Source organism: Variovorax rhizosphaerae (assembly GCF_037889975.1).
Classification (GTDB): Bacteria; Pseudomonadota; Gammaproteobacteria; order Burkholderiales; family Burkholderiaceae_C; genus Variovorax; species Variovorax rhizosphaerae.
On sequence record NZ_JBBKZT010000022.1, the window covers coordinates 1 to 57,671 of the forward strand.

Here is a 57,671-nt window from a genome sequence, read left to right on the forward strand (position 1 = left end):
GGGCTTCCATGCGGAAGACGTGCCGCACGACGACCCGAACTTCCTGGTCGCGCTGGCGGCCTTCATGAACCGCCGCTACCGCGCCCGTGCCTCGGGCATCAGCGGCCAGCTTGATGGCCATGGCGTCAAGGTCGGCGAGAAGTTCGTCGTGGTCACGCTCGACGCCGAAGGCCGGCATGTCCATACGCCGGTTTCAGTCACCGACTTCAAGACCGGCTCCAGCGCCGTGCAGGTCGGAACGTCCACTTTCAGGATCTGCAGCTCCGCGCAACTGGGGAGCGTGCGTGTCGAAGGTGTTGTCAATGACAAGCCGTTCACGGCCCAGGTCGAGCGTGGTGCCGGCAAGAATCCGCTGGCACTGCGCGTGTCGCACAACGGCACGCAGATCGAGGCCATGGTGCTGTCGCCGCTCGGTGCACGGCTGCAGAAGCTCATGCCCTACAAGGCGCCGCCGGACCTGAGCAAGTACCTGATGTCGCCGATGCCCGGGCTCTTGGTCGAAGTGGCCGTGAAGCCCGGCCAGCAGGTGCAGGCGGGCGAGAAGCTCGCGGTGATCGAAGCGATGAAGATGGAGAACGTGCTGTTCGCCTCGCAGGACGGCGTGGTCGGCACGATCTCTGCCGGCAAGGGCGAGTCTCTGGCGGTGGACCAGGTGATCATGGAGTTCGCATGACAACGACAACCCTGCGTCCATTCAAGGTGCTGGGCATCCAGCAGATCGCCATTGGCGGGCCGGACAAGGTCAAGTTGCAGAAGCTCTGGGTCGAGATGCTCGGCCTGGAAGTCACCGGCACCTTTCGCAGCAAACGCGAGAACGTCGACGAGGACATCTGCGCGATCGGCAGCGGCCCGTTCAAGGTCGAAGTCGACCTGATGCAGCCGCTGGACCCTGACAAGAAACCGGCGGTGCACACCACGCCGCTCAATCACATCGGGCTGTGGATCGACGACCTGCCCGTGGCGGTCGAATGGCTGAGCGCCAAGGGCGTGCGCTTTGCCCCCGGTGGCATCCGCAAGGGCGCGGCGGGCTTCGACATCTGCTTCCTGCATCCGAAGGCGAATGACGAATTCCCGATCGCGGGCGAGGGTGTGTTGATCGAACTGGTCCAGGCGCCTCCCGAAGTGGTCGCGGCATTCGACGCGCTGGCCCGGTAATTTCGCAGGGTCATCCGCAGAGTGTGCGGCCAGCTGCAATGCCTGCATCGCGCGAAACGCGCGATTTCATCCGCGGTGCTCTGCGAGACAGCGTTGTCACTTCGAAGTCCGCCCGGCATGCGGTGCGCGCCGGGCGCCTTCACTGTGCCGGCCCCTTCGGGGCTTCCCTGCAGTGCGCGCGTTCGGCGGGGTCCACATGAACTCGCTTCGCTCAAACAGCATGTGGCCCTGTTGGTACCCGCATAACTTCGCTGCGCGAAGTGAGCGGATCCCCGCTACGCGAGCCGCCAAACGCTGCGCGCTTCGGCGGCACAGAGGCGGCGCCCGGCGCGCACCGCATACCGGGCTCAGGGCGTATGCGGTGGTCGATTTCCCCTTCGCCTCACCCCCGAACTCGGGTCCACTTCTGACCAACAGCAATCGCGAATGCTGTTGATCGCGTTGCTCGTTCAAGTGTTCCAGTGGGCCGGGCGTTTTCGCTTTCGCATGCTCGTGACGATGACGATGACGAGGACGAGGACGAGGACCTCCGCTCTGAGTCCGGCGCAAGCCGCTGACTGGTCGCATTTCTACGTCTGAAAGAGAACAAGTCCGCCGAACAAACCCCGAGCCCGGTATGCCAAGCGCGATGGTCGCCGCCTCTGTGCCGCCGAGGAGCGCAGTCATTTGCGGATCAGGGCTCGCAGCTGTTTGAGTGGAGCGCCAGCGGAGCGAGTTCTGCGAGACCCCGCGAATGGCGAGCACCGCAGGGGAGCCCCGAAGGGGCCGGCACAGTGAAGGCGACCAGCGTGCTTGGCATGCCGGGCGGCCTTCGCAGTGGATCCGATCTGCCAGGACGGCAGGCACGCAATCTCATGAGCACGCTCAACTCAACCGCTGCCATGCCGCGCAAATTGCGCCAGCGCTCGTGGCGTTGCAACAGACCGGGGTAGGCGATGGCCTCGACACTCCCGTCGGGCCGAAAAAGATCGCGGTCAGCGACCTTCCAGTTCAGCGCATCGTTGGATCGGGATCAGCTTGCAGCCCGTCTTGCCCTGCAGTTCGTCGAAACTCACGCCGGGCGCAAGCTCCGTGACCTTCAGGCCTTCAGGCGTCACGTCCATCACAGCCAGGTCAGTGATGATGCGATTGACCACGCCCACGCCGGTCAACGGCAAGGTGCAGGCCTCGAGGATCTTCAGGTCGGTGGTGCCGTCCTTCTTCCGCGCGACGTGCTCCATCAGGATGATCACGCGCTTGACGCCGGCCACCAGGTCCATCGCGCCGCCCATGCCCTTGACCATCTTGCCGGGAATCATCCAGTTGGCCAGATCACCCTTCGCGCTGACCTGCATCGCGCCGAGGATCGACAGGTTGATCTTGCCGCCGCGGATCATCGCGAAGCTGTCGTGGCTGCCGAAGATCGCGCTGCCAGGCAGCGTGGTCACGGTCTGCTTGCCGGCGTTGATGAGGTCGGCGTCGACCTGGTCCTCGGTCGGAAAGGGGCCGATGCCCAGCATGCCGTTCTCGCTCTGCAGCCAGACTTCCTTGTCGCCGACGAAGTTCGCCACCAGCGTGGGAATGCCGATGCCGAGGTTGACGTAGAAGCCGTCTTCGAGTTCTTGCGCCGCACGTGCGGCCATTTGGTCTTGGGTCCAGGGCATGTCAGTTTCCTTTGGTGTTGCTCACGGTGCGCTTCTCGATGCGCTTCTCGGGCGTGGCGTTGAGCACGATGCGGTGCACATAGACGCCTGGCAGATGGATATCGTCCGGTGCGATCTCGCCAACCTCGACGATCTTCTCGACCTCGACGATGCAGACCTTGCCGGCCATCGCCGCGGCCGGGTTGAAGTTGCGTGCCGTCAGGCGGAAGCGCAGGTTGCCGGACTTGTCGGCCACGTCGGCCTTGACCAGCGCCACGTCGGGCACCAGCGAGCGTTCCATGACGTAGGTTTCGCCGTCGAACTCGCGCAGTTCCTTGCCTTCGGCGACTTGCGTGCCGACGCCGGTCTTGGTGAAGAAGGCCGGGATGCCCGCGCCGCCCGCACGCAGCTTTTCGGCCAGCGTGCCCTGCGGCGTGAATTCCAGTTCCAACTCGCCGGCCAGGTACTGGCGCTCGAACTCCTTGTTCTCGCCGACGTAACTCGCGACCATCTTCTTGATCTGGCGCGTCTCCAGCAGCTTGCCGAGGCCGAAGCCATCGACGCCCGCGTTGTTGGAGATACAGGTGAGATCCTTGACGCCCGAGTCATGCAGCGCGTCGATCAGCGCCTCGGGAATGCCGCAGACGCCGAAGCCGCCGACGGCGAGAGTCTGGCCATCGGCCACGATGCCCTTGAGCGCCGCGTCGGCGGTAGTAAAAATCTTGTTTGCCATGAATGTCTCTGATAAGTGGTCGTTGGCGATCCGGCGCTCAGCGCCGATTCGCGGCCAGGGCCGTGCGGCACAAATCACGGTGCGCCGCGGAGAACAGTCCCAGCAAGCCCACGACGTAGGCCTCGCTCGTGACCGTGATGTCCCGGTTCGGGAAACCTTCCGGCTCCCATTCGGGGCCGTAGGGGGCGCTGGTGATGGACGTTGGCTGGTTTGCCGGAAAGATCGAGGCGTCGAGGGAGTTCATGTTGTCTCGCAGTGCGTGGAAGTGGTGAAGGGGGCTTCAGAAGCGCAATCGCTGATGCAACTTTAGGCACTGCAAGGATGTGGCGCTTTGCGAGTTGCGACATGCATTTCGCATTTCATGCCACTGCACATGAGGCGCATCGCCGTCCTGCGCGTGCAGGCACTGGTGTCGATACGACTTCGCCTGCGATCCAACGCAAAGCCGTATGAGACGCGACGGTATGCCTTCCACGCAAAGGCGACTCGACCATCGCGAAGTCGATCAGGGGCGGTCGGAGATCGCCGCCCGACGGGACACTCAGCCCGCAGCCGGTGCGACCGATCCGCCCACGATGCCGTGGCGCTTCAGGGATGCCGCCACGAAGCCGCTGGCCTTCATCTCCTCGACGAATGCCGCAAGCGCCGATGCGGCGCCCGGACCGCGGTCGGCGGGCACGCCCATGGCCTGCTGGATGACCATGAAACGACCCGGCAGCAGGCGCAGGCCGCCATGCTGCACCGCCCATCCGTCCAGCATGGTGCGGATGCCGGCCGCGACATCGATCCGCCCTTCCAGCAATGCCGTCAGCACGTCCGGCACATGCGTGCTGCGCTCGATGGTTGCGTGCTGAAGTTCGCGTGTCAGGAACAGGTCGTAGGCGCTGCCCGTGCCGACGCCGACGCGCAGCCCGGCGCGATCGACCTCCGTGTTGTCGCTCAGCGCGGCATCCGCCTTGACCAGGTAGCAGCCCTCGATCAGCACATAGGGCGCGGTGAAGCTCAGTCCCTCGCTGCGCGCCGGGTCGATGGCGAAGAAGCCGATGTCCGCCTTCGCGTTGCGTACGGCATCGACCGACTGCGCGGCCTTCTCGAACACCACCAGTTCGACTGCCAGTCCAAGGCGCTCACCCAACGCGCGGGCCAGGTCGATCGATACGCCGACGGGCTCGCCGCTTGCCTTGTCGCGGTTGGCGAGGATCGGATTGCCGAGGTTGATGGAAGCGCGCAACACGCCGGTGGGTGCGAAGGCGCGTGCGAGGGAAGGGTCGGTGATGAAGGTCATCGGGAAAGTGCAAGGGCAGCGGCGGGCTGCTTCTCGCGGGCTCCAGAGGGGAAGGAGCCGGCGAGTTTAAGGCGGCGCGTGGCAGCCCGCGTCGTGCGTTTTCAGGGGGCGACGATGGGCTCCAGCCCGGTCTTGCGGATGGTCGGCGCAGCGCTGGGGCTGTTGAAGTACTGGATCAGCTGGCGCGCCGCCGCCGGGTCCTTGCTGCTGGTCGAGACGCCGGCCGAGAAGATGGTTACGCGTTGCACCGCCGCTGGCAGCACGCCGATGAAGTCGATGCCCTCGATTGGCAGCAGTTCGCTGACCTGCTGCAGTCCCAGCGCCGCATCGCCGCGCGCCACGACCGTGCCGACGCGCTCGCTCAGGATGCGCTTGCTCTTGGGCTTGACCTGGTCCTCGATGCCGAGGTCCTTGAGCATCTCGGTCTCGTAGTAGGTGCCGCTGGCGCTGGCCGAATAGGCGATCGACGGCGCCGCGATCAGCGTGCGCTTGAGCGCGTCGACGGTGCTGATATCGGGCTTGGGCGTGCCCTTGCGCACTGCGAGTCCAATGGACGAGCGCACCAGGTCGACCTGGCTGCCGGGGATCACCTTGCCTTGCGTGACCAATGCATCGAGGGCGGGGCGCGCGAGGATGACGATGTCGGCGGGTTCGCCGCGCGCGAGTCGGCTGGGGATGGAGTCGCTCGCCGCGCCCATCGACGCGCCGTAGGCCGTCTGCACCTTGTAGCCGGTGGATTTCTCGAAGGCCGGCGTGAGTTCGTTGTAGGCCGCGGTGAAACCGCCCGAGGTCATGACGTTGATCGTCTTGCCGGTGCTTGGCTGGCCGGTGCCCAAGCCGGCGCAGCCGGCGAGGGCGAGCGCCGCGGCGAGAAGTGCCGCGCGGCGAGAGAGTTGGAAGATGCTGGGGCCCATGCGCTTGTCTCCTTGAGTTGGAGACAAATGCTAGAAGCCCAAGCTGTCAATCCACCGACAAAGCGCTCAGGGTAAACGCGGGTTGGTGGAACCCCGCGTGGTGGCTCAGTTCTTGTAGCTGGGGTCGACGCGATCGAGCTTGCGGATCAGCGAGGGCCAGACGAAATTGCCGCCCAGGCCGTCGGTCTGCACCTTCATTGCGTGGCCCACGCCCTCGACGATGCGCGGGTCGACCTGCGTCAGCGCGGCGCCGCCGGATTGCGCCGCGAGCTGGATCTGGCAGGTGGACTCGAAGACGTACATCGCCAGGAAGGCATCGGCCACGGTCTTGCCGCAAGTCAGCAGGCCGTGGTTGCGCAGCATGAGGTAGTTGGCGCTGCCCAAGTCGGCCTGCAGTCGCGCTTTCTCGTCGTCGCGAATGGCCACGCCTTCATAGCCGTGGTAGGCCAGCGAACTCAGCACGAAGGTGGATTGCTGGCTGATCGGCAGGATGCCGTCCTTCTGGGCGCTGACGCCGACGCCGGCGCGCGTGTGGGTGTGCAGCACGCATTGCACGTCTTCGCGCACGGCGTGGATGGCGCTGTGGATCACGAAGCCGGCCGGGTTGACCGGGTGCGGCGTGTCGATGAGCTTGTTGCAGTCCTGGTCGACCTTGACCAGGCTCGACGCGGTGATCTCGTCGAACATCAGGCCATAGGGGTTGATGAGGAAGTGATGCTCGGGGCCGGGAATGCGCGCGCTGATGTGCGTGAAGACCAGGTCGCTCCAGCCGTACATTGCGACGAGGCGATAGCAGGCGGCGAGGTCGACGCGCAGTTGCCATTCCTCGGCGGATACGAGTTTCTGAATTTCGGTCTGGGTGTTGGCGTTCATGGGATGGGTCTCCTGTGGCGTGGGGTGCGGAGACTGTAGGCTTCGGGCGCCGTGCAAACTGTCCGAAAATGGACAATGCAATATCCGCGTAAACCCTTGGTTCATCCACACGCCGCCGCTGATGTCTTCCCGTTCCAAGCTGCACCTGTCGGCTGCGCACCGCGACACGATGGGCGCCAATCCCTGGTTCGCCGGCATTCCGGTGGCGCAGCGGGAGGCCTTGCTTGGCGCGGCCGAACTGACGCACTGGCGGCGCGGGGCGATGCTGTTCCGGCAGGGCGATCCGGTCACCCTCGCGGGCACCGGCCTGTACGGGCTGGTGCGGGGGATGGTGAAGGCGTCGACGCTGCGGCACGACGGGCGCGAAGCCATCCTCTCGGTCATCGAGCCCGGCAACTGGTTTGGCGAGATTTCATTGATCGATGGGTCGCCGCGCACACACGATGCGACGGCGCTGACCGCGCTCGACATGCTGGTGGTGCCGCCCGAGGCTTTCGCTGAACTGATGCGCGACGTGGCGTTCGCCAATGCCATGGCGGCGTTGCTGGCGGCGCGGGTGCGCTTTCTCTACGCGCTGATGGAAGACGCCACGCTGCGCGACCTGCGTGCCCGCGTGGCACGGCGGCTCTGCACACTGGCGCGGGGCGATGCGACGCAATCGCTGGAGGCGCGGGACCGCGTGGCGCTGTCGCAGGAGGCGCTGGCGATGATGCTCGGGGTGACGCGGCAGACGCTTTCGGGCGAGCTCAACGCCCTGGCGCGGGAGGGGCTGATCGCGTTGGGGTACGGAAAGATCGACATCCTGTCCTTCGATGCGCTGGAACATCGCGGGAAGAATGGGTAGCAGGCTGTTGAAATACGTTTCGGGGTCGCGGCGGTGTCTTTGCGGGATGAGATGCAAGGCGCAGTGCGCCGCACGGGCTTCTGCCCGTGCAAGCGCTGCAACGCCGCAGATCGCCCGTAAAGGCACCGCCCCGAAGGGTTTGCGAGATAAAGGGCCTGCTGGGGCCTTGCGAGGCTTGGTCGTACACGCGGTACGACGCTTCGCCTCGCGCCTACCATCAGGCCATTTCTCTCGCAAACGCGACCCCGAAACGTATTTCAACAGCCTGCTATGGCTTCTCATCGATCAACCGGTCGCGATGTCCGCGCCGCGCTCTTGCAGCAAGCCGCGCAGCAGCGAGCGATGGCAGCGGGATTCGTCCTCGCAATAGCAGCCGACGGCCATGGCGCTCTGGTGCGACAGCGCCGCGAGCAGGTCAAGGCTGCGGCTGGCGTCGGCTTCGGCCATCTCGCGCTTGTAGGCGCGCGTGAAGGCGGCCCACTGCGCTGTCGTTTGCGCCTCCTGCCCGAGCTTCATCGTTTCAGCGGAGGGTGCGAGGTTGGGATACCAGACGTCGTACCAGTTCTGGCTGGCGAACTCGGCCTTGGGCACGCCGCGCGGCGGACGGCGGACGGTGCCGATGCGCAGTCCCTCGCCGGGTGCGCGTTCGGTGCCGAGGCGGACGATGCGGATGCTCATGATGGTCTCTTTTTTCAGGTGCCGACGATGCCGCCATCGCGCCGCTGGACCACCACCGTGGCGGAGCGCGGGCGGGCGCTGCCGGGGAGTTTGCCATCGGGCCAGGCGCTGTTCGGCATGCCGTCCACGCGGATTTCCCCGGGGTGCTGGATGTTGACGAACAGGGTGCGTCGGTCGGGGGTCAGGACGCAGCCGGTGATCTCGCAGCCGCTGGGGCCGGTGAGGAAGCGCTTGATGCGACCGCTGGCCGGGTCGGCGCAGAGCATGGTGTTGTTGCCGAGCGCGGCATAGGCGCCCTTGCCCATGCGCGGGCCGGCCATGTCGGTCTGGATCCAGAGCAGGCCGCCGCTGTCAATGTGCAGGCCGTCGGGATTGCCGAACACGTCGTCGTCCGGCTGGGGGTAGCGCGCGCCGGCGTCCGGCTGCCTGGGGTCGCCGGCCAGCACGAAATGGTCCCAGGCAAAGGTGGTGCTGGCCGCATCGCCGCCGTCCTCGCGCCAGCGCAGGATGCCGCCGTAGCGGTTGTTGGCGCGCGGGTTGGCCGGGTCGACCGCGGGCTTGCCCGGCTTGCCGCGGTCGGTGTTGCCGGTGAGGGTCACGTAGACCTCGCCGGTTTGCGGGTGCACGGCGATCCATTCGGGACGGTCCATCCTGGTGGCGCCAACCAGGTCGCCGGCCATGCGCGCATGCACCACCACGTCGGCGGGGTTGGCAAAGCCGTTCGCGGCTTCAAGTGCGTTGCGGCCGTGCACCAGTTCCAGCCAGTCGCCACGGCCGCCGGTGTCGAAGCGGGCGACGTAGAGCGTGCCTTGGTCGAGCACCTCGCGGTTCGCGGCGCGCGCTGCGGCATCGGTGCCGGGCGTCACCTTGTCGCGGCTCACGAACTTGTAGATGTATTCGAAGTCGGAGTCGTCGCCCATGTAGATGGCGACGCGGCCGTCCTTCGTGAGCGTGCAGGTGGCGCTTTCCTGGTGCTTGCGGCCGAGCGCGGTGCGCTTGACGGGTGTCGACTCGGGGTCGAAGGGATCGATCTCGACGACCCAGCCGAAGCGATGCGGCTCATTGGGATGCTTCGTCAGGTCGAAGCGCTCCTCCAAGCGCCAGTACTCGGCCCAGGACGACCCCGGCACGGTGCCGTAGCGCCGTTGCGCCTCGGTGGCACGCACGGCCGCCTCCTTCGGGCCGCCGAAATAGGCCTGGAAGTTTTCCTCGCAGGTGAGGTAGGTGCCCCAGGGCGTGACACCCATCGCGCAGTTGGCGAAGGTACCGAAGACCTGGTCGCCGGCCGGGTTGGCGGCGGTGCGCATGCGGGGTGTGCCTGCGGCCGGGCCGGCGATGCGCATGGGCGTGTTGCCGTGGATGCGGCGTGCATACCGGGACGGCAGCACCTGGCGCCAGCCTTCGGGCTTGCGCTCGACCTCGATGACCGAGACGCCCATCGCGTGCAGGGACTTGCGCACCTTGTCGGCGGTCCATGGGTTGGTGCCGTCGGTGTGCAGCAGTTGATCGTCGGTGTACTCGTGGTTCATCACGAGGAGGCCGCGGTCCGGGCCCATCGCGAAGAAGTGCATGCCGTCATGGTGCATGCCTGCCTGCACGGCCTGGTCGGCGGCGCTGTTCGATGCATCGGGTGCAAACGGCGGCATGGCCCCTGCGATGCCTGTCGGTGAGCCCCACGGGTAGAGCACCTGGTGCTGGTATTCGGACGGCACGGTCACGGCATCGGTCAGCGAGGCGGGTACGCCGGTGAAGCCCAGCGTGGTGCCTTGCGCGGGCAAGGCGCTGGTGCAGCCTTCGCCCAGCAGGGCCACCACTGCGGCTGCGGCGCCGGTCTTGAAAAGGTGTCGACGGTCGAGGGTCATGTTGAGCGGTCAGGCAAGAGTGGCAGCACGCAAACGTCCGGTGCAGCATGAAGGCGTCGCCGTGCAGGATAAGAGCGTCGCTCTTGAAGCATGGGAGCGCCGCCCCTGCAGCATCGGAGCGTCGCCCTTCCAGCATGGGAGCGTCGCCCCTGCAGCATAGGAGCGTCGCCCCTGCGACGCGCCATCATCGCCGCCGAAGGTGCCACGCCGGATACTCGGGAAAAGGAGACTCCGATGATGAACGATCGTATCGAATGGACGCGCCACGCGGATGGCGTGGTCGAACTGCAACTGGTGCGCAGCGACAAGATGAACGCGCTGGACCCGGCTATGTTCGACGCGCTGATCGAGGCGGGCGAGGCGCTGCGGCATGACCCCGCCGTGCGCGCCGTGGTCATCGCCGGCCGCGGCAAGGCTTTCTGTGCCGGGCTCGACATGCAGTCCTTCGAGCGCATGCAGAAGGCCGAGGGGGGCCAGGTGCTGGGCGAGGGTGCGGCCGGCGCCGACCTGGTGACGCGCACCCATGGGATCGCCAATGCGGCGCAGCAGGTGGCCTGGGTGTGGCGCCAGGTGCCGGTGCCGGTGATCGCGGCGGTGCACGGCGTGGCCTTCGGCGGCGGCCTGCAGGTGGCGCTGGGGGCGGACGTGCGCATCGTCGCGCCGGACACGAAGATGTCGGTCATGGAGATCAAGTGGGGCCTGGTGCCCGACATGGCCGGCCTGGTGCTGATGCGCGAACTGGCGCGCGCGGACGTGGTGCGTGAGCTGACCTACACCGGCCGGATCTTCTCCGGCGAAGAAGCCTTGCGCATCGGCTTTGCCACGCGCCTCGCGGCCGACCCGCTGGCCGAGGCGCTGCAGATGGCCCACGAGATCGCGGCGAAGAGTCCGCATGCGATTCGCGCGGGCAAGCGCTTGCTGAATGCGTCGATGCAGCTGGACGATGCAGCCTTGCTGCTGGCGGAATCGGTGGAACAGAAGGCACTGATCGGCAGCGCCAACCAGGCGGAGGCGGTCAGGGCGAACATGGAGAAGCGGGCGCCCCGCTTCGCCGACCCGGCCTGATACGACTTCGCAATCAAACGCAGAACCGCGTTGGATCGCCTTGCCGTGCTACAGCACTGTCTGCGGCGCTCCGCCTTTTTCTGCGCTTGATTGCGATGTCATATGAAAGCTATACGCCGATGTAGCGCACGACCTCGTGGTCGGGCGCCCGGTCGGTGACCAGCTCGTTGACCGGGTGCGCGTTGTCGGCCCAGCCGATCGACATGCCGGTGAACAGCATGCGCTCGGGCGGCAGTTGCAGCGTGCGGCCGATGGTCTCGGGGTAGATCGCCCAGCATTCCTGCGCGCAGCTGTCCAGCCCTTCCTCGCGCAGCAGCAGCATGACCGTCTGCAGGAACATGCCGCAGTCCGACCACTGTGGCGGGCCCATGCGGCGGTCGATGGAGCAGAACAGCGCCATCGGCGCGCCGAAGAATGCGAAGTTGTTGGCAAACCAGCGCAGGCGCGCGGCCTTGTCGTCACGCGGGATGCCCAGGCGCGCGTACATCGCCTCGCCGACCTGGAAGCGACGGTCGCGCCAGGGGGAGCCCAGTGCCGGGGGATAGACGTCGTAGGCCGGTGCTTCCTGCACGCGTTCGCGCAGGTTCCGTTGCATCTCGGCCTTGAGCGCGGCGAGCGGCTCGCCGGCCATCACGTCGATGTGCCAGGGCTGCAGGTTGCCGCCCGAGGGCGCGCGCGCGGCCAGCGAGAGCACCTTGCGGATGGTTTCTGGCGGTACGGGATCGGGGAGGAAGGACCGGATGGAGCGGCGCGAGGTGACGGCTTCGTGGACATGCATGGTGCGGCTGATTCTGGCCGATGTCGGCGGGCAGGGTCCGGCGCTGCAACGCCCTCAAATAATTGCCCAGGGTGTGCACCATGTCACCACGGCAGTACCAGCATGCGTCGTAGGTTGACCGACCCTGCCGCAGACTTGGAGGATGTCTTTCCGATTGCTACAGCGCCTCATGCGGGCCCAGCTCCCGATCCACCTGTCCACGGGCGAGGAGATCGACAAATTGCGCGTGCTGATGCTCGCAGGGCTGGTGAAGGGCGAGATCGATGCACCCGTGCGCGCCGTGTCGGGCCAGACGCAGGTCTCTGCCGCGGTGTACGAGATCACGCCGATCGGGCGGGTCATGGCGAGCAAGTTTCCTGTCCGCTGAAGAAGGGTGCGGACGGCGATTTCGGGCCTCCATTCATTGGCTCTGCCGAGGTCGCCCGGTATTCCAGGCGCGCTGGTCGCCTTCACTGCGCCGGCCCCTTCGGGGCTCCCTCTGGTGCGCGCGTTTCGCGGGGTCCACGTGAACTCGCTTCGCTCAAACAGCACGTGGCCCTATCCGCGAAACGCTGCGCTCCTCGGCGGCACAGAGGCGGCGCCCATCGCGTACCGCATGCCGGGCAGACTTTGACGTGAGCGCGAATTAGACAGCCTTCATTGCAAACACTTGCGTTTGTTTGCGTAGGAATACGCCCACATCAAGAGTTGGCTTCCCGCATTTGAGTCTGACGTTGGCGGACACTAACGTCCTCGCACCTTCAAGTTTCGGAGACATGCGATGAGCGACGCGATCTACTGTTTCGACACGGCGGCGGTGAAGTTCGCGATCTATCCCGAGGGCGGCGATGGGCCGCGCATCATCGCGGAGATCGGCGAAGACCCGCTGCGCCATCACTTCGGCGCGACCGGGGGCGGCGACTCGCTGGTCGATGCCTTCGTGAGCCACGCGCCCACGATCGAGAGCACGGCGCTGAAACGTTACCGCGCCGAGCCGCACAAGCCGGTGTTCCTGTCCAGCGAGGACTTTGAACTCGCTGAACAGATCAGGGTGTAGATCAGGGCGTCAGCGCGCCCGGCACCGAGTTCTGCGGCAGCCGGCCCAGCACCCGCTGGATCTGCCACAGCAGCTTGAGCGGCTGCAGCGGCTTGGCGCAGTGGGCGTCGAAGCCGGCCTCCAGCGCCTGGTGCTGGTCCCGGTCGCGCGCGAAGGCGGTCAGGGCGATGGCCTGCATATGGTGGCCGCTGGCTTCTTCGCGCTTCCGGATCTCACGGATCAGCGTGTAGCCGTCCTTGCCGGGCATGCCGATGTCGCTGACCAGCACGTCGGGCGTCATCATCTCGAGCAATTCCAGCGCCGCGTCGCAACTGTGCGCGGTCGCCACCTGACCGCCGCGGTCCGACAGGATCATCTGCAGCATGGCATTGGACTCGGCATCGTCGTCGACGATCAGCAGGTTGACGCCGTGCAGCGAGGCCATCTCGGCGGGCTGTGCATCGGGCGACGCATCCTCGCTCCCGGCCACGCCGGGCGGGGCGGTGGCTGACACCGGCAGCCACACGCGGAAGGTCGTGCCCTGGTCGACGCCGGCGCTTTCCACGCTGACGCTGCCGCCGTGCGCCTCGACCAGTTGCTTGACGATGGCCAGGCCGAGGCCCAGGCCGCCGCGCTGCCGGTTGCTGGAGGCGTCGCCCTGGGCAAAGCGGTCGAACACCATCGGCAGGAAGCGGGGCTCGATGCCCTGTCCCTGGTCCGAGACGACCAGCGTCACGCCTTCCTCGGACTCGGTCAGGCCGACCGTGATGCCGCCGCCGCGCGGGGAGAACTTGATGGCATTGCTGATCAGGTTCCAGAGGATCTGCTGCAGCCGCGCGCGGTCCGCGAAGATCGGCCGGAAGGGCGGGGCGAGTTCGAGCTTGAGCACATGCGCGCTTTCGTCGATGGCCGGGCGCATCGCCTCGATCACGTTTTCCACCACTTCCGACGGGTCGACCGATTCGAAGATCAGCGGCAGCTTGCCCAGGTTCAACCGCGACATGTCGAGCAGGTCGGTGATCAGCTTGGCCTGGATGCGCCCGTTGCTTTCGATGGCGCGCAGGCCGCGCAGGATCTCCTCGCTGGCGCCGCGCTTCTGCAGCAGGTGGGCCCATCCCATGATGACGTTGAGCGGCGCGCGCAGCTCGTGTGAAAGCACTGCGATGAGGTCGTCCTTCATGCGGCTGATCTGCTCGGCCTCGCCGCGCGCGGCGCGTTCGCGGTCGAGCAACTGCTTGCGCTGCTCCTCCAGCATCACGCGTTCGGAGATGTCGATGGCGACCGCCATGTTGACCTTGCGCTCGATGTGCGGGGACACGCTCCATTCCAGGTGCACCAGGCTGCCGTCGGGCCGCATCGCGGGGAACTCGCGGCGCTGCGGGGTGTCGATGGTGCCGCGCATGTACTCGTCGACCATCGGGGCCAGTTCGGGCGGGACGAACTCCTTCAGCGCATGGCCGTTGACCTCGTCCGCGGTGCGGCCCAGCAGCGTCAGCAAGGCGGCGTTGGCGTCGATCAAGCGGCCTTCCTCGTCGAGCAGGCCGATGCCGGTGAGCGTGTGGGAATAGATGGCGCGGAACTTGGTCTCGCTGCGGCGCATCGCTTCTTCCGCGACGCGTGCGCGCACCAGCGCCTGCACGGTCGCGACCAGCACCGCCGGTTCCACCGGGCGGGTGAGGTAGGCGTCGGCGCCGGAGTCCAGGCCGCGCACCTTGTCCTCGTCGGTGACGTAGGCGGCGGTCAGGTGCAGCACGGGCAGGCGGTGGGTCTGCGGCCGGGAGCGCAGGCGGCGGCACAGCTCGAAGCCGTCGATGTCGGGCAGGTGCACATCCAGCACCATGGCCGAGATGTTGTCGTCGGCCATGCGCAGGCCTTCGGCGCCGGTGGCGGCCTCGCGTGTCCGGAAGCCGGCAGCGCGCAGGGTTCGCGCCGTCGCATAGCGGCTGGCCGGGTCGTCATCGACGATCAGCAGTTCGTGCAGAGACCGGTCGATCGGCCGGAATTCGGGTGTGTCTTCGCTCATGACGGGTTTCCGTTGCCCGGTGAAGGCTTCCTCGCATCGGGCAGTCGCACGGGCAGTGTGATGAAAAACGTGGAGCCCTTTCCAAGCTCGCTGCGCACGCCGACGTGGCCGCCGAGCAGTTCGGCAAGACGCTTGCTCAGCGACAGGCCGAGGCCGGTGCCACGCAGCCGCTTCTGGATGGGCGAGTCGAGTTGCGCGTAGTCGTGGAAGATCGACGAGAGGAACTCCGGCGCAATGCCGATGCCGCTGTCGGCGACCGAGAAGGTCACGGTGTCGTCCGGCTCCACCGCGGCCGATACGCGAACCTCGCCCGCGGCGGTGAACTTGAGCGCGTTGGAGATGAAGTTGCGCAGGATCTGCGACAGCTTCTTGTCATCGGTGAAGAGCCTGATGGACTGCTGCGGCTCCTCGAAGATCAGCATGACGTCCGGGTTGGTGAGCACCGGCTTGAACATGCCGCGCAGTGCGGAGAACAGGTCGAGCATGTCGAACCATTCGGGCGAGATGTCGATGCGGCCGGCCTCGACCTTGGCCAGGTCGAGCAGGTCGTCGACCATGTCGGAGAACTCGGTGGCGGTGGTGCGGATGAACTCCACCTGCCGGCGCTGCTCCGGTGTCAGCGGCCCGTCGATCTCGTCGAGCAACAGGCGCGCGAGGCTGCGGAAGGTGGACAGCGGCGTGCGGAATTCATGGCTCATGTACGCGAGGAAGCGGCTCTTGAGCTCCGTCGCCTGGCGCAGTTGCTGGGCCTGCGTGTCGAGTTCCGCATAGAGCGCGAGCACGCCGCGGTTGGTTTCGTCGAGCTCGGCTTGCAGGGCCTCGATCTGCTGCGCCTGATCGGCCGTGACAGCCGTGAGGGCGGCAAGGTCCCCGGTCGGCACAGCACTCGGGGCCGCGCTCAGGTCGGCACTCATGCGCCTTGCTCCCGTGCCCGCTTGATCACCACCACGGTCGCGTCGTCGCGGCCGCGCAGGCCGCTGCGCAGCAGCCAGCCGGCGATCAGCGTGGGGTCTTGCTGGAGGATGCCGCGTGCGCCGTCGATGTTCCAGCGCGAGGTGATGCCGTCGGAGTGCAGCACGACCATTGCATGGTCGGGCCACGGATAGCTGGCGTCGGCGAGCTTGCGGACCTGCACGCCCAGCGTGCCGTGCTGCGACATCAGCGTGCGGTCGTCCACGCCGGAGAGGAGGCGCCCGGCGATGTTGCCGGCGCCGGCGAACAGCAGCGAGTTGGCCGTTGCATCCAGTTCGGCGATGGCGACCGCGGCGCCGCGGGTCGATCGCATCAGCGCGTGTGCGCGTTCCAGCACGGCATGCGGCGCGCCGTTGGCGGTGGCGAAGACTTGCGTGGCGGCCTGCGAGGCCTCGGCCGCCTGCGGACCGTGGCCGAGCCCGTCGGCCACCATGACCCGCGCCTTGCTGCCATTCATGCGAACGGCCCAGCTGTCGCCGCAGACCGTCTCGCCCGGTGCCGGGATGCAGATGCCGCCCACGCTGAAGGTCTGGCCCTGGCCTTGACCATGGGTGAAGGCGCCTGCGGTCGCGGGCTTCGCATGGATGCGCGCGACGATGGCCGTGCCGTTGCCGGGCAACGAGAAGATGTGGAAGTCGTTCGCCAGCCTGCGCACCGCGCCCAGCCCGGTGCCGGGGCTGCCTCCGGTCGAGTGGCCGTCGGCCAGGGATTGCCGCAGGTCGGTGATGCCCGGGCCGTGGTCCAGCGACAGGATCTCGAGCGTCCCGCCCGCATCGTTGGCGGTGCAGCCGAGCAGCAGCATGCCGTCTTTGGCATGCCTCGCGAGGTTGGTGCCGAGCTCGGTCACCACCAGCGCGGCGCGACCGGCGGACAGTTCGTCGAAGCCCATTTCAAGCGTCAGCCGGGCCGCGGCGCGACGTGCCTCGCCCACCTGGGTCGGCTCGATGACCGGAATGGCCAGGTGCGGCCCCATGGCTTTCATTTCCATCGGGTGATGGTCACGCAGGTGCCTTCGCCGGGCACGGTGCGCAGGTCGAATTCATTGACCAGCCTGCGGCTGCCCGAGAGGCCGACGCCCAGGCCCTTGCCCGAAGTCCAGCCGTCGGTCAGGGCCAGGTCCACGTCGGGAATGCCGGGGCCCTTGTCCTCGAAGGCGAGGCGCAGGCCGGCGCGGCCGCTGTTGGCGACGATGCTCCAGCGCATCTCGCCGCCGCCGCCGTACACCACCGTGTTGCGCGAGAGTTCGCTGGCCGCGGTGATCATCTTGGTCTGGTCGACCAGCGAGAACTTCAACTCCTGCGTCAGCTTGCGCACGGTCTGCCGGCTCATGACGATGTCATGCTCCGTCCGCAAAGGCATCGCGCCCTCAGTCGACGAGGTCATGGTCGCCTTCCCCGTCGCGCAGGCGCAGCATGGCCATGCCGCGTTCCACGTTCAGCGCGGTGCGGACGCCGTCGAGCGACAGGCCGAGTTCGACCAGCGTGATGGCCACGGCGGGCTGCATGCCGACCACCACCGTGGTCGCGTCCAGCACGCTGGCGATGCCCGAGATGCTGGCCAGCATGCGGCCGATGAAGGAGTCGACGATCTCCAGCGCGGAAATGTCGATGAGCACGCCGGTGGCGCCGGTGGATTCGATGGTGGCGGACAAGTCGTCCTGCAATTGCAGGGCCACCTGGTCCTGCAGGTCGACCTGGATGGTGACGAGCAGGCACTTGCCCATCTTCAGAATGGGAATGCGTTCCATGGCGTGTTTCTCTCAGGCCTTGGTACGGGTTGCGACGTAGCCGAGCTTTTTCAGCGCAAGCAGCAGGGCGTCCGCCAGCGATGCCTTGGTGACGATGCCCTGCAGGTCGATGCCCAGGTGGACGATGGTCTGCGCGATCTGCGGCCGGATGCCGCTGATGATGCAGTCGGCGCCCATGAGGCGGATCGCCGTCACGGTCTTCAGCAGGTGTTGCGCGACGAGGGTGTCGACGGTCGGCACGCCGGTGATGTCGATGATGGCGATCTCGGAGCCGGTCTCGACGATGCGTTGCAGCAGGGACTCCATGACGAGCTGCGTGCGGTTGCTGTCCAGCGTGCCGATCATGGGCACGGCCAGCACGCCTTCCCACAGCTTGACGACGGGCGTGGACAGTTCGAGCAGTTCTTCCTGCTGGCGCCGGATGATGTTTTCACGCGTGGCCTGGTAGGTCGTGGCCGTCCACTGCGCCATGTGGTCGATCAGGCTGGAGACGGTCCAGATCGTGTCGAACAACTGCTTCGGGTCCTTGGCCAGGCGCTCCTGCAACGCGCTGAACAAGGGCTTCTTCAGCGCGAGCACGAAGTGGCTGGTGTCGCCCGCGTTGGCGCCCTGCGCGGCGCGGGACCGGGACAGTGCCTCCAGCGCCGCGCGCAGCGAATTCCAGCCGGCGTGGTCCAGGCGGGCCGGATCGGCGTCGGCCCGGAGCCCCGAGCGCAGTCCGTCCATCAGGCTTTGCGCCTCGCCGGCGGCGTCGGCCGCGTTGGCACCCATCGGCGACGAGGCGGCCACGTCGGCCAGCCATTGGCGGGTGATGTCCCCGTGCAAATCGTTGAGGAGCGCATCGATCGCGGCGTTGTCTGGAGTCATCGGGTTCTTCTGTGAAGTTGTTGGAGTGCGCAAACAGTCACCCTCCTCGGGCGATGCTTTTAAAGTGTGACAGATAGTCAACTGAACGCCTATGCCAAGCGCCTGAAGCGACCTGCGAGGGGCAGTTGTCCGCCCTGGCAGCGGCGTGTTGTCCCACAAATGCGTGCCTGCGCCGCGACATTTCGGGGCGTTCGGGACGACGCGCCCTGCCGCCAAGGCGACGCGCGCCTGCACGCCACGCGAAGGGGCGAATTTCTCCTACATGCGCAGGATGTGACCGCGTGCAACATCCCGCCGGGGCGAGGCGTGTGCTGAATTTGTTTGCATTGCTCCATCGACTGGAAGATCGAACATGAATGCACCCGACACGCTCCAATTGGCCGCGCCGCAGGAGGAATACGAGCTGTTGCTGGACGCGCTGGCGAGGTTGCGCATCGGGGACGCGAAGGTGCGGCTGCCGATGCACTGGACCGGCATCAACGGTCGCATCGCGGAGGTGTTCAACGACGTGGTCCACCAGAACGCCTCGCTCGCCGCCGAACTGGTGCGCCTGCGCAAGGTGGTGGGCAAGGAAGGCAAGCTCAAGCAGCGCGCCATGCTGACCGAGACCCGTGGCTTCTGGGGTGATTCGATCGAATGCGTGAATGCGCTGATCGACGACCTGGTGCATCCGACCACCGAGGTGGCGCGTGTCATCGGCGCGGTGGCGCAAGGCGACCTGTCCAAGAGCATGGCGCTGGAAGTCGAAGGCCGCGAACTCGAAGGCGAGTTCCTGCGCACGGCCAAGACGATCAACAAGATGGTGGAACAGCTTGGCGACTTCTCCGCTGAAGTCACGCGCGTGGCGCGCGAGGTGGGCACCGAGGGCAAGCTGGGCGGGCAGGCCAAGGTGAAGGGCGTGGCCGGGACGTGGAAAGACCTGACCGACTCGGTGAATTCCATGGCCGGCAACCTGACGGACCAGGTCCGCAACATCGCGGACGTGACGACTGCCGTTGCGAAAGGCGACCTCTCCAAGAAGATCGACGTAGACGTGAAGGGCGAGTTCCTCACGTTGAAGAACACGATCAACACGATGGTGGACCAGCTGCGGTCCTTCGCGTCGGAGGTGACGCGGGTGGCGCGCGAGGTGGGCACGGAAGGGTCGCTGGGCGGGCAGGCGCGGGTGGAAGGCGTGTCGGGGACCTGGAAGGACTTGACCGACTCGGTGAACTCGATGGCCGGCAATCTGACGAGTCAGGTGCGCAACATCGCGGACGTGACGAAGGCGGTGGCGGCGGGGGACTTGTCCAAGAAGATCACGGTGGACGTGAAGGGCGAGATCCTGGAATTGAAGAACACCGTGAACACGATGGTGGACCAGTTGCGTTCTTTCGCGGCCGAAGTGACGCGGGTGGCGCGCGAGGTGGGTACGGAAGGCAAGCTCGGCGGGCAGGCGGACGTGCAGGGCGTGGCCGGTACCTGGAAGGACCTGACCGAGTCGGTGAACTTCATGGCCGGCAACCTCACTTCGCAGGTGCGCAACATTGCAGAAGTGACGACCGCCGTGGCCGCTGGCGACCTCTCCAAGAAGATCACGGTGGACGTGAAGGGCGAGATCTCCGAACTCAAGAACACGATCAACACGATGGTGGACCAGCTGCGGTCCTTCGCGGCGGAAGTGACGCGGGTGGCGCGCGAAGTGGGCAGCGAAGGCAAGCTGGGCGGGCAGGCCGATGTGCAAGGCGTGGCCGGCACGTGGAAGGACCTGACCGACTCGGTGAACTCGATGGCGTCGAACCTCACGTCCCAGGTGCGCAACATCGCGGACGTGACGAAGGCCGTGGCGGCGGGCGACCTGTCCAAGAAGATCACGGTGGATGTGAAGGGCGAAATCCTGGAGCTGAAGGCGACGGTCAACACGATGGTGGACCAGCTCTCGTCCTTTGCCGCAGAAGTGACGCGGGTGGCGCGGGAGGTAGGCACGGAAGGGCGACTTGGCGGGCAGGCGGAAGTGGAGGGCGTGTCCGGGACGTGGAAGGACTTGACCGATTCCGTGAACTCGATGGCCGGCAATTTGACGAGTCAGGTGCGCAACATCGCGGACGTGACCAAGGCCGTGGCGGCGGGCGACTTGTCCAAGAAGATCACCGTGGCGGTGAAGGGCGAAATCCTGGAACTCAAGGCCACGATCAACACGATGGTGGACCAGTTGCGTTCCTTTGCGGCCGAAGTGACGCGGGTGGCGCGCGAGGTGGGCACGGAAGGGCGGCTGGGCGGGCAGGCCGACGTGCAGGGCGTGGCCGGTACGTGGAAGGACTTGACCGAGTCGGTGAACTTCATGGCCGGCAACCTGACTTCGCAGGTGCGCAACATCGCGGAAGTGACGACGGCCGTGGCCGCGGGCGACTTGACGAAAAAGATCACCGTGGAGGTGAAAGGCGAAATCTCCGAGCTGAAGAACACGATCAACACGATGGTCGATCAGCTCTCCTCCTTTGCAGCCGAAGTGACGCGCGTGGCGCGCGAGGTGGGCAGCGAAGGCAAGCTGGGTGGCCAGGCCGACGTGCAGGGCGTGGCCGGCACATGGAAGGACTTGACCGAGTCGGTGAACTCGATGGCATCGAACCTCACCTCGCAAGTGCGCAACATCGCCGACGTGACGAAGGCCGTGGCCGCAGGTGACCTGTCCAAGAAGGTGACCGTCGACGTGAAGGGCGAAATCCTGGAACTGAAGGCGACGGTGAACACGATGGTGGACCAGTTGCGGTCCTTCGCCGCGGAAGTGACGCGCGTGGCCCGTGAAGTGGGCACCGAGGGCATCCTGGGCGGGCAGGCCGATGTGCAGGGCGTGGCCGGCACATGGAAGGACTTGACCGAGTCGGTGAACTTCATGGCCGGCAATCTCACCTCGCAGGTGCGGAACATCGCGGAAGTGACGACGGCCGTGGCTGCGGGTGACTTGTCCAAGAAGATCACGGTGGACGTGAAGGGCGAGATCTCCGAGTTGAAGAACACCGTCAACACGATGGTGGACCAGCTCCGATCCTTCGCCGCCGAAGTGACGCGCGTGGCCCTCGAAGTGGGCACCGAAGGCATCCTGGGCGGCCAGGCCGATGTGCAGGGGGTGGCCGGCACGTGGAAGGACCTGACCGACTCGGTGAACCTGATGGCGTCGAACCTCACCTCGCAGGTGCGCAACATCGCCGACGTGACGAAGGCCGTGGCCGCAGGCGACCTCTCCAAGCAGATCACCGTGGACGTGAAGGGCGAGATCCTGGAACTCAAGGCCACGATCAACACGATGGTGGACCAGCTCTCCTCCTTCGCCGCCGAGGTGACGCGCGTGGCCCGCGAGGTGGGTACGGAAGGGAGGCTCGGCGGACAGGCGCAGGTGCGCGACGTCTCGGGCACCTGGAAGGACCTGACCGAGAACGTGAACTTCATGGCCGGCAACCTCACGGGCCAGGTGCGCGGCATCGCCAAGGTGGTGACCGCCGTGGCCACCGGTGACCTCAAGCAGAAGCTCACCGTGGAAGCCAAGGGCGAGATCGCCGCCCTTGCGGAAACCATCAACAGCATGACCGACACGCTCGCCACCTTCGCCGACCAGGTGACCACCGTAGCGCGCGAGGTGGGCGTGGAAGGCAAGCTCGGCGGCCAGGCCAAGGTACCCGGCGCGGCCGGCACATGGAAGGGCCTCACCGAGAACGTGAACCAACTCGCCGCCAACCTCACGACCCAGGTCCGCGCCATCGCCGAAGTGGCCACCGCCGTGACGCAGGGCGACTTGACGCGCTCGATCACGGTGAAGGCGCAAGGCGAGGTGGCCGCGTTGAAGGACACCATCAACGAGATGATCCGCAACCTCAAGGACACGACGCAGAAGAACACCGAGCAGGACTGGCTCAAGACCAACCTGGCCAAGTTCAGCCGCATGTTGCAGGGCCAGAAGGATTTGCTGACAGTGGGTCAGTTGATCCTGTCCGAACTGGCGCCTGTGGTCGGCGCGCAGCAGGCCGAGTTCTATGTGCTTGGCAGCACCGGCAACACGACAAAGCTCAAGCTGGTCGCGAGCTACGCCTCCGGCGGGCAGAACGCGCACGGCAAGGAACTGGAACTCGGTCAGGGCCTCGTCGGCCAATGCGCCGTCGACAAGGCCAAGATCCTGCTGACCAACGTGCCGAGCACCGCCTTCCGCGTCGCCACGGGCCTCAGCGAAAGCGCGGCGATGGACGTGATCGTGCTGCCCATCATCTTCGAGGGCGAAGTGCGCGGCGTGATGGAGCTGGCCTCGCTGGAGCGCTTCAACCCCTCGCACCAGGCCTTCCTCGATCAGCTGACCGAATCGATCGGCATCGTGATCAACACCATCTCGGCCAACATGCGGACGGAGCACTTGTTGACCCAGTCGCAATCGCTGGCTGAAGAGCTGCAGAACCGCCAGCAGGAACTCCAGCAGACCAACGAGGAGTTGCAGGAAAAGGCCCGCCTGCTCGTCCACCAGAACCAGGAAGTCGAGCGCAAGAACCAGGAGGTCGAGCAGGCCCGCCAGGCACTGGAAGAAAAGGCCGAGCAACTCGCGCTCACCTCCAAGTACAAGTCCGAGTTCCTCGCCAATATGTCGCACGAGCTGCGCACGCCGCTCAACAGCTTGTTGATCCTCTCGGACCAGTTGCACAAGAACAGCGGCGGCAACCTCACGACCAAGCAGGTCGAGTTCGCCAAGACCATTCACCTGTCGGGCAACGACCTGCTGATGCTCATCAACGACATCCTGGACCTGTCGAAGATCGAGTCCGGCACGGTGGCGGTGGAGGTCAGCGAGTTGCGTCTCGACGACCTGCAACGCTCGGTGGAACGCAGTTTCCGACACGTGGCCGAGGCCAAGCACGTCGGCTTCGACATCCGCGCAACGGGCATGCTGCCCGAGACCATCGTCACCGACGTCAAGCGCCTGCAGCAGATCGTCAAGAACCTGCTGTCGAACGCCTTCAAGTTCACGCACCAGGGCTCGGTGGCGTTGTCCATCGCGACCGCGGACAACGGCTGGTCGCGCGACAACGAGGAGCTGAACCGGGCCAGCAGCGTGATCGCCTTCTCGGTGTCCGACACGGGCATCGGCATCTCGGCGGACAAGCAGCAGATCGTGTTCGAGGCCTTCCAGCAAGCGGACGGCTCGACCTCGCGCAAGTACGGTGGCACGGGCCTGGGCCTGGCCATCAGCCGCGAACTCGCGCGCCTGCTGGGCGGCGAGATCCGGCTGTTCAGCGAGCCGACCAAGGGCAGCACCTTCACGCTGTACCTGCCGCAAAGCTACAGCCCGTCGCGCAGCCTGCGTCCGGGCCGGACGGCGGCAAGCGACCCCGCGCTGGCGCAGCGCAGCTTGGCGGACGAGTCGCTGCAACGTGCACTGAAGCCGTCGCTGTCGACGTCAGTGGTCGAGCTCGCGGACGTGCATGTTGTCGAGGACCTCTCCACGATCAACATCGCCGACGACGACCGCGAGAGCATCCTGCCCGGCGAGTTGGTGCTGCTCATCGTGGAGAACGACCTGCCGTTCTCGAAGATGCTGCTGCAGGCGGCCCGTCGCTGCGGCTTCAAGGGCCTGGTGAGCCCGACCGGCGCGGGTTCGCTGGCCCTGATCCGCGACTACCGGCCCGCGCTCATCACGCTCGACATCCACCTGCCGGACATGCAGGGCCTGCGCATCCTGGAGCGCCTGAAGGCCGACCTGGGCACGCGCCACATCCCGATCTGTGTGGTCTCCACCGACGACTCGCGCGAACGCGCGCTCAACTCCGGCGCCATCGGCTTCCTGGCCAAGCCGCTGCAATCGATCGACGAGGTGGACGTGGCGCTGCGGCATCTGCATGCCTTCGTGCAGTCGAGCGCGAAGAAGCTGCTCGTCGTGATGCAGCCTTCGGAGGTGCGTGAGAAGTACCTTGCGGCGCTGGGCAGTGGCGACCTGCGGCCGGTGGTGGTCGAGGCGGCCGATGCCCTGCGGGACGAACTGGCCAGGGGCGATGTCGATTGCCTCGTGACCGATGGCCTGCTGAGAGGTTTCGGCCGCAATGACCTGGCCGAATACATCGATGCGCGCACGGCGGCGCGCCAGTTGCCGGTGCTGCTGCATCGCGCATCCGAAGGCGGCTCGGCATCGCAATGGGAATATGGCCAGCACGGTTCCACCTTGCGCACGGCCGATACGCTGGAAAGCCTGATCGACGCCACCGCCTTCCTGCTGCACCGCGGCGTGGCCTCGATGACGCAGCAGGAGCGCATCGCGGTGGAAGCCGCCAACGATGCCTCGCGCATCCTGTCGGGCAAGAAGGCCCTGATCGTCGACGACGACGTGCGCAACATCTTCGCGCTGGCGACGGTGCTGGAAGAGCAGGGCATGGAAGTCGTCTCGGCCGAGAACGGGCGCGACGCCATCCAGCTGGTGCAGGACGACCCCGACATCGACGTGGTGCTGATGGACATCATGATGCCGGAGATGGACGGCATGCAGACCATGCGCGAGCTGCGCAAGCTGCCGAGCGGCAAGCACCTGCCGCTGATCGCGGTGACGGCCAAGGCGATGAAGGGCGACCGCGAGAAATGCATCGAGGCCGGCGCCTGGGACTACCTGTCGAAGCCGGTTGAAACGGCGCACCTGCTGGTCGTGCTGCGAGGCTGGCTGTGCAAGTAGCCCGTATGAACGAAGCACCGATCGAAGACAGCGCGGCAGAGTCGGGCGCGGAGGAGAAGGCGAACATCCTGATCGTCGACGATCTTCCCGAGAAGCTGCTGGTGTTCCAGACCGTGCTCGAGGAGATGGGGCAGAACCTGGTGCCGGTGCAGTCCGGCGCCGCGGCGCTGCGCGAGATCCTCAAGCGCGAGTTCGCGGTGATCCTGCTCGACGTCAACATGCCGGACATCGACGGCTTCGAGACCGCGGCGCTGATCCGCAAGCACCGGCGTTCCGCGCACACGCCCATCATCTTCATTACCTCCTATGCGGACGAGGTGCAGACGGCCAAGGGCTATTCGCTCGGTGCGGTCGACTACATCCTGTCGCCGGTGGTGCCGGAGATCCTGCGCAGCAAGGTCGGCGTGTTCGTCTCGCTCTACCTCATGACGCGCCAGATCCGCCGCCAGGCCGACAGCAAGGCCGCCGTGCTCGCGGCCGATGCGGCGCGTCGTATCGCGGAAGAGAACGACCGGTGCTCCGCCTTCCTGGCGCGGGCCAGCCGCATGCTCAGCGGCTCGCTGCAGGCCGAGGTGGCGATGAACCAGTGCGCGGAGCTGCTGATCCCCGAGCTGGCTGCGTTCGCGGTGGTGCAACTGACCGACCCGGACTTCGGCCAGTCGGAGGCGTTGGTGGCGTCGGCGACGCAGGTCGATGTGGCCTTGCCGTCCCCTCTGGGGGCGGGCTCGGAACGTCGTGTGTACACCTCGCGACTGCCCGAGACCGACCTTGATCCGCTGCTGCGCGACACGCTGGCCGATGCGATCGCCTCGCGCGAGCGCCGCGTGGTGCGCGCCGTCGTGCGCGCGCCCGGCGATGGCTCGCCAGCACTGGCGTCGATGCATGCACGCCGCCTGTCGACGCTGGATTCCTTCATCGCCGTGCCGCTGCTGGTGGGCGAGCGTGTGCTGGGTGCGATCCTGGTCGCGCCGGATACCGAGAGCCCCTGGAAGGCGCACCTCACCATGCTGCTGGAGGAGATCGCCGCGCGCGCAGCCAGCGCCTTCGAGAACGTCAGGCTCTACGGCGTGCTGCAACGCGAGGTGCGCGAGCGCATGGCGGCGCAGGAGGAGTTGCAGGATTCCAACCGCCGCAAGGACGAGTTCCTCGCGATGATGTCGCACGAGCTGCGCAACCCGCTGGCGCCGATCCAGATGGCGGTGGAGGTGGTGCGCCGCTCGGCCGCGCCGCATCCGAAGGTGGACTGGGCCATCGACATTGCCAACCGGCAGCTTCGGCAGATGACGCGGCTGATCGAGGAGCTGCTCGACGTCACGCGCATCAGCCAAGGCAAGATCGTGCTGAAGCGCGAGCGGCTGGACCTGAACGCGGTGATCTCGCAAGGCGTGGAGACGGTGCACGGCCTCATCGAAAGCCGCAAGCAGGCGCTGGTGGTCGACCTGCCGCCGCACCCGGTCTGGCTGCAAGGCGACGTCGCGCGGCTGACGCAGGTGGTGGCCAACCTGCTGCACAACGCGTCGAAGTACAGCCCGGAGGAAACCGCCATCTCGCTGCACTCGCGCATCGATGGCGACGACGTGGTGGTGTCGGTGGTCGACCATGGCATGGGCATCGACCCCGAACTGCTGCCTCGCATCTTCGACCTGTTCGCGCAGGGCAAGCGCGGGCTGGACCGCTCGCAGGGCGGACTGGGCGTGGGGCTCACGCTTGCGCGGCGGCTGGCGCAATTGCATGGCGGGGATATCGAGGTCTTCAGCGCGGGCTTCGACCAGGGGGCTGAATTCAAGGTGCGGCTGCCGGATGTGATGTGCGATGAAGCGCCCGAGGCCTTGGCTGCGGTGGCTACCGCGGTTGAGCGTGGGAACGCGGAGCGCATCCTGGTGGTGGACGACAACCACGATGCGGCCGTTGCCATCGCGGCGGTGCTGGAACTGGATGGCCACGAGGTCCGCGTGGCGCGCGATGGGCGGGAGGCGTTGGCCGAACTGGATGCTTTCAAGCCGCACGTCGCCATCCTCGACATCGGCCTGCCGGTGCTCGATGGCTACGAGGTGGCGCGTCGCATCCGCCTGCTGCCGGAGGGCCCGGGGATGCTGCTCATAGCGTTGACCGGTTACGGCCAGCGCAGCGACCGGCAAGCCGCGGTCGACGCGGGCTTCGACCGGCACTTCGTCAAGCCCGCGGATACGACCTTGATGCTGGCGTGCATCGATGAGTGGCGGGCGCGCGTGAGGGTGTGAGTACCCGGTGTCTGTCCTGATCCCTACTGCGCCGTCAGCTGGGTGTTCATCCATTGCCCCCGGCTGGTGAGCCAGGTCTTCAGGTAGGCGACTTCCCCCGCATAGGAGCCGGTGACGACCGCGTTGGGCCACACATAGCTGCCGAGGATCGGCCACTTCGTGAAGTTGCGCTGCTGCGGCGCCTCCAGCGTTTGCGCCGTGCTGTCGATGAATGTCTGGATCTCGGGCAGGCGCGCCGACAGGTACTTCCAGCGCACGTTGAGGTGGCGCACGAATTGCTCGTCCTGCATCAGGCGGACGATGTAGGGACTCTGGAAGTAGTCCTCCCAGCCCGTGGTCGCCGCGCTGCCGTCGTAGTTGATGTTGCCGGCGCTGAGGTCGTGGTCCCACACCGGGCCGAAGTGAAGCTTGCCGTCGCGTGGGCGCCAGGTGAAGGTGCTGCTCCCGAACGCATCGTGGTTGCGGATGTATTGCTTGAGCAGGTAGTAGTCGACGAGGGTATCGGTCTCGAGGTACTTGCCATAGCCGGACTCCGGGTCCTTGAAGCCCGGGGACCACATCGCGGTCTCGAGGCTGGCAATGAAGTTCCTGATGTTGGGCATCTGCTCCGCCACCACGTCGGATTTGACGGTGTAGGGCACTCTGCGCGCGCTGTAGAACCAGAAGTCTTCGTCCAGCCGTGCATCGATCTCGAGCAGGAACGCCATGCCCGGATCGTCGATCGTCGTGGTGGCCTTGCCGATGTTGACGCGTGCGTCCTCGGCCTCGATCTGGTCGGTGAGCTGGTAGACGCCGAGGTACTCGTTGTTGAGCGTCAGCTCGACGTAGCGTTCTGGCGGCGTGTAGTCGAAGCCCAGCATCTGGCTGAGGCAGGTTGCGACGCTGTTGCGCATCAGCGTCTTGTCGGAGAAGTTGGCCAGCAGCACCCAGTCCTTGTCTGCAGGCATGCCGAGCATCGATGCCTTGGTGTCCAGCTTCAGACGGTAGGGCTTCTTCGGCATGTCCCAGGTGCTGTTGCCGCGGCCCCGGATGCCGGTGGTCATCGCCGTGCCGCCCGCAAGCTGCACGGTCCCGGCGACATACGTTTCCTTGTCGAGGATGGGTGCGGCGCCGGAGGTGTTGATGGTCATGGCCGTGACGGTGCCGGCGTCGCAAGTCGAAGGGCTGATGCTGGCCATCGTCTGGACTGCCACGGTGCGCGGTGAGACCGTGCGCAGCAGCTGGCCGCCCTGGGGATCGATGTAGTCCGTCAGGACCTGCTCCACGACCTGTGCAGCGCGCATCGCGGCGGGCTGGGGTGCGAGCGCATCGACCGTTCGCGTCGTCAGGCTCGCGACGGCTTTCATGTACGCCGGCTGGATGGCCAGGTTGATCTGCTTCGCAGCAGCGTTGGCGGGGTCGTGGATGTCCACTGTTGGCGACATGCGCATCCAGCCGGCCGGCGTGGCTGCGTGTGCGGCTTCCAGCGTCGTGAGTGCGCTGACGGCGGTACCGGTGCGCGCACGTGCCGCCAGTGCGTAAGCGGCCTGCGCAGGCGCGCCAACCGCAGGAAACATGGCGATGAGATTCAGCGTCTCGGTCTTGATGCCGCTGTCGAAGGCGAGTGAAAAACCGCCCGTGGCATCGGCCTGGGCGGTCGGCTCGCTCGCACCGCAAACGAAGTCGCCATCCTGGTCCAGACAGACCTTGAGGGCAGCGCCCTGCGCCGTCGCCAGCGCGCTGCTGTCGATTTGCCCGGTGATGGTCTGAGGCTGCGGCGCAGGCGGCGGAGGTGGTTGTGGGGAGGCGGCAGGCGGCGCAGCAGGTGGCGGCGCTGGCATTGCTGCCGGCGGCGCAGGCGGCGCAGGCGGCGCAGGCGGCGCAGGTGGTTGTGGGGAGGCAGTAGGCGGCGGAGCTGGCATTGCTGCCGGCGGCGCGGGTGCGGGTGTATTGTCGCCCGGCGGAACCGCAGGGACTGGCGGCGAAGGCGCTGCCGGAGGGCTGGCCGCGCTGGAGGTATCGGTTGACGCCGTGGCCGTGGAAGCGGGCGGTGCGGCTGCGTCCCCCTGCGCGACGGGCGGCGCGAATGCGACGCCACCGGACGAGCCTCCACCCCCTCCGCATGCCGCAAGCGAGCAGCAGAGCATCAGCGCCCAGTAACGTTCGTCGAGTTGTGCCATGAATTGCCCGGGAAATGTGAGCAACCAGTATGAAAAGCCGCGATTCGTAACGTTGTCAGAGAACTGCCCGTGATAGACGTCGTCGAGTGCCTGCCCGGGTGGGTCCGGCTCATGCCGGCAGCGGCGCGCTATGCCGCGGCCTTCATCATCTCCATCACGCGCGCGGCCAGCGCCGGCTCGCGCAACGCACTGCGTGGTTTCAGCAAGTGCTGTACCTCGGACATCAGCTTGTGCACCGCCGGATCGGTGGCGCCAAGCCGTGTCAGTGCGGCGCTGTACTGCAGGATGTTCATCAGGTCCGCGGGGCGTTCGCCCACGGTTTGCGGATACATCAGGTCCGGCATGGCCGACATGGCCCACGGCGTCTCGATGATCGCGTCCGCGGCCGGCAGGAAGCGTGCGGCGAGGCCGTCGAGCGGATCGCCGCCGCCCGCGGTCAACAACTCGCGCAACACGCAGGCCTCGCGCGCCACCACGGACATGCCTTGACCGTAGAGCGGGTTGAAGCGGCAGATCGCATCGCCGATGGGCAGCAGGCCGCGCGGAAAGTGGTCGAGCCGGGAGAAGTGTCGCCAGGCGCTGCCGGGGAATGCCATGCGGACCGGCTCGCCTTCGGGGCGCGCATCTCGCAAGGCGTCATGCATCGTCGGCGTGCGCAGCGTCTTCGTGAACGCCAGGAAGCCGTCCATGTCGCCCGGCGGCTTCTCCTCGCCGCGGCCACCGAGCGAGACCAGCCAGCGATCGCCCTCGATGCAAAACATGAATCCGCCACGGCTGCTCTTCGGCGCCTGTGGAATGTGCATGAGGATCTTCCAGTCGGTCGGCGCGTTCGCGGGCCTGGTGAACATCGCGCTCGTGTAGCCGATGTCCAGGCCGATCAGGGTTTCCGGTGGCGCAGGTTGGCCCGTGCGCTCGAGCAACGCAAGGCAGGGGGTGCCGCGACCCGATGCGTCGACCACCAGGGCCGCGTCGAGCATTGCGTGGGTACCGCCGGGCGCTTCGCAACGCACGCCGGTCACGGTCCCGCCGTCGTCGGACGCCAGGATCTCCAGCACGCGTGTGTCCTGGCGCAACAGGACACCGTGCAACGCCTGCAGGCAGCTGCGCAGGGTCCATTCGAGCAGGGCGCGTGTCATCGACAGGCCGCTGAATCCGAGGTCGCGCCGCGGATAGGGATCGAACCCGGGCCGCTCGATGTGGCCATCCAGCCCCACGGTGTAGTGAACCGCGCCACCACTCGAAAGCCGCTCGCCGAAGCCGGGCAGCAACTGCTCCATTGCGCGCAAGCCGCCGGTGAGCAGCGCATGCCCATGCCGCCCTTGCGGTATGCCGGCACGGTTGTGGGGGCCATCGGGAAGGCGGTCCCGATCCAGCACCACGACTTCATCGAAGTGCGCGGCGAGCGCGGCAGCCGCGCACAACCCGCCGACGCCCGCGCCGATCACCACCGCGCGATGCATGCGCGCACCGGATTCCGAAGCATTGCCCATGGGCGACTCCAGTCTCGATACCGCTCGTCGAAAGTTGGCGAGCGAAGGCTCCTGGCCAGTCGTCTCTTTTACGCGCTCAAGACCGGCGAAGCGTCCACCATCGGATGTAGGTGGGGAGGGCGGGCTTCAAGCCCCTGCGTCGAACTGATCCCGGTTCCGCCCCTTGAACGGCGCATAGAAGGCCCGGATCCGCGCGATGTCGGCTTCGACATCCTCGCCCGGGTCGACCAGCGGCCCGAGTCCACAGCGGCGGCCGCCCCAGTCCAGGTACGACAGCTGGATCGGCAGTCCGGCCCCGCGCGCGATGTGGTGAAAGCCGGACTTCCATTGCGTGGTGTGCTTGCGCGTGCCTTCGGGGGACACCACCAACTGCAGCCCGCCGGGGGCCGATGTCAATGCAAGGATCGATGCCGCGACAAGGTTGTTGGCACGGTCGCGGTGCACGGGAATGCCGCCCAGCCAGCGCATCAGCCAGCCGAAAGGTGCGGGGAACAGGGAGGCCTTGCCCAGCCAGCGGATGTTCATGCCCAGCCCGAAGGCGGCCATGAGCGTGAAAGGGAAATCCCAGTTGCTGGTGTGCGGCGCCGCGATGACGACGCATCGTGCCGCGCGTGGCGACAACTCGCCCTCCAGCCGCCATCCCAGCAGGCGCAACATGCCCCGTGACGAAGCGCGAAGCAAGGGCTCCAGCAAGGGTGTGTTGAATATGGTGTGTGCCACGGGACGCGAGCATATAGCAAGCGCCTACACTCATTTGATGCCGGAACCTCTGGAACCGAAGATCGACCGCCCGGCGCCGGCCGCCGTGACATCGACGCCTGCCGCTTCGACCGATGCTGCGTCCCGCCGCATGCTCGCGCTGCTGGGCGCAGCCGTGACGGCAGGCTTCGAGGCCGGCGCCATCGGCTACGTGCTGCCGGCCATGCAATCTGCCACGGGCGCGTCGGCGCAGCTGGCGTCCTTGCTTCTGTCGGTCTTTGTCGCGGCGACGCTGTTGGCGGTGCCGCTGGCGGCGATGGCCGCGCGACGCAGGGGCGCCACGCAACTGTTGCGTGCCTGCCTGTTGCTGGCCGTGGTGTCGGGCGGCCTGGCCACCGTGCTGCCCAGTCCCGACGGCGTGTTGTTCGCGCGTGCGCTGCAGGGCTTGGCGCTCGGCCCCTTGCTGCCGCTGGTGGCGGCGGTCATCGTGGTCCACTGGCCGGCGGCACAGCAGGGCCGGTTGCTGGGCCAGACATCGATGGCCTACGGCCTGAGCTACGTCGCGGCCACCATCGGCACGCCATGGCTGCTGGAATTGGGGTGGCGCAGCGCGTTCGGGCTGGGCGCCTGCCTGGCCTTGTTGTCGCTGGCGTGGCCCTTGCCGGCCGCATCGTCACCCCACGACGCGCGGCCCGCAGCGCCCTGGTGGCTGGCCTTCAGCCGGCCGATGCATGCGACCGCGCTGCTGGCGCTGGGCACCGGTGCGGGGCAGGCGGTGCTGGTGTGGATGCCTTCCGTGGCGGCCATCCGGCTGGGCCTGGACATGAAGTCCACGGCGCCGCTGATGGTGCCGCTGCTGCTGGGCGGCCTGTGCGCCACGGCCTTCGTGATCCGTTCGCTGGACCGAATGGGTGCGCGGTCCATGGTGCTGATCGGCATGGCCACTGCGCTCGCGGGCGTGCTGATGGTCGTGGCCGCACCGCCCGACGCGGCCTTCTTCATGGTCGGCGGCGCGGCGCTGGGCTTCGGCATCGGCCTGCTGTCGGGCGGGCCGTTGCGCTATGCCGCCGCGCGTGCGTTGCCGCCGGATGCGCAGGCCCTGGCCCAGGGAGCCGTGGCCTGGTTGACCGACGTCGGGCTGCTGGTCGGCAGCCTCGCGATGGGCTATGTGGCCGGGCGAGGCGGCGATGCGCTTTCGGGGCTCGAAGCGGCGGTGGGCCTTGCCGGTGGACTGATGCTGCTGTGTGCCCCGGCCGTGCTGCGCTTGCCCCGGCAAGCCGGCGCGCTTGGCTGAAAAGGCTTAGGAACCTTGGCAGTCATGGATCCCGTCCAGCCCGAAGACGCCGCCGCCATGGCCCTGCTGGGCCGCTGCCCCATCTTCCGGCGTTGCGGCCCTGCCGACCTGGCGGCACTTGCCGGCAGCACGCGCTGGGTCGACTACGCCGACGGCGCCGACCTGGTGCGTGAGGGCGACATGCCGCAGGACCTGCTCATCCTCGAACGTGGCCAGGCGCAGGTGCTCAAGCGCGGCGCCAAGGGCGACGAGCACGTGATCAACCGGGTCGGGCCAGGCGACTCGATCGGAGAGATGGCCTTGTTCGACATCGTGCCGCGCTCGGCCACCGTGCGCGCTGAGGGGCCGGTCCGCACCCTGGCCCTGCCGCTGCCAGACATCGTCCACCTGGCCGAATCGCGACCCTCGCTGGTGCCCGTGTTGATCGACATTGGCGCGCTGGTGGCCGAACGACTGCGCCTGGCCAACGTCAACAACGCGGCTGCTGCCGATCGCATGCTGGCGGAAGAACAGATGCGCGCGGTGATGGGGCGCTTCACGCTGCTGCTGATGCTGGCCTACACCGTCTACACCTGGGTGCTGGGCACGGCCATCGAGGTCAAGGAGACCTTCGGCCGCAGCGAGTTCGTCACGGTGCCCGCGATCGTTGTCTGCTGCGCGATCCTCTATGCCTTCGTGCGTGTGTCGAAGTACCCGGCGCGCTTCTTCGGATTGAAGACCGAGCATGCCGGCCGCCACGTGCGCGAGGCGTTGCTGTTCACGCTGCCGTTGATGGCCGGCACGGTGTTGCTCAAGCTGGCGCTGATCGCATGGGTGCCGGGCATGGAAGGCATGCCGGTGTTCAAGATGTTCCCGCCGTCGCCCGGCGTGTTTCCCGGCGAATTCAACCCTTGGCTGGCCGCGGCCTACGTATTCTTCGCGCCGTTCCAGGAGCTGATCTATCGCGGCGGCGTGCAGGGTCCGCTGACGCACTTCCTGACCGGGCGCTGGCGCACATGGCTGGCCATCGTCGGCGCCAACATCATCTTCTCGGCGGCGCACCTGTATGTGTCACCGGGACTGGCCGGCATTGCCTTCATGGCGGGGCTGTTCTGGGGGTGGCTGTATGCGCGGCAGGGCGGGCTTGTCGGTGTGTCGGTGTCGCACGTGGTGCTGGGGCTCTGGGCCTTCGAGGTGGTGGGGCTCGGCGTGCTTCAGTAGCGCCGTCGCGTTGCTACGATCCCGGGCGGCGCAGGCATCGCGCCGGAAAAATCAAATCAATATTCAGGAGACCCGACACCATGTCCAAGCCGACAGACTTCACCGCCATCCTCGCCAAATGGGAAGCAGAGCGACCCGATACCGTCGCCATCACCTTCGGCGCATCGAACTGGACATGGGCTGAACTGGCCACGCGCGTGCGGCGCAATGCGGCCGCCCAACGCGCCGCGGGCCTCGTGCCCGGCGACCGCATCGCCGTGCTGGACCTCAACCATCCGGCCTGCCTGGAACTGACGCTGGCCTGCGCGCAGGTCGGCACGGCCAACGCGGTGGTCAACTTCCGCCTGGCGCCGCCCGAGATCGCCTATGTGATCAACGACGCGCGTGCGCGCATCCTCTTCGTCGGGCCAGAGTTCGCGGGCGCCGTCGCTCAGTTGCGCGACAAGCTGCCCACCGTCGAGCGCGTGATCCGCATCGGCGGCCCCGACGATGAATACGAGGCTTGGTTGGCCGCGCAAGAGCCTGATGCCTCCGTCCATCCGTCCAAGCCTGAGGACTGCTTCGTGCAGCTCTACACCTCCGGCACCACCGGCTTCCCGAAGGGCGCCATGCTTACGCACCGCGGCATGGTCGCGCATGCGCACAACGTGGCGGTGGACCAGTCGATCGGCTTCGACTCGATCGTGCAGGTCGCGATGCCGTTGTTCCATGTCGGCGGCACCAGCTATTCGCTCGCGGTCATCGGCCAGGGCGCGCGCATCCACATGGTGCGCATGCCGGACCCCGCGGCGGTGCTGGAGATGCTGGAGCGCGAGAGGATCACCCACACCTTCCTGGTGCCCGCGTTGCTGGCGATGATGGTCAAGGTGCCCGGCGCGGGGGATCGCGACTACTCGGCCCTGAAGACACTTTCCTACGGCGCATCGCCGATGCCGCTGCCTGTGATGCGCGCGACCCATGAGATCTTCCCCGGCGTGATGCAGCAGGTCTACGGCATGACCGAGCAATGCGGGGTGGTGACCGTGCTGGGCGCGGCGGACCATGCGGACCCGGCGGTGGCGCACCGGCTGGTGTCGGCGGGCAAGCCGATCCACGGCGTCGAGATCAAGGTCTGCGACCCGGTGGATGGCACGCCCGTGGCGGCCGGCGAGCCCGGCGAAATCTGGGTGCGCAGCGAGCAGATCATGGGCGGCTACTGGGGCAAGCCGGAGGCCACCGCCGCGGCGATCACGGAGGACGGCTGGCTGCGCTCCGGCGACGGCGGCCACTTCGATGCGGACGGGTACCTCTACGTCACCGACCGCATCAAGGACATGATCATCAGCGGCGGCGAGAACATCTATCCGGCCGAGATCGAGCGGGTGATGGTGGAGCACCCGTTGATCGAGGACGTGGCCGTGATCGGCGTGCCGGACGAGAAGTGGGGCGAGGTGCCGAAGGCGGTCATCGTGGCGAGGTCGGGCGCCGAGATCGACACCGCGCAGATGATGGCGTGGTGCCGCGAGCGGCTGGCCTCCTTCAAGTGCCCGAAGTCCTTCGATGTCATCGACGCGTTGCCGCGCAATCCGACCGGCAAGGTGTTGAAGAAGGATCTGCGCAAGCCGTATTGGGAAGGGCGCACGCGCCAGGTCGCGTAGGGCGGCGCTGGACACCCGCACCGCGCAGCGCACATCCTCTTCACCGACACACCTGCCAGCGGGCTGCCCTAACGATCACGCTCTTGCCCGACTTGCCCGACTTGCCCGACTTGCCCGGCTTGCCCGACTTGCCCGACTTGCCCGACTTGCCCGACTTGCCCGACTTGCCCGACTTGCGCGACTTGCGCGGCTTCTCGGCCAGCACCCGGGCAATCGTGTCTGGCGCGCCTCCACCCGTCGGATAGGGCGTGACCAGCCGGACGGTGCGCGTCGGGCACTTGGCGGCGTCCTGGGCCTGGGCTGCAGAGCCCAGGCGGCCCAGTCAGGGCCGAGAGGGCGAAAAAAGGCGTGCGGCGTTGAAGGAGTTTCAGGCTCCATGCTGCTTTTCCAAAGGTTGAGCGCGGTCAACTGCTTTTTCTAGGTTCAGAAGTCCATCAAGAATGATCATTGATCGCGCATTTTTCGAAACGACCACAGCCGACGGCTTGCGCGCAACGCGCAGCCTGAAGTCGAAGCGGTCCGTCAGCCGCACGTTGAGCGTGTCGCGCAAGCGCATGGCGCAACGCTTGCCTGTCGACGAATGGCTGTTTCCCAACATCAACACCGGCTGGGTGCTGAAGTTCAACGGAGCAGGCGAGGTTATGGAGACACTGCGGGATCTGGGGGCGGAGAGAATCAACAGATGATCACCTCGATGCGCGAACACAAGGGCCACCTTTACCCGGGCGGCATCTCCAACAAGCGCATCGGCGTGTACGAGCTGCCCGATGCCGACATCTCGAAGTACCAACGCCCCTGGAGGGCCGCCTGATGCGCGGCGCACTGGGCCGCTTTGTGGACCGGGTGTCGGGCCGTGGTAGCGCGGCCCCCGCGGTGCCGGTGATGGACGGCGCGCTCGAGCCCAACCGGGTGTTGGACAACGCGCAGGTGGTGGCGGAACTGGAGGGCATCGACGATCTGGCGACCGATGGGTTCTCGCTGTATGCGACGGCCGGGCCGGTGCTCTACAGGCTGGAGGGCGATCGCCTGGTCGAGCAGCTTCGCGTGGATGCGGACATCACCGCGCTGGCGGTGCATGAGAACGGCGCGGTAGCGCTGGCGCTGGAGGGCAAGCGCATGAGCGTGATGTCGCAGGGCCGCAAGGGATGGGTCGAACGGGCCGGTCTTGACGAGGTCGCGGGTGTGCCGCTGTGCGGCGTCAATGCGCTGTGCTTCGACGAAAGCGGCGACAACATCCTGCTCAGCGATGGCTCGGCGCAGCATGCACCGGCCGACTGGTGCCGGGATCTCATGGAGAAGGGCCGCAGCGGGCGGGTGGTGCGATGGGGCAGCGGCGGGCAGGCTGAACTGCTGGCCAGCCGCCTGCACCACGCCTTTGGTGTGCTTGCGTTGAATGGCGAGGTCATCTTCAGCGAAAGCTGGCGGCATCGCGTGGTGCGCACGGGGAGCGCGAAAGGCGCGAAGCCCACACCGATGCTGTCGGACCTGCCGGGCTATCCCTCGCGCATGGCGCCAGCCAAGGCGGGCGGCTTCTGGCTCACCTGCTTCGTCTGCCGCACGCAACTGGTCGAGTTCATCCTGCGCGAGGACGCGTTTCGAAAGCGCATGCTGCAGGGGGTCAAGCCGAGCTTGTGGATCGCGCCGGCGCTGCGTTCGGGCGCCAACTTCCTGGAGCCGCTGCAGAGCGGGGACGTCGTGCTCAAACGCTGGGCGCCGCCGCGTTCCTACGGGCTGGTGTTGCACGTCGACGCGACGGGCCGCACGATTCGCTCACTGCACAGCCAGGTCGATGGCCAGCATCACGGCATCACGGCGGTGGCCGAGTTCAGGGGCGCGCTGTATGCCGCATCGAAGGGCAGCGGACGCTTGCTGCGGGTGCCGTTCGAAGCCATGGAGGGCGCGGCATGACGGATATGCGCACCGCGGTGTCACAGGCATTCCGTCGGCAAGCATTGCGTTCAACAACGTGCTCGAACTGCGCGGCGCCACCGGGAAATACACCGGCGTCCTGAAGGCGCCGCTCGAAGCACGCCAAAAGGGCATCGCGATGGTGTTCCAGGAGACCCGCCTGGTGCCGTGCCGACGATGACCGTCGCTCAGAACCTCGACCTCGGCCAGGAGGCCTTCTTCAACAGGGGCGTATTCGGCGGCCGTGCGGATATCTGTCCCTGCCCGGTGCGCCGAAACAGCATTTGCCGCGCTCCCCTCAGAAGGGGACGCGGCCAGCGCCCCGCGCCATGGATACTGGCATGAGGTTCGGTTGAAGTGAGAAGGTCTCATGAAATTCCTCGACGAGCATGCAGTGCGCCGGCTCCTGCAGATGGACGCGTTGATCCCCGCCATGGAAGATGCCCTGCGTGCACTGTCCTCCGGTGGGGCCGTGCAGCCGCTGCGCAACGTGCTGTCCGTCCCCGGGCAAGGCGGCTTCTTCTTCACGATGCCGGCGAGCGTCTCGGGTCAGCTGGGCGCCAAGCTGGTGACCTTCTATCCGGACAACAAGGGCGTGCACACGCACCACGCGCTGATCCTGCTGTTCCGGCAGGAGACCGGCGAGCCGATGGCCGTGATGGACGGGCGGCTCATCACGGAAATGCGCACTGCCGCCGTGTCAGCGGTGGCCACGCGGCTGCTGGCCCGCAAGGACGCGCGCTCGCTGGCGATCCTGGGTGCGGGCGTGCAGGCGAAAAGCCATCTGGAGGCGCTGCGCCTGATCCGCCCCTTCGAGGAGGTGAGTGTGTGGAGTCCCAACCATGGCGAGGCCTTCGCGCGCGAGCATGGCGTGCGCGCGGCCAGTTCGGCGGAGGATGCGGTGCTCGGCGCAGATGTGATCGTCGTCGCGACGACCTCACGCACGCCGGTGCTGAAGGGCCGGTGGCTGAAGCCGGGCGTCCACATCAACACGGTCGGCGCGCCGCGGCCCGACTGGCGCGAACTGGACGATGAAGCGCTGGGCCGCTGCCGCCTCTACGTCGAGGCACGCGAGGCCGCGTCGCGTGAGTCGGGCGATGTGATCGCGGCCGGCCACATCTTCGCGGAGCTGGGCGAGGTCATCGAGGGAAGCCGCCCAGGACGCCAGCACCCCGACGACATCACGCTCTTCAAGTCGGTTGGCGTGGCGGTGGAAGACATCGCGAGCGCCGGGCTGGTGTACCGGGCGCTGATGAACGCTGCGCAGCCGCAATAGGCGGTGCCGGCAACAGGCTCTCGCCCGGCCCCGGCGTTGCGCCGCATGACCCGGCCGGACCCTGTCACCCAAATTCATCAATTCAATTCGCCTCCGCGAACTATTGGATTAATTTGACGCTGGTCGCCGCGGCCGGCGAATAACCTCAAATCGAATCCGGGAATTATTTTTTGCCTGGCGTTGCGGTTGCGTTGCAGGATTGCGACAAGAAAATATCACTCCAACTTCTTAATTCAATTGGCCGACGCGAACTATCGGGCTAATTGCTGCTGGCGCCGCCGGACTTATTTTGCAATTCGGCAGAAATAGATTCGCAAAATCGACCTTGTCCTACACATTGCGAGCAAACTACCCTTGTCGTCAGAAATGTCCTACAGACGCCATGCAAAGCTCTTCAAAGACGCAAGTGTGAAATGGAGCTCAAGATCTAGATAGCTGCCAAATCTCGTCAGAGATGGATTTTGCATGGGTTGGTGATTTTCGTGTTGACGACATCGCTTTCATGCATCCGTTTTCTTTGGGGAGATTTGTAATGAACAAGCATCACCGCGTCATCTGGAATGAATCGACGGGCACTTTTGCCGCAGTGCCGGAAACCGCCAAGGGCCGCAGCAAGTCCAGCACCCGCGCCAAAGTTTCACGAGTTCTCCTCGGTGTGGCGGCGCTTCTCGGCAGCGGCGCGGCAATGGCGGTCGATACAACTGTTTCCGGCACCTGGACCAGCATAGGCAACAGCAACAAGGCCGGCCAGACCGAATTCAATGCCGCAGGCACCAACAGCCTCTCCGGCACGATCAATTTCGAGAAAATTCCCACTGCATATTTCATTCCGTGGTCTGACGCCATTCCTCCTGGATATGTCACCGCCCCCGATGTGACCGGCAAGCAGCAATTGGTGGTCGGCGCCAAGAGTGGCACCGTTGCCATCAAGGATCCGATCACTGGCAATATGCAGACGCTGCCGGTGTATGGCGCCTCGTCATTCACGCAAGGTCCGATCGGCACCGGTTTCAGCAACGCTTATTTCGTCAATGCGGTCCAGATTTTCCCGAGGGGGGCCAAGCCTTATGTCGATGTGCGTCTGGCGACCGTCAAGGACGGCACGCTGAATATCGACCTGCGCAACAGCCGTCTCGACCTGGGCGCCGCCAAGCAGACCGACGTGGTCTATGTCGATGGCACCACAGCCAAGAAGACCGAGGCCGTCTGGCGTTCGGGCAACTACGTTCGCTTTGGCGACGCCTACCAGATCACCGCCACGCCGGCGCAAACCGCGTCGCGCGACCAGACCTTCGATGCCGTGGTCTACAAGGGCACGTTCAACGTGACCGACTCGAAGGGCACGACCACCTCCCACACGGTGACCAACCTGGCGACCCTGACCCAGTACAACGACTGGTTGGTCAGGGAGGTCGCGGCCAGACGCATCGCCTATGCCGACTACGAGGCCTTCGTGAAGCTGGGCTACGGCGCATCGCCTGTGACCATCCACGTCATGCCCACGGGCAGCGACGCACCTTTGCAGGCCAATGACCCCTTGCTCATCCCGGCCGGCAACCGCGCCCTGCTGCGCGCCGTTGGCCCCAACGCCACGGCACGCATCGCAAATCCGGTGGGGACGACCGTTGAAATTGCAGACGGGGTCGCATTGTGGGGCGAGCAGGGCGCCACCGTCATCAACGATGGCCGCATTGCCGAGACGGCCGGCACCGCGGACGTTTTCGTCTTGCGCACCAAGGCGAAGGGGTTCAACAACGGGGTGATCACGACCGGCTATGCCTCCACCGCCGCGGATGCGTCGGCGCCAGGCATCGTCTACATCGGCGGCAACACCATCGTGGACGGTGAGGACACCGCCCTGACCAACCGAGGCGTCTGGAACGTGGGCGCGGTGAACTCCGACCCGCGGGAGCTGACCGGCTTCTCCCGCATCAGCGTGAGCAACAAGGGCCTGTTCACCAACGAGGGGGCCATGAATCTCGGATCGAACAATTCCGAGCTGGCCAGCCCGGTCATGGGCGTTCTCGCGAGCGGCAACGGCCGGGTCATCAACACGTCGACCGGCGTGATCTATCTTGGCCGTGGGGCAGCCGGCACGATTGCGGCTGGCAGCCTGGCCGGCAGCCTGGCGGCGGGCGGGGCCGACACCACGGTACGCGCCGGCGGCGTTGGCGTGCAGGTCCAGGACAGCAGCGAGTTCGACAACCAAGGCCTGATCGTGATCGGCACCGGCATGCAGGCCACGACCGGCATCCTGGTGAAAAACGCCACCTCGGCCATCGTGACCAACAGCGGCACGATCGATATCAAGGGCGCCCGCCCCGGCGAGCCGCTGGAAAACCAGGGGATCTGGGTGGTGGGCCCCAGCGGCTCGTCTGTTGTGAGCAACACCGGCACGATCAACCTGAGTGGCGTCAACGGGGTCGGCATCAAGGTCACGAACGGTGGCAAGGCGTCGAGTTCGGGAACCATCAACGTGGGGACGTCCACCGATCCGACCTTGCCGAACTACGGCTTGTGGGCCGAGGGCGCCGGCAGCAACGTGGCCGTGCTGGGTAACGTGAACCTGAGCGGCGAGCACGCCATCGGTGTGCACGCCCGCTCGGGCGGCACGATCGACATCCGTGGCGGCGATGTCAACTTCGGCATGGGAACGCGCCAGGTCGGCTTCTTCGCCGACGGCTCCAGCTCCGTGATCAACATCGAGACGGCGCCAACCGGCGGCGCGCTCGATGTCTCGACAGAAGACTCGACCCTGTTCCTCATCGAGGATGGCGCGACCATTCACAACCGGGTGGCCGCGCCCTTGATCGCGTCGGGCAAGGGATCGACAGCCATCCGGGCCACCGGCGCAGGTTCCACCGTCGACCTGGACAACACCGACATCACGGTCAGCGGTGTGGGGGCGACCGCGCTCAAGGTGGAAGGCGGCGCCACGGGCAGCATGACCGGTGCCTCCAACCTGAAGCTCAGCGATGGCGCGATTGCCGTGGCGATCGACGACAACAAGTACGACCTGGCCGGTGAGAAGGTCGGCTCGGGCCATTCGAATTTCATCAACAGTGCAAACATCTCGACGACAGGCCGGGACGTGACCGTGTTCCAGGTGAAGAACGGCGCCGAACTCACCAACGGCGGCAACATCGACGTGGCGCACGGGACCGCCATCGAGGTCACGGGCGCCGGCTCGAGCGTGGGGGCGGATGCGAGGGGCATCCTGGGAACCATCACCGTGCACGACGGCAAGGCCGGCTTCTACGTCCACGATGGCGGCACGTTGACCACCTCCAACACCGTCACGGTCGACGGCAGCGCCACCGGCGTGCTGGTGGGAGCGGATTCCGGCAGGGTCGTGCTGACGGACAAGGCCCGGATCATCGGCCTGGGCGGCGGCTACGGGCTCCTGGTCGTCAACCAGGGCGTGGCCGGCAACGTCCTGCTCGACGGCACCTTCCTTGAAATGCGGGGCAGCGGCGCGGCCTTGATGGCTGAGCACCGCCTCGACCCGGCCTCGCACGGCAAGGTGCTGGTGAGCAGCACCACGGCTGGCAAGGGTGTCGCCTTCTCGCTCGCGGGCGGCGGCGCCACCTCCGGCGACTTTTCCGTGGGCAAGAATTTCGACATCAGCGTCACTGGCAACGGATCGGGCGTGTATGCGAACTCGACGGGCAATCTCACCGTGGCCAGCAATTCCATCAATGTCACCGGCACGGGCCAGGGCGTCCTGGTGAAGGCCGCGGACACGGTCACGATCGCTCGCGGCGCAGTCATCCGGTCGACCAACGCCGCAGCGGTGCTGGTCGCCGGCGCGCCCAGGTCCCTGGTGAACAAGGGCGTGCTCGAAGGCGTGGCCGGCTCGGATGCGGTGCGCCTCGACGATTCCGGCCATGCCTTCGAGAACAGCAACGGCGGCGCGATCACCGGCAACGTGAGCCTGGGCGATGGCACCAACACCGCCTTGCTCGCCGACAGCAGCATCACCGGCGAATTCATCGGCGGCACCGGACAGGACACCGTGACCCTGCGCGGCAACGCGGTCGAGGTGACAGGCCGGCTCGATGGCGGGGTGGGCAGTGCGCGCGATACGCTGGTGCTCGACGACGTGCAGATGAACTACCACAGCGCGACCAGCCGCATCCGCAACTTCGAGAACCTGAACCTCAGCAACGCATCGGTGTTCACGCTCAAGACCGCGATCAGGCTCGACGACAACCAGGCCGACACCGGCATCATCTCGATCGACGCCGGCAGCACACTGGCCGTCGCGCCGGGAGGGGCCTTCGCGCTGAACAACAAGCTGGCGGGCACCGGCACGGTCACGACCGACACGGCGGGCCAGTCCTTCGATTTCACCGGCAACGTGGGCAGCGCCTTTGCCGGTACGGTCAAGCTCGGCGACAGCCGCTTTGCACTCGACGGTGTCAACACGGCGACGCTGCAGAACGCCACGCTCGAACTCGGCGAGAAGAGCGTCACCACCGTGGGCACCGGCAACCAGACCTTCGGCGGCCTGAAGTTCAGCGGCGGCACGGCGATCTTCGACGCCACGCTGCCGGACGCGAAGCTCGCGGCCAGCACCATCACGGTCGCCACGCTGGACGCCAGCGGCGCCGGCAGCGTGCAGGTCAACGTGCCCGCCCCGTACATCCCGGTGACGCCGACGGTCGACGGCAAGGCTTCGCTGATGGAGCAGGACGACGGCAACATCAGCGTGAAGCTGGTCAATGCCACCACCACGAACGGCAGTGGCGGCGCGCTGGTGCTGCGCGGCCAGGATGGCGTGCGGATCTCGGACCGGCGCAGCGTCGACATCGCGCAAGGCGGCCAGGTGGTGGCCAAGGGCGACTACGACTTCCGCCTGACCACGCAGAAGGACGACGGCCTCTACGTCAACTACGGACTGACGCAACTGGACCTGCAAGCAGGCCAGACGCTGACCCTGCAGCAGCGCGAAGGCACGGCGGGCAACGCGGCGGACCAGTCGGCCCGCATCACTGGCGCCGGCCAGTTGGCGATCGACGCGGGCGACGGCGCGGTGTCGCTCTCCAACACCAGCAACGACTACACCGGTGCCACGACAGTGCAGAGCGGCACCTTGCGCCTCGCGGCTGACAACGCGCTGGGCCGCACCAGCGCGCTGAACCTGAGCGAATCGACACAGGCACAACTCGCAGGAACCGCGCAGGCGATCGGGCAACTCCAGGCGGCTGCCGGCTCGACGCTGGCGCTGCAAGGCGGCACGCTGGACATCGCCAATGGCGGCCGGGCGGACGGGTCGCTGACGGGCGGCGGCAGCCTCAACGTCAAGGGTGGCGTCCTGCTGGTGTCGGGTTCCAACGCGGCGCTGTCGGCAGCGACCTCCATTGCGTCGGGCGCCGTGGTCGTGATCCGGAAGGCCGATGGCCTGGGCAGCGGCGCCATCGCGAATGGCGGCAAGCTCGTGGCCGACGTGGCCAGCAACGGAGACCTGGTCAACGCGGTGAGCGGCATCGGCGACCTGGTCAAGACGGGTGCGGGTGCCTTGTCGGTGGGCAGCAACCTCCAGCACACCGGCCGCACCGACGTGGCTTCCGGCACGCTGGTGGTCGGCAGCGCCGCGACGCCGGGCGCGCTCGGGGCAGCAGGCGCCAGCCCGGTGACGGTGACGCCAGGGGCGGTGCTCGCCGGCGCTGGCGTGGTCAACGGCCAGGTGAACAACAGCGGCACCGTTGCCATGTCGAACGCGCTGGCTGCATCGGCAAGCACAGCCAACAGCACCCTGACGCTGGCCAACGGCCTGGTCAACAGCGGCACATTGAACCTCGCCGGACTGGGTGGCGCCGCACCGGGCAACGTGCTGGTGGTGAAAGGCAACTACGTCGGCAACAACGGCCATGTGGTCATCCGCACCGTCATGGGCAACGATTCGTCGGCCACCGACAAGCTGGTGATCGACGGCGGCAGGGCGTCCGGGTCCACGGAGCTGGTGGTGAAGTCAGCAGGTGGCATCGGTGCGCAGACACGGCAGGGCATCCGCGTCGTCGAAACACGCAACGGCGGGACGACTGTCGCCGCGGCTTTCACGCTCGACCCGCTGTCGGATGGCTATCGCGCGGGTCGGGGTACGTTGGCGGCCGGCGCCTACGACTACAACCTGGTGCGCGGCGGCGATGGCGGCAATGCGCAGGACTGGTATCTCTCGAGCACCAGCTCGGCGGTCATCACGAGCCCGCCCGGGGTCGACGCATCCGGGAGCGGGTCCGGGTCCGGGATGGCCGGCGGTGAAGGGCCCGCGATCGCCTTCCCGGTCTATCGCCCTGAAGTCGGCGCGTACCTGGCCAATCGCCAGGCGGCCCTGCAGATGTCCGTGCACACGCTGCACGATCGCCAGGGCCACGACGGCCAGGACCGCGCCGCGTCGGGCAGTGCCAATGGCTGGCTTCGCGTGGTGGACACGACCACCCACTACGACGGCGCCGGCCGGTCCGGCAACACGCACAGCGACGCCCACCTGGTGCACGGCGGCGCCGACCTGGTGCGCTTCGGCGATGGCGCAGAAGGCAGCATCCGCATCGGCGCGATGGGCATGTACGGCAGCGCGAACAACCGCGCGAGGAATGCCGGCGGCCTGTCGGCCCACGGCGATGTCGACGGCTACAGCCTGGGCGTCTATGCCACCTGGTACGGCAACCCGGACATCAGCACCGGCCCCTACGCGGACGCCTGGGTGATGGGCGGCTCGTACCACAACAAGGTGCGGGGCCAGGGGCTGGTGGAAGACAAGTACAACTCCCGCGTCTACACGGCGTCGCTGGAAGCGGGCTACTCGTTCAAGGTGCTGGACGACGGCAAGAACCAGATGTACATCGAGCCGCAGGCCCAGGTGGTGGTGCAGAACTACCGCGCCGACAACCACCTGGAAGCAACCGGCACCTTCGTGTCGGGCATGAAGGATTCGGGCGTGACCACGCGGCTCGGCGTCCGCATCCACGGCAGCATGGACAACGGCGCGGGCGGCCGGATGCTGCGGCCCTTCGCGGAGTTCAACTGGTGGCACGGCAGTTCCTTCGACCAGTCGATGCAGTTCAACACCGATCGCGTCACCGACCGGATGCCGTCGAACCGCTACGAGGTCAAGCTTGGCCTGCAGGGCAACCTGACGAAGAACGTGAGTGCCTGGGGCAGCATCGGCGGGGAAGTCGGCGGCAACGGCTACCGCTCGGTCAAGGCGCAGGCCGGGATCAAGTACAGCTGGTAATGGGGAGACCCTGATCAAGTCCTCCGCGGGCCGCGCATCCTCTGCCCGGGCGGTCTGCGGCGTTGCAAATCCTCGCCATGGCTTCGGCTACGGCTGTGGTTTGCGCCTTGCATTCCCTCCCGAGCCGAGTTCAGAGTCTCCTGGGGAGGGCTCGCTGCAGGCGCGTGTCACCGCGCCTGCAATGCGAGGGGGTTGGGGGAGGGCTCGCCGACCTTGGCGAGTGTGTTGCGGTCGGTGTGATGAAAGGGTTCGGAGAGGCCCTTGATCTGCATCACGGTGTCCTGGTCGTAGGACCAGGTGCCATCGGCATGGAACGCGACCTTGATGCGCCATTCCAGCGTGGTGAACGCATGCTCGATGAAGGGGTTGGACACGATGCCGTTGACCAGGCTGCCATGCGTGGCCACGAGCTCGAAGCTGTCGGCGTCGGCCGCCACCTTGCCGCTGGCCATGGCGACCTGGCCGCGCGGGATCGCCAGCGTATGCATGACGGTCTCGGTGGCCGGCTCCCACAGCCAGTAGCCGACCTGGTCGTGGTACATCTTGGTGAAGCCCGTCTTGTGGATGAAGGCGTGATAGCGCAGGCCGTAGAGCACTTGCGGGCCGTTGGTCTGCGGGTCGATGGGCTGCAGCTCGTAGTGCTCGATGTAGGTCTGCGTCTTCGGGCCCTGCGCCTTGGGCTTGACGTCCACGCCCTTCTCGCCGCGCCACAGGCCGGCCATGCGGCGCAAGGGGCCGAGGTTGGCGAGGGTGTGGCCGTCGAGGTCGGAAGGCTCGGTGTAGATGTCGGCGGGGAACGTGGGCATGGATCGGGTGTGAAGTTTGAGGGAGCGGACTCGCGGCCCGGCCGCTTCGAAGGCCTTCCCAGGCCGCGCAACGAGCTTCGGGCATCGGTGTCTATGATGACTCAAGACGGTGTCCGGCTCGACCTCGATGCGGATCGCAAAACCCATGCCTACCCCTTCCCAAGAATCAACCCCAGTGCCCGCGAGACCCGCCAGGCCGGTCCGCGCCGGCTGGTTGCCTGTCGTCGACATGGCGCGTTGCACCGGCTGCGGCTGGTGCGTGGCCGCATGCGACCTGCACCTGTTGAGCCTTGAGGTCGTGCAATGGCGGAAGACGTCGATGCTGCACGACGCCGAGCGATGCACGGGGTGCAGCGATTGCGCAGTGGTGTGCCCGTTCCGCGTGATCTCGATGCGGAAGGGTGCGAGCGCACAGGGTGAGTGAGCCGCCGGTCGCTGCTCGGCGCTCAGGCCAACCGTCTCAAGTAGGCGTCGACGCTGTCCGCCAGCGCGTTGTCCTCTGGCACCGTGCCTTGCGGCGTCAGGTGGTCGACGATATCGGGCAGCAGTTCGGAGATTCCTGCTCGCGCCTCCTCACTGCTGATGCCGGCCTGGTCGGCCACTTGTCGCAGTTCCTGGGCGCCGAAGATTTCATCGATGGCGCCGGGAGGCAGCGGCTCGTTGTCGCCGGTCCCTACCCACGAAGCCGCTTGTTGACCATAGCCCCTTTGGGTCAGCCGGCCCAGCAAGTCGCCCAGGCCTCCGAGCCCGCCTCCGCCCGCTGCCGCTCCGCCGAACGCGCCTCCGCCCTGGTTGCCGCGCCGGCTCAGCACGCTCAACAGGATGGGCAGCAACGCCATCAGGATCGGACTCCGCACGCCGCCCCCCGGCTGCGCAGTTCCGCGGCCCCCGACCGCACCGTTGACGAGTCCGCCGAGTATTTCGGAAAGCATTCCCATGACTCGTCTCCAGTAGGTTGAAACGACAAGTTTGCACGTCGCGACGGGACCGGATGACGGCGCACTTCGGCAACTCAAGGCAGCGGAAACCTACGTGGACTGCAGAAGTTGCAGCCCGCGCGCGCAGCGCCACAAGACTTCTACCGTGCGCCAGGCTTGTCGCCGGAAGGGCCTGACCGCTGATTGCCTGTATCGCCACGCCGGACAGCAATGATGTTCGGGTCATTCCATCGTCCGACCGTTCACTCCGGCAACGGCAACGAACTCGTGCACTTGAACTCATCCAGGCACACGCTCGACCGCACGGCATCCACGCCCGGCAGGCGCATCAGCTTGTCGATGAGGAACTGCGACAGCGACTTGAGGTCGCGGGCGATGACCTTGATCATGAAGTCGTAGTCGCCGGTGGTGGAGTAGCACTCCAGCACTTCGGGCAGGTCAACCACCACGTCGGTGAACTTCGACATCTCGCGGATGTGGCCCTTTTCCATCGCGACGTGGATGAAGGCGACGACGTTCAGGTCCAGCTTTTCCGCCGCAAGCCGCGTCTCGTAACGGGCGATGAAGCCGGCTTCTTCCAGGCGCTTGTGACGGCGGTGGCACTGCGCGGGTGAGAGGCCCGCGGCCTCGGCCAATTCGAGGTTGGACGCGCGTCCATGCTCCTGCAAAAAGCCCAGGATCTTGCGGTCGATCCGGTCGAATTCAACGTCCATACAAGATCGTCTCCTAATGTGACCTGTTGACGCAATCATATTGCGCGGCCAAGGGTTCGCCCTAGCCTGGGATGAAAGCAGATTGTTCGTGCAGAAGTTCACACTTCTCCACCTCGAAAGCAGTTCAGCGACGGGAATCACAAGCTTCCTCGCTCGGGACGGTTTTTCGAATTCGGGCCATCCGCTCTTCTTCACATCTGGACCTCACCGTGAAATATTCTTTCCTCCGTACCCCCTTGTCCCTGCTCGCCATTGCCGTCGCTGGCGTTGTTGCTGCTCCTTCCTTTGCCGCCGAGAAGTCGGTCGCCGTGACCGCCATCGTCGAGCACAAGGCGCTCGACGCCGTGCGCGATGGCGTGCGTGATGAACTCAAGGCCGCCGGTTTCGAGCCCGGCAAGAACCTGAAGTACGAATACCAGAGCGCGCAGGGCAACACCGGCACCGCCGCGCAGATCGCCCGCAAGTACGTCGGCGAGCGTCCGGACGTGATCGTTGCGATCGCCACGCCGTCGGCACAGGCCGTGGTGGCTGCGAGCAAGGACATCCCGGTGGTGTACAGCGCCGTGACCGACCCGGTCGCGGCCAAGCTGGTCAAGAGCTGGGATGCGTCGGGCACCAACGTCACCGGCGTGTCGGACCTGTCACCGCTGGAGAAGCACCTGGAGCTGATCAAGCGCGTGGTGCCGAATGCCAAGCGCGTGGGTGTGATCTACAGCCCGGGCGAGGCCAACTCGGTCGCCATCGTGGAAGCGCTGAAGAAGGCGATGCCGGCTTCGGGCATGACGCTGGTGGAAGGCGCCGCGGCGCGCACCGTCGACGTGGCGAGCGCGGCGCAGAGCCTGGTCGGCAAGGTCGACGTGATCTATGCGCCGACCGACAACAACGTGATGTCCGCCCTGGAAGGCATCGTCAAGGTCGCGCAGCAGGCCAAGATCCCGGTGGTCGCGGCCGACACCGACGCGGTCAAGCGCGGCGCGGTCGCGGCACTGGGCCTCAACTACTACGACATCGGCCAGCAGACCGGCAAGATCGTCGTGAGCATCCTCAAGGGCCAGAAGCCGGGCACCATCGCCTCGCAGACCAGCAACACCTTCGAACTGCATGTGAACCCGGCGGCGGCCGAGAAGCAGGGCGTCAAGCTGTCCGAGGCGCTGGTCAAGTCGGCCCAGGTCGTCGTCAAGTAAGCGGGGCCGCAGCAACATGTCGCTCATCGCCTCGCTTGGCGCCATCGAGATCGGCCTGATCTTCGGGCTGGTCGCGCTCGGTGTCTTCCTCTCCTTCCGCATCATCAACTTCCCGGACCTCACGGTCGACGGCAGCTTTCCGCTCGGCGGCGCCGTCGCGGCCATCCTGATCGTCTCGGGTTGGAACCCGTTCGCCGCCACCGGCGCCGCCATCGTGGCCGGCGCCATGTCGGGCTACCTCACGGCTTGGCTCAACGTGCGGCTCAAGATCATGCAACTGCTGGCCAGCATCCTCGTGATGATCGGCCTGTATTCGGTCAACCTGCGCATCATGGGCAAGCCCAACGTCGCGCTGATCAATGACGCGACGGTGTTCAGCATGCTGGACTTCGGCGGCATGCCGGACTACTGGCTGAAGCCGATCGTGCTGCTGGTGGTCGTCGTCGCGGCAAAGCTGCTGATCGACCTGTTCTTCGCGTCGGAGATCGGCTTGGCGATGCGTGCCACCGGCGGCAATCCGCGCATGGCGCGGGCGCAAGGCATCTCGACCGACCGGCAGACGGTGTGGGGCCTGGCGATCTCCAACGCGCTGGTCGCGCTGGCCGGTGCGCTGTTCGTGCAGTCGCAGGGCGGGGCGGACATCTCGATGGGCATCGGTACCATCGTGGTCGGCCTGGCCGCGGTGATCATTGGCGAGACCATCCTGCCGGCGCGCAGCCTCGTCATCACGACGCTGGCTTGTGTGTTGGGTGCGGTGTTGTACCGCTTCTTCATTGCGCTCGCGTTGAACAGCGACTTCATCGGATTGAAGGCGCAGGACCTGAACCTGGTGACCGCTGTTCTCGTTGCGCTGGCGCTGCTGGTGCCCAACTTCCGCCGCAAGCTGGCGGGCATGTTTTCCGGCGTGCGTGGCAACGCCTCAGTGACCATCAAGGAGGCCAAGTAATGTTGCGCGCAAAAGGACTCGAGATCACCTTCAACGCCGGTACGCCGATCGAGAACCGCGTGCTGCGCGGGCTCAACCTGACGATTCCGACGGGGCAGTTCGTGACCGTGATCGGCTCGAACGGCGCCGGCAAGTCGACCTTCCTGAATGCCGTCAGCGGCGACCTGATGGTCGACAGCGGCAGCATCAAGATCGACGATGCCGACGTCACGCGCCTGGCCGCATGGCAGCGCTCGGACCTGGTCGCCCGCGTGTTCCAGGACCCGATGGCCGGCACCTGCGAGGCGCTGACCATCGAGGAGAACATGGCGCTCGCGATGAAGCGCGGCGCGCGCCGCAGCTTCGGCTTCGCGGTGACGCGCAGCCTGCGCGAGTTCTTCCGCGAGAAGCTCAGCATCCTCGAACTGGGTCTGGAAAACCGGCTGGCGGACCGCATGGGCTTGCTCTCCGGTGGACAGCGCCAGGCCGTGAGCCTGCTGATGGCCTCGCTGCAACCGTCGCGCATCCTGCTGCTCGACGAGCACACGGCGGCGCTCGATCCGAAGACGGCCGCCTTCGTGCTGGAACTGACCCGCAAGATCGTCGAAGGCAGCAAGCTGACCGCGATGATGGTCACGCACAGCATGCGCCAGGCACTCGACTACGGCACACGCACCGTGATGCTGCATGAAGGCCGCGTGATCCTCGACGTCGAGGGCGAAGAACGTGCCGGCATGGACGTGCCGGACCTGCTGCGCATGTTCGAGAAGACGCGCGGCGAGAAGCTCGACGACGACAAGCTCCTGCTCGCCTGAAGACGCGAATCCATTCATTGCGGATACCCATCTCGAGCCTGCGCTGTCGGCTCCGGCATGACAAGCACCTTGTGCAGTTGTCAGCCTCGCCGCGACTGCGTTGCCACCGCACGGGCGTCCGGCTGCGGCGCGCAATCCGGCCTCCGGGCTGGCGCCTCGCTGCGAGACCTCCGCACCTTCAAAGACTCCCAAATACACCGAAAGATTGAAATGAAAGAACTCCTGAACCGCTTCGAAAACAAGGCCCCCGAGATCGTCTTCGAATGGCAAGACGCCGAGACGCCCGCCAAGGGCTGGGTCGTCATCAACTCCCTGCGCGGCGGCGCGGCCGGCGGCGGCACGCGCATGCGCCCGGGCCTGGATCGGCGCGAGGTCGTGTCGCTGGCCAAGACCATGGAAGTCAAATTCAGCGTCTCCGGCCCGGCCATCGGCGGCGCCAAGTCGGGCATCGACTTCGACCCGGCCGACCCGCGCAAGGAAGGCGTGCTGCAACGCTGGTACAAGGCCGTGACGCCGCTGCTCAAGACCTACTACGGCACGGGCGGCGACCTCAACGTCGACGAAGTGCACGAGGTGATCCCGATCACCGAGAGCTACGGCCTCTGGCACCCGCAGGAAGGTGTGGTCAACGGCCACTACCAGCCCACCGACAGCGAGCGCATCCAGAAGGTCGGCCAGTTGCGCATGGGCGTGGCCAAGGTCGTCGAGGACCCGCGCTACACCCCGATATGCGGCAAGAAATACGTCGTGGCCGACCTCATCACAGGCTGGGGCGTGGCCGAGTCGGTGCTGCACTACTACGGCCTCTACGGCGGCAAGATCCTCGGCAAGCGCGTGGTGGTGCAGGGCTGGGGCAATGTCGGCGCCGCCGCCGCGTACTACCTCGCGCAAGCAGGCGCCAAGGTGGTCGGCATCATCGACCGCCAAGGCGGCGTGCTCAATGCCGAGGGCTTCAGCTTCGCGCAGATCCGCACCATGTTCCTCAACAAGAACGGCAACCAGCTGAACACCGAGGACATGCTGTCCTTCGACGAAGTCAACAAGCTCGTGTGGAGCGTCGGCGCCGAAGTTTTCCTGCCCTGCGCCGGCTCGCGCCTGGTCACGCAGGAGCAGGTCGAGCAACTGATCGACGGCGGCCTGGAAGTGGTGGCGAGTGGCGCCAACGTGCCGTTTGCTGACAAGGAAATCTTCTACGGCCCGATCTACGAACACGCCGACCACAAGGTCGCCGTGATCCCCGACTTCATCGCCAACTGCGGCATGGCGCGCGCCTTCGCCTTCATGATGCAGGGCGATGCGGAGATCTCCGACGACGCCATCTTCCGCGACGTCTCGGCCACCATCGCCACGGCACTGGAGAACTGCCACGGCCGCTCCAAAGCGTCCACCGGCATCGCGAAGACCGCGTTCGAGAATGCACTGGTGCAACTCGTCTGAGGCTGTCTGAAATGCGGACTTGACCGTACACAAAGGTCGCGAAGAAGCGCAAAGGACGCGAAAGATTCAAGAAGAAATTCCTTGGTCTTCTTTCGCGTCCTTCGCGTAACCTTCGCGTCCTCTGCGTAAGGCCAAGTCCGCTCCCGATCCCGATCCCGATCCCGATCCCGCATCGAAAGCCGTCCGCGCGCAGAATCCGCGTTCCGACCGCTCTCGCCGCGAGGACCATGAACCCCAAGCTCCAGCCCGCGCACCTCCGCGCCGCCATGCGCGGCCATGTCGAACGCGGCGACATCCCCGGCATCGTCACCCTCATCGCGCGCGGTGACGACATCCAGGTCGATGCCCTCGGCACGATGACGGTCGGTGGTGAACAGCCGATGCAGCGCGACACCCTCTTCAGGACCGCCTCCATCACCAAGCCCATCGTGGCCGCCGCCACCATGGCGCTGGTCGACGACGGCAAGCTGCGTCTCGATGACGACGTGGACCGATGGCTGCCGGAGCTGGCCCATCGACAGGTGCTCCGCGATATCGGTTCGACGCTCGACGACACCGTTCCCGCCACGCGCCCGATCACCGTGCGCGACGTGCTGAACGCCTCCTTCGGCTTCGGCAGCGTCATGGCGATGCCCGGCACGCATCCGATCCAGCAACCGATTGCCGCTGGCTGCCTCGGCGGCGATGGCCCGCCCAATCGCATGCACATGCCTGCCACCGACGAGTGGATGCGCCGGCTGGGTGCGTTGCCGCTGATGTACCAGCCGGGCGAGCGCTGGGCCTACAACACGGCTTCCGATGTGCAGGGCGTGCTGGTAGGGCGCGTGTCAGGCCAGTCGCTGGAGGTCTTCCTGCAGGCGCGCCTGTTCGGTCCGCTGGGCATGAAGGACACCTCGTTCACAGTGCCCGCGTCCAAGCTCGGCCGGCTGCCAGGCTGCTACTGCTTCGACGACGAGCAAGGGCGCCTGGCGGTCTTCGACAGTGCAGCCAATCCCGACTGGTCCCAGCCGCCCGCCTTCGCGTCAGGCGCTGGCGGCCTCGTCTCCACGGTCGACGACTACCACGCGTTCTGCCGCATGCTGCTGGACAAGGGACGTTGGCGCGGCGAGCGCGTGCTGTCGGAAGCGGCGGTCGCTGCGATGACGCGCGACCAACTCACCCCGACGCAGCGCCAGGGCGGCGAACTCTTCTTCGGCAGCCACAGCAGTTGGGGCTACGGCATGGGCGTGAACATCGCTGCGACAAGTCCGTGGACCGTGCCCGGCCGCTTCGGCTGGGACGGCGGCTTCGGCACCTCCGCCTGGTCGGATCCGAGGAATGAGTTCATCGGCATCCTCCTGACGCAACGCATGATGGACTCGCCCGAGCCGCCCGCGGTGTTCACCGACTTCTGGATGAACGCCTACCGCTCACTCGAAACTTGACGCGGCGACTGCGACCCTACGCCTCTCATTCGAGCGCAGACACGGCAGGGCGCGCCTGGCAGGCTTGCAGCTCGTGCCGCTCGGCAAGGCGATTCAGCACAGCCGTGCGCGAATGCAAAACCCCATGAGCCGGCTTGCGTCCTACCCGCGCATGGCTTGCGCGCGCGTGCCATGCGGGCCTGCCTGCTGACATCCACCCAGCGCCGCGCGGCCCACACTCAGCGCATGAGTTGACAAGCAGGAGATGAGAATGAACGCATCGCAAGCACCCACTGGATTTGTACTCTGCTTTTGCCGCCTGCAGGACGGCATGCAGCTCTATGCGTTTCCCTGCGATGCGCGCGGCAATGTCGACATGGATTCGCTGAGTGAAAGGGCGCGGCACAACTACCTCTATGCGCGCGCCCTCATGGGTCTGCAGACCTCGTGGCCGGCGGTCCAGCGTTGCGCTTGAGCCGCCCCCAGGCAAGTATCAATCGATCAGTTGCGACTTCAGCGCGTAGTAGGTGAGATCGCTGTTGCTGGTGAGGTTCATCTTCTCCATCAGGCGCGTGCGGTACGTGCTGACGGTCTTGACGGAAAGCGAAAGCGCCTCGCCGATCGCGCCGATGGTTTCGCCCTTGGCCAGCTTCAGGAACACCTGGAACTCGCGCTCCGACAGATGTTCATGCACCGGCGCGTTGTCCTTGCGGTCCAATTGGCGCGCGAGCAACTCCGCCACAGCCGGGGTGATGTAGCGCCGGCCCATCGCCACCACCTGGATCGCCTTCACGATCTCGGCCGGGTCGCAATCCTTGTTCAGGTAGCCCGAGGCGCCCTGGCGGATCATGTTCATCGCATAGTGCTCCTCGGGGTAGCCACTGAGGATCAGGATGCCCACGTCCGGCGCCTTGGCGCGGATCATGGCGATGGCGTCGATGCCGCTCTGTCCGGGCATCAGCAGGTCCATCACCAGCACGTCGATCTCGTTGTTGCGCACGAGGTCGATGGCCTCGCGGCCGCTTGCAGCCTCGCCGACCACCCGGAGATCGACATGGTTCGCAAAGTAATCGCGCAGTCCGTTGCGGACAATGGCGTGGTCGTCGACGATGCCGATCTTGATCATGAAAGTACTCCTCTTTGAATGAGCCGCCGGCGACCGTTTGCCGGTGCAGGCCCGAATCATCAATGCATTGCGGCTGCCGATCGGCGGATCTGGCCCTCGTCCCGCGCGATGTAAGGCGTTTGTCCTCCATGCTTGTCGGAAAGTATCCCGTGACGACCCGTTTGGTGTCGGTTCTGGGGGGCTGCAGGGCTTCGCCGGTATGACGCATCGGGGTCCTGTGTCCAGCGCCGGCCGTGTGCCCGGGATGGGGATGGGACGGGATCAGACTGGCTGAGATTGGATCGGCTTGGATGGGATGGGATGGGATGGCTGGGATGCCTCCGTGCGGGCGCTCGGCTCTGGTGGGCGAACTCGTGGGGCGTCTTCGCGCGAATGCGCACTGCGGCGCGGCAGCACTGCCGCATGGCCTCACTGACTCACTGACTCACTGACTCACTGACTCACTGACTCACTGACTCACTGACTCACTGACTCACTGACTCACTGCCTCACTGCCTCACTGCCTCACTGCCCCCTGCCGCCGTCCTACACCCAAGGGCTGCCACGCCCCACATGCCCGCCCGGTGCATTGCCTATGTTTTGCCTTGGTGCCCCCACGCGGCATCCACCCCCACGACCATCGCGCAAAAGGAATCATCATGAGCAAGGCTCCTCCGAAAAAGAATGACGCCGTCGACTTCCTCGACGCCGACCACATCGCCGTGAAGAAGCTGTTCCAGGCATTCGGCAAGCTTGCCGAAGCCAAGGCACCCGCGGCCAAGCGCAAGGCGTTGGCCGACGAAATCTGCCGCTCGCTGACGGTGCATGCCACCATCGAGGAAGAAATCTTCTATCCGGCTGCCCGGCTCGAAGTGAAGGACGACCCGCTGATGGACGAAGCCACCGTCGAGCACGCCAGCGCCAAGGAGCTGATCGCGCAGATCGAAGGCATGGCCGCCGACGAGCCGCTGTTCGATGCCAAGGTCGTCGTGCTGGGCGAGCAGATCGACCACCACGTGAAGGAAGAGCGCGAGGAAATGTTCCCCAAGGCACGCGCCTCCGGCATGGACTTGGTCGGCCTCAAGGAACAGCTGGCCGCGCGGAAGAAGGAGCTCATGGAGGAACTCGTGGCGCAGACGGAAGCGACAGCCTGATCCTGCGGGGGCATTTCAGCCACTTGTGGCACCCACACGACACCTCTTGGCCCGGCGTCGCGCACACTCCGGGCATCGCCGCAAAAGGAGGTGCGAATCATGAACGAGCCCCGAATCGATCTCGCCAAGATCACGTTTGGCGTCTTGACGATCGTCCTGCTCATCGGGTCGTCGCTCTGGATATTGCGACCCTTCCTGGGCGCGACGATCTGGGCCGCGATGCTGGTGGTGGCGACCTGGCCCGCGCTGCTGTGGTTCGAGTCGCGGCTGTGGAACCGGCGCGGCCCGGCGGTGATGGTCATGGTCCTGATCCTGCTGCTGCTGTTCGTGTTGCCGTTGACGCTGGCGATCTCGACCATCACCGCCAATGCCGATGACGCCGTCGCCTGGTTCCGGTCGCTGACGCGCGACGGCCCGCTGCAACTCCCTGACTGGGTCATCCAGTTGCCCTTCGTCGGGTCGAAGCTCGCCGCCTTGTGGAACGAAACGGTGGCATCGGGCGTTTCGGGCGTGGAGGCCAAGGTCACGCCCTATGCCCGGCAGGTGACGAGCTGGCTGGTGTCGCAACTGGGGGTGGTGGGGGCGCTGTCGGTGCAGTTCGTGCTGACCGTGGCCATTGCCGGCGTGATGTACGCCAGCGGCGAGGACGCAGCCGCCTGGGTGCGCCGCTTCGGACGCCGGCTCGGCGGTTCACGGGGCGAGGACGCGGTCGTCCTGGCCGGCAAGGCGATCCGCGGCGTGGCCATGGGCGTGGGTGTCACGGCCATCCTGCAGGCGGTGATCGGCGGCATCGGCCTGGCCATCGCGGGCATTCCGTTCGCCAGCCTGCTCACCGCGGTGATGTTCATGCTGTGCATCGTGCAGATCGGCCCGACGCTGGTGCTGGCCCCGGCCACGATCTGGATGTTCTGGAACGGCTCCACGAGTTGGGGCATCTTCCTGGCC

Annotated in this window: 49 protein-coding genes (1 of these 49 running past the window's edge); 26 read left to right on the plus strand and 23 right to left on the minus strand. The window is 66.4% G+C overall.

Translation table 11 applies throughout. The features are described from left to right. Positions 1–673: biotin/lipoyl-containing protein (locus tag WKW82_RS32245; RefSeq protein ID WP_340346952.1), on the plus strand; the 673-nt coding region annotated here is incomplete at its 5' end. After that, positions 670–1,155 (plus strand): VOC family protein, encoded by a 486-nt coding sequence (locus WKW82_RS32250; RefSeq protein WP_340346954.1) that lies wholly within the window; start codon positions 670–672, stop codon positions 1,153–1,155. The genes WKW82_RS32245 and WKW82_RS32250, both read left to right, overlap by 4 nt. A 974-nt stretch (positions 1,156–2,129) precedes the next feature. On the opposite strand, the gene WKW82_RS32255 is transcribed toward WKW82_RS32250, so the two are convergent. The 6 genes from WKW82_RS32255 to WKW82_RS32280 all read right to left on the minus strand — a co-directional run bounded on the left by WKW82_RS32255 (position 2,130) and on the right by WKW82_RS32280 (position 6,582). Beyond that, positions 2,130–2,798 (minus strand): 3-oxoacid CoA-transferase subunit B, encoded by a 669-nt coding sequence (locus WKW82_RS32255; RefSeq protein ID WP_340346955.1) that lies wholly within the window; start codon positions 2,796–2,798, stop codon positions 2,130–2,132. A gap of 1 nt (position 2,799) precedes the next feature. Further along, positions 2,800–3,510: a CoA transferase subunit A gene (locus WKW82_RS32260; RefSeq protein ID WP_340346956.1), complete on the minus strand. Its 711-nt coding sequence runs from the start codon at positions 3,508–3,510 to the stop codon at positions 2,800–2,802. 37 nt (positions 3,511–3,547) lie between these two features. Continuing rightward, entirely contained in the window at positions 3,548–3,754 is a 207-nt protein-coding gene (locus WKW82_RS32265; RefSeq protein WP_340346958.1) for a hypothetical protein, read from the minus strand. Positions 3,755–4,051: 297 nt separating this feature from the next. Continuing rightward, complete coding sequence (locus WKW82_RS32270) at positions 4,052–4,795, minus strand: transporter substrate-binding domain-containing protein (RefSeq protein WP_340346960.1); 744 nt, start codon at positions 4,793–4,795, stop codon at positions 4,052–4,054. Positions 4,796–4,896: 101 nt separating this feature from the next. Then, positions 4,897–5,709, minus strand: a complete 813-nt coding sequence (locus tag WKW82_RS32275; protein WP_340346961.1) for a substrate-binding domain-containing protein — start codon at positions 5,707–5,709, stop codon at positions 4,897–4,899. A gap of 105 nt (positions 5,710–5,814) precedes the next feature. Then, the gene (locus WKW82_RS32280) at positions 5,815–6,582 is read right to left on the minus strand and encodes a class II aldolase/adducin family protein (RefSeq protein ID WP_340346962.1); all 768 of its coding nucleotides are present in this window, start codon (positions 6,580–6,582) and stop codon (positions 5,815–5,817) included. 121 nt (positions 6,583–6,703) lie between these two features. Between WKW82_RS32280 and WKW82_RS32285 the strand changes: the two genes are divergently transcribed. After that, positions 6,704–7,426 carry a Crp/Fnr family transcriptional regulator gene (locus WKW82_RS32285; RefSeq protein ID WP_340346964.1) on the plus strand — a complete coding sequence of 241 codons (723 nt, stop codon included), beginning with the start codon at positions 6,704–6,706 and terminating at the stop codon, positions 7,424–7,426. 285 nt (positions 7,427–7,711) lie between these two features. Here WKW82_RS32285 and WKW82_RS32290 read toward each other — a convergent pair whose 3' ends face one another. Next, complete coding sequence (locus WKW82_RS32290; protein ID WP_340346965.1) at positions 7,712–8,104, minus strand: DUF488 domain-containing protein; 393 nt, start codon at positions 8,102–8,104, stop codon at positions 7,712–7,714. Between the two features lie 14 nt (positions 8,105–8,118). Then, complete coding sequence (locus WKW82_RS32295) at positions 8,119–9,966, minus strand: PhoX family protein (protein ID WP_340346967.1); 1,848 nt, start codon at positions 9,964–9,966, stop codon at positions 8,119–8,121. A gap of 237 nt (positions 9,967–10,203) precedes the next feature. Between WKW82_RS32295 and WKW82_RS32300 the strand changes: the two genes are divergently transcribed. Further along, a complete protein-coding gene (locus tag WKW82_RS32300; RefSeq protein WP_340346969.1) occupies positions 10,204–11,031 on the plus strand; it encodes a crotonase/enoyl-CoA hydratase family protein in 828 nt (275 codons plus the stop codon). A gap of 109 nt (positions 11,032–11,140) precedes the next feature. Here WKW82_RS32300 and WKW82_RS32305 read toward each other — a convergent pair whose 3' ends face one another. Continuing rightward, the gene (locus WKW82_RS32305; RefSeq protein ID WP_340346970.1) at positions 11,141–11,809 is read right to left on the minus strand and encodes a nitroreductase; all 669 of its coding nucleotides are present in this window, start codon (positions 11,807–11,809) and stop codon (positions 11,141–11,143) included. A 169-nt stretch (positions 11,810–11,978) separates the two neighbouring features. Here WKW82_RS32305 and WKW82_RS32310 point away from each other — a divergent pair, with 169 nt between their 5' ends. Beyond that, a complete protein-coding gene (locus tag WKW82_RS32310; RefSeq protein ID WP_340346971.1) occupies positions 11,979–12,176 on the plus strand; it encodes a hypothetical protein in 198 nt (65 codons plus the stop codon). 393 nt (positions 12,177–12,569) lie between these two features. Continuing rightward, entirely contained in the window at positions 12,570–12,845 is a 276-nt protein-coding gene (locus WKW82_RS32315; protein WP_340346973.1) for a hypothetical protein, read from the plus strand. 1 nt (position 12,846) lies between these two features. Here the strand turns inward: WKW82_RS32315 and WKW82_RS32320 are convergent, their stop codons facing one another. From WKW82_RS32320 to WKW82_RS32345, 6 genes are read right to left on the minus strand one after another with little or no spacing between them, the layout of a single operon-like run. Continuing rightward, on the minus strand, positions 12,847–14,847 hold the full coding sequence (locus WKW82_RS32320) for a hybrid sensor histidine kinase/response regulator (RefSeq protein WP_340346974.1): 2,001 nt from the start codon (positions 14,845–14,847) through the stop codon (positions 12,847–12,849). Continuing rightward, positions 14,844–15,761 (minus strand): sensor histidine kinase, encoded by a 918-nt coding sequence (locus tag WKW82_RS32325; RefSeq protein WP_340346975.1) that lies wholly within the window; start codon positions 15,759–15,761, stop codon positions 14,844–14,846. The genes WKW82_RS32320 and WKW82_RS32325 overlap by 4 nt, the downstream gene beginning before the upstream one ends. After that, a complete protein-coding gene (locus tag WKW82_RS32330) occupies positions 15,758–16,807 on the minus strand; it encodes a SpoIIE family protein phosphatase (protein WP_340346977.1) in 1,050 nt (349 codons plus the stop codon). Before WKW82_RS32330 ends, WKW82_RS32325 begins: the two co-directional genes overlap by 4 nt. Continuing rightward, positions 16,798–17,202, minus strand: a complete 405-nt coding sequence (locus WKW82_RS32335; RefSeq protein ID WP_340346978.1) for an anti-sigma regulatory factor — start codon at positions 17,200–17,202, stop codon at positions 16,798–16,800. Before WKW82_RS32335 ends, WKW82_RS32330 begins: the two co-directional genes overlap by 10 nt. Continuing rightward, positions 17,186–17,566 (minus strand): STAS domain-containing protein, encoded by a 381-nt coding sequence (locus tag WKW82_RS32340; protein ID WP_340346979.1) that lies wholly within the window; start codon positions 17,564–17,566, stop codon positions 17,186–17,188. The genes WKW82_RS32335 and WKW82_RS32340 overlap by 17 nt, the downstream gene beginning before the upstream one ends. Positions 17,567–17,578: 12 nt before the next feature. Further along, a complete protein-coding gene (locus WKW82_RS32345) occupies positions 17,579–18,433 on the minus strand; it encodes an STAS domain-containing protein (protein WP_340346980.1) in 855 nt (284 codons plus the stop codon). Positions 18,434–18,785: 352 nt separating this feature from the next. Between WKW82_RS32345 and WKW82_RS32350 the strand changes: the two genes are divergently transcribed. Both WKW82_RS32350 and WKW82_RS32355 read left to right on the plus strand, forming a co-directional pair. Next, positions 18,786–25,106: a HAMP domain-containing protein gene (locus WKW82_RS32350; RefSeq protein ID WP_340346981.1), complete on the plus strand. Its 6,321-nt coding sequence runs from the start codon at positions 18,786–18,788 to the stop codon at positions 25,104–25,106. Positions 25,107–25,111: 5 nt separating this feature from the next. Beyond that, complete coding sequence (locus WKW82_RS32355) at positions 25,112–27,346, plus strand: response regulator (RefSeq protein WP_340346982.1); 2,235 nt, start codon at positions 25,112–25,114, stop codon at positions 27,344–27,346. Positions 27,347–27,369: 23 nt separating this feature from the next. Here the strand turns inward: WKW82_RS32355 and WKW82_RS32360 are convergent, their stop codons facing one another. From WKW82_RS32360 to WKW82_RS32370, 3 genes are all read right to left on the minus strand, one after another. Continuing rightward, positions 27,370–29,166 carry a CotH kinase family protein gene (locus tag WKW82_RS32360; protein ID WP_340346984.1) on the minus strand — a complete coding sequence of 599 codons (1,797 nt, stop codon included), beginning with the start codon at positions 29,164–29,166 and terminating at the stop codon, positions 27,370–27,372. A gap of 467 nt (positions 29,167–29,633) precedes the next feature. Then, positions 29,634–30,995: an FAD-dependent oxidoreductase gene (locus tag WKW82_RS32365; RefSeq protein ID WP_340346985.1), complete on the minus strand. Its 1,362-nt coding sequence runs from the start codon at positions 30,993–30,995 to the stop codon at positions 29,634–29,636. A gap of 126 nt (positions 30,996–31,121) precedes the next feature. Then, on the minus strand, positions 31,122–31,715 hold the full coding sequence (locus tag WKW82_RS32370; RefSeq protein WP_340346987.1) for a lysophospholipid acyltransferase family protein: 594 nt from the start codon (positions 31,713–31,715) through the stop codon (positions 31,122–31,124). Positions 31,716–31,752: 37 nt separating this feature from the next. Between WKW82_RS32370 and WKW82_RS32375 the strand changes: the two genes are divergently transcribed. The 3 genes from WKW82_RS32375 (at position 31,753) to WKW82_RS32385 (ending at position 35,825) form a co-directional block, all read left to right on the plus strand. Next, the gene (locus tag WKW82_RS32375) at positions 31,753–32,988 is read left to right on the plus strand and encodes an MFS transporter (RefSeq protein ID WP_340346989.1); all 1,236 of its coding nucleotides are present in this window, start codon (positions 31,753–31,755) and stop codon (positions 32,986–32,988) included. 24 nt (positions 32,989–33,012) lie between these two features. After that, a complete protein-coding gene (locus tag WKW82_RS32380; RefSeq protein WP_340346990.1) occupies positions 33,013–34,188 on the plus strand; it encodes a cyclic nucleotide-binding domain-containing protein in 1,176 nt (391 codons plus the stop codon). An 80-nt stretch (positions 34,189–34,268) separates the two neighbouring features. Then, positions 34,269–35,825 carry a long-chain-fatty-acid--CoA ligase gene (locus WKW82_RS32385; RefSeq protein ID WP_340346991.1) on the plus strand — a complete coding sequence of 519 codons (1,557 nt, stop codon included), beginning with the start codon at positions 34,269–34,271 and terminating at the stop codon, positions 35,823–35,825. Positions 35,826–35,865: 40 nt separating this feature from the next. Here WKW82_RS32385 and WKW82_RS32390 read toward each other — a convergent pair whose 3' ends face one another. After that, entirely contained in the window at positions 35,866–36,030 is a 165-nt protein-coding gene (locus WKW82_RS32390) for a hypothetical protein (protein ID WP_340346992.1), read from the minus strand. A gap of 235 nt (positions 36,031–36,265) precedes the next feature. On the opposite strand from WKW82_RS32390, the gene WKW82_RS32395 reads away from it, so the two are divergent. From WKW82_RS32395 to WKW82_RS32420, 6 genes are all read left to right on the plus strand, one after another. Next, positions 36,266–36,511 carry a hypothetical protein gene (locus WKW82_RS32395; protein ID WP_340346994.1) on the plus strand — a complete coding sequence of 82 codons (246 nt, stop codon included), beginning with the start codon at positions 36,266–36,268 and terminating at the stop codon, positions 36,509–36,511. Then, positions 36,508–36,636, plus strand: a complete 129-nt coding sequence (locus WKW82_RS32400; protein WP_340346996.1) for a hypothetical protein — start codon at positions 36,508–36,510, stop codon at positions 36,634–36,636. Before WKW82_RS32395 ends, WKW82_RS32400 begins: the two co-directional genes overlap by 4 nt. Beyond that, complete coding sequence (locus tag WKW82_RS32405; RefSeq protein WP_340346997.1) at positions 36,636–37,733, plus strand: strictosidine synthase; 1,098 nt, start codon at positions 36,636–36,638, stop codon at positions 37,731–37,733. The genes WKW82_RS32400 and WKW82_RS32405 overlap by 1 nt, the downstream gene beginning before the upstream one ends. A 58-nt stretch (positions 37,734–37,791) precedes the next feature. Next, positions 37,792–37,914 (plus strand): hypothetical protein, encoded by a 123-nt coding sequence (locus tag WKW82_RS32410; protein ID WP_340346998.1) that lies wholly within the window; start codon positions 37,792–37,794, stop codon positions 37,912–37,914. 189 nt (positions 37,915–38,103) lie between these two features. Next, positions 38,104–39,009, plus strand: coding sequence for an ornithine cyclodeaminase family protein (locus WKW82_RS32415; RefSeq protein WP_340346999.1), 906 nt, complete (start codon positions 38,104–38,106; stop codon positions 39,007–39,009). Between the two features lie 532 nt (positions 39,010–39,541). Next, entirely contained in the window at positions 39,542–46,246 is a 6,705-nt protein-coding gene (locus WKW82_RS32420; RefSeq protein ID WP_340347000.1) for an autotransporter outer membrane beta-barrel domain-containing protein, read from the plus strand. A gap of 167 nt (positions 46,247–46,413) precedes the next feature. Here the strand turns inward: WKW82_RS32420 and WKW82_RS32425 are convergent, their stop codons facing one another. Next, entirely contained in the window at positions 46,414–47,052 is a 639-nt protein-coding gene (locus tag WKW82_RS32425; RefSeq protein ID WP_340347001.1) for an FABP family protein, read from the minus strand. A gap of 175 nt (positions 47,053–47,227) precedes the next feature. Here WKW82_RS32425 and WKW82_RS32430 point away from each other — a divergent pair, with 175 nt between their 5' ends. After that, positions 47,228–47,476 carry a 4Fe-4S dicluster domain-containing protein gene (locus WKW82_RS32430; protein WP_340347002.1) on the plus strand — a complete coding sequence of 83 codons (249 nt, stop codon included), beginning with the start codon at positions 47,228–47,230 and terminating at the stop codon, positions 47,474–47,476. Between the two features lie 22 nt (positions 47,477–47,498). Here WKW82_RS32430 and WKW82_RS32435 read toward each other — a convergent pair whose 3' ends face one another. Next, positions 47,499–48,068, minus strand: coding sequence for a YidB family protein (locus WKW82_RS32435; RefSeq protein WP_479694185.1), 570 nt, complete (start codon positions 48,066–48,068; stop codon positions 47,499–47,501). A 164-nt stretch (positions 48,069–48,232) separates the two neighbouring features. Further along, positions 48,233–48,703 carry an Lrp/AsnC family transcriptional regulator gene (locus WKW82_RS32440; RefSeq protein ID WP_340347006.1) on the minus strand — a complete coding sequence of 157 codons (471 nt, stop codon included), beginning with the start codon at positions 48,701–48,703 and terminating at the stop codon, positions 48,233–48,235. Between the two features lie 209 nt (positions 48,704–48,912). Between WKW82_RS32440 and WKW82_RS32445 the strand changes: the two genes are divergently transcribed. The 6 genes from WKW82_RS32445 (at position 48,913) to WKW82_RS32470 (ending at position 54,942) form a co-directional block, all read left to right on the plus strand. Next, positions 48,913–49,887 (plus strand): ABC transporter substrate-binding protein, encoded by a 975-nt coding sequence (locus tag WKW82_RS32445; RefSeq protein ID WP_340347007.1) that lies wholly within the window; start codon positions 48,913–48,915, stop codon positions 49,885–49,887. Positions 49,888–49,903: 16 nt separating this feature from the next. Then, positions 49,904–50,833: an ABC transporter permease gene (locus WKW82_RS32450; protein ID WP_340347008.1), complete on the plus strand. Its 930-nt coding sequence runs from the start codon at positions 49,904–49,906 to the stop codon at positions 50,831–50,833. Further along, positions 50,833–51,627 (plus strand): ABC transporter ATP-binding protein, encoded by a 795-nt coding sequence (locus WKW82_RS32455; RefSeq protein ID WP_340347009.1) that lies wholly within the window; start codon positions 50,833–50,835, stop codon positions 51,625–51,627. Before WKW82_RS32450 ends, WKW82_RS32455 begins: the two co-directional genes overlap by 1 nt. A 210-nt stretch (positions 51,628–51,837) precedes the next feature. Next, a complete protein-coding gene (locus WKW82_RS32460; protein ID WP_340347010.1) occupies positions 51,838–53,064 on the plus strand; it encodes a Glu/Leu/Phe/Val dehydrogenase dimerization domain-containing protein in 1,227 nt (408 codons plus the stop codon). A gap of 227 nt (positions 53,065–53,291) precedes the next feature. Continuing rightward, complete coding sequence (locus WKW82_RS32465; RefSeq protein WP_340347011.1) at positions 53,292–54,488, plus strand: serine hydrolase domain-containing protein; 1,197 nt, start codon at positions 53,292–53,294, stop codon at positions 54,486–54,488. 250 nt (positions 54,489–54,738) lie between these two features. After that, on the plus strand, positions 54,739–54,942 hold the full coding sequence (locus WKW82_RS32470) for a hypothetical protein (RefSeq protein WP_340347012.1): 204 nt from the start codon (positions 54,739–54,741) through the stop codon (positions 54,940–54,942). 18 nt (positions 54,943–54,960) lie between these two features. Here the strand turns inward: WKW82_RS32470 and WKW82_RS32475 are convergent, their stop codons facing one another. Then, positions 54,961–55,593: a response regulator gene (locus tag WKW82_RS32475; RefSeq protein ID WP_340347013.1), complete on the minus strand. Its 633-nt coding sequence runs from the start codon at positions 55,591–55,593 to the stop codon at positions 54,961–54,963. A gap of 638 nt (positions 55,594–56,231) precedes the next feature. Here WKW82_RS32475 and WKW82_RS32480 point away from each other — a divergent pair. Together WKW82_RS32480 and ydiK are read left to right on the plus strand one after the other, a co-directional pair. Continuing rightward, a complete protein-coding gene (locus WKW82_RS32480; RefSeq protein ID WP_340347014.1) occupies positions 56,232–56,726 on the plus strand; it encodes a hemerythrin domain-containing protein in 495 nt (164 codons plus the stop codon). A 99-nt stretch (positions 56,727–56,825) separates the two neighbouring features. Beyond that, positions 56,826–57,671, plus strand: the 5' portion of a protein-coding gene (gene ydiK / locus WKW82_RS32485) for an AI-2E family transporter YdiK (protein ID WP_340347015.1). Its footprint extends 279 nt past the window's final position; only the first 846 of its 1,125 coding nucleotides appear in the window; it begins with the start codon at positions 56,826–56,828; the stop codon falls past the right edge of the window.

Bases quoted from the DNA above. Each gene is read 5' to 3' on its own strand.
- WKW82_RS32280 (WP_340346962.1), bottom strand. From the start codon at position 6,582: ATGAACGCCAACACCCAGACCGAAATTCAGAAACTCGTATCCGCCGAG.
- WKW82_RS32345 (WP_340346980.1), bottom strand. From the start codon at position 18,433: ATGACTCCAGACAACGCCGCGATCGATGCGCTCCTCAACGATTTGCAC.
- WKW82_RS32470 (WP_340347012.1), top strand. From the start codon at position 54,739: ATGAACGCATCGCAAGCACCCACTGGATTTGTACTCTGCTTTTGCCGC.
- WKW82_RS32460 (WP_340347010.1), top strand. From the start codon at position 51,838: ATGAAAGAACTCCTGAACCGCTTCGAAAACAAGGCCCCCGAGATCGTC.
- WKW82_RS32360 (WP_340346984.1), bottom strand. From the start codon at position 29,166: ATGCCAGCGCCGCCACCTGCTGCGCCGCCTGCCGCCTCCCCACAACCA.
- WKW82_RS32380 (WP_340346990.1), top strand. From the start codon at position 33,013: ATGGATCCCGTCCAGCCCGAAGACGCCGCCGCCATGGCCCTGCTGGGC.
- WKW82_RS32465 (WP_340347011.1), top strand. From the start codon at position 53,292: ATGAACCCCAAGCTCCAGCCCGCGCACCTCCGCGCCGCCATGCGCGGC.
- WKW82_RS32260 (WP_340346956.1), bottom strand. From the start codon at position 3,510: ATGGCAAACAAGATTTTTACTACCGCCGACGCGGCGCTCAAGGGCATC.
- WKW82_RS32335 (WP_340346978.1), bottom strand. From the start codon at position 17,202: ATGACCTCGTCGACTGAGGGCGCGATGCCTTTGCGGACGGAGCATGAC.
- WKW82_RS32425 (WP_340347001.1), bottom strand. From the start codon at position 47,052: ATGCCCACGTTCCCCGCCGACATCTACACCGAGCCTTCCGACCTCGAC.
- WKW82_RS32295 (WP_340346967.1), bottom strand. From the start codon at position 9,966: ATGACCCTCGACCGTCGACACCTTTTCAAGACCGGCGCCGCAGCCGCA.
- WKW82_RS32455 (WP_340347009.1), top strand. From the start codon at position 50,833: ATGTTGCGCGCAAAAGGACTCGAGATCACCTTCAACGCCGGTACGCCG.
- WKW82_RS32265 (WP_340346958.1), bottom strand. From the start codon at position 3,754: ATGAACTCCCTCGACGCCTCGATCTTTCCGGCAAACCAGCCAACGTCC.
- WKW82_RS32395 (WP_340346994.1), top strand. From the start codon at position 36,266: ATGATCATTGATCGCGCATTTTTCGAAACGACCACAGCCGACGGCTTG.
- WKW82_RS32325 (WP_340346975.1), bottom strand. From the start codon at position 15,761: ATGAGTGCCGACCTGAGCGCGGCCCCGAGTGCTGTGCCGACCGGGGAC.
- WKW82_RS32405 (WP_340346997.1), top strand. From the start codon at position 36,636: ATGCGCGGCGCACTGGGCCGCTTTGTGGACCGGGTGTCGGGCCGTGGT.
- WKW82_RS32385 (WP_340346991.1), top strand. From the start codon at position 34,269: ATGTCCAAGCCGACAGACTTCACCGCCATCCTCGCCAAATGGGAAGCA.
- WKW82_RS32255 (WP_340346955.1), bottom strand. From the start codon at position 2,798: ATGCCCTGGACCCAAGACCAAATGGCCGCACGTGCGGCGCAAGAACTC.
- WKW82_RS32315 (WP_340346973.1), top strand. From the start codon at position 12,570: ATGAGCGACGCGATCTACTGTTTCGACACGGCGGCGGTGAAGTTCGCG.
- WKW82_RS32320 (WP_340346974.1), bottom strand. From the start codon at position 14,847: ATGAGCGAAGACACACCCGAATTCCGGCCGATCGACCGGTCTCTGCAC.
- WKW82_RS32250 (WP_340346954.1), top strand. From the start codon at position 670: ATGACAACGACAACCCTGCGTCCATTCAAGGTGCTGGGCATCCAGCAG.
- WKW82_RS32300 (WP_340346969.1), top strand. From the start codon at position 10,204: ATGAACGATCGTATCGAATGGACGCGCCACGCGGATGGCGTGGTCGAA.
- WKW82_RS32270 (WP_340346960.1), bottom strand. From the start codon at position 4,795: ATGACCTTCATCACCGACCCTTCCCTCGCACGCGCCTTCGCACCCACC.
- WKW82_RS32450 (WP_340347008.1), top strand. From the start codon at position 49,904: ATGTCGCTCATCGCCTCGCTTGGCGCCATCGAGATCGGCCTGATCTTC.
- WKW82_RS32365 (WP_340346985.1), bottom strand. From the start codon at position 30,995: ATGGGCAATGCTTCGGAATCCGGTGCGCGCATGCATCGCGCGGTGGTG.
- WKW82_RS32475 (WP_340347013.1), bottom strand. From the start codon at position 55,593: ATGATCAAGATCGGCATCGTCGACGACCACGCCATTGTCCGCAACGGA.
- WKW82_RS32330 (WP_340346977.1), bottom strand. From the start codon at position 16,807: ATGGAAATGAAAGCCATGGGGCCGCACCTGGCCATTCCGGTCATCGAG.
- WKW82_RS32340 (WP_340346979.1), bottom strand. From the start codon at position 17,566: ATGGAACGCATTCCCATTCTGAAGATGGGCAAGTGCCTGCTCGTCACC.
- WKW82_RS32310 (WP_340346971.1), top strand. From the start codon at position 11,979: ATGCGGGCCCAGCTCCCGATCCACCTGTCCACGGGCGAGGAGATCGAC.
- WKW82_RS32350 (WP_340346981.1), top strand. From the start codon at position 18,786: ATGAATGCACCCGACACGCTCCAATTGGCCGCGCCGCAGGAGGAATAC.
- WKW82_RS32285 (WP_340346964.1), top strand. From the start codon at position 6,704: ATGTCTTCCCGTTCCAAGCTGCACCTGTCGGCTGCGCACCGCGACACG.
- WKW82_RS32400 (WP_340346996.1), top strand. From the start codon at position 36,508: ATGATCACCTCGATGCGCGAACACAAGGGCCACCTTTACCCGGGCGGC.
- WKW82_RS32275 (WP_340346961.1), bottom strand. From the start codon at position 5,709: ATGGGCCCCAGCATCTTCCAACTCTCTCGCCGCGCGGCACTTCTCGCC.
- WKW82_RS32375 (WP_340346989.1), top strand. From the start codon at position 31,753: ATGCCGGAACCTCTGGAACCGAAGATCGACCGCCCGGCGCCGGCCGCC.
- WKW82_RS32420 (WP_340347000.1), top strand. From the start codon at position 39,542: ATGAACAAGCATCACCGCGTCATCTGGAATGAATCGACGGGCACTTTT.
- WKW82_RS32480 (WP_340347014.1), top strand. From the start codon at position 56,232: ATGAGCAAGGCTCCTCCGAAAAAGAATGACGCCGTCGACTTCCTCGAC.
- WKW82_RS32305 (WP_340346970.1), bottom strand. From the start codon at position 11,809: ATGCATGTCCACGAAGCCGTCACCTCGCGCCGCTCCATCCGGTCCTTC.
- WKW82_RS32290 (WP_340346965.1), bottom strand. From the start codon at position 8,104: ATGAGCATCCGCATCGTCCGCCTCGGCACCGAACGCGCACCCGGCGAG.
- WKW82_RS32415 (WP_340346999.1), top strand. From the start codon at position 38,104: ATGAAATTCCTCGACGAGCATGCAGTGCGCCGGCTCCTGCAGATGGAC.
- WKW82_RS32355 (WP_340346982.1), top strand. From the start codon at position 25,112: ATGAACGAAGCACCGATCGAAGACAGCGCGGCAGAGTCGGGCGCGGAG.
- WKW82_RS32440 (WP_340347006.1), bottom strand. From the start codon at position 48,703: ATGGACGTTGAATTCGACCGGATCGACCGCAAGATCCTGGGCTTTTTG.